Origin of the sequence: Corynebacterium sp. CCM 9203, assembly GCF_041357675.1 — a bacterium.
Taxonomy (GTDB): domain Bacteria; phylum Actinomycetota; class Actinomycetes; order Mycobacteriales; family Mycobacteriaceae; genus Corynebacterium.
This window is the reverse complement of sequence record NZ_JAUERY010000006.1, coordinates 1-57671: the sequence shown is the minus strand read 5'-3', so window position 1 is coordinate 57671 and position 57671 is coordinate 1. Positions and strand designations below refer to the sequence as shown.

50 protein-coding genes and 1 tRNA gene (1 of these 51 running past the window's edge) are annotated in these 57671 nt (G+C 62.2%); 18 read left to right on the top strand and 33 right to left on the bottom strand.

Translation table 11 applies throughout. The features are described from left to right. On the top strand, positions 1 to 16 hold the 3' portion of the coding sequence (locus tag QWU44_RS11310; protein ID WP_370915786.1) for an acyl-CoA thioesterase. The gene continues 953 nt to the left of window position 1, outside the view; only the last 16 of its 969 coding nucleotides appear in the window; its start codon lies off the left edge, out of view; the stop codon is at positions 14 to 16. Positions 17 to 43: 27 nt separating this feature from the next. Here the strand turns inward: QWU44_RS11310 and QWU44_RS11305 are convergent, their stop codons facing one another. Together QWU44_RS11305 and QWU44_RS11300 are read right to left on the bottom strand one after the other, a co-directional pair. Beyond that, positions 44 to 727: a hemolysin III family protein gene (locus QWU44_RS11305; RefSeq protein WP_370915809.1), complete on the bottom strand. Its 684-nt coding sequence runs from the start codon at positions 725 to 727 to the stop codon at positions 44 to 46. 258 nt (positions 728 to 985) lie between these two features. Then, complete coding sequence (locus QWU44_RS11300) at positions 986 to 1696, bottom strand: DUF2334 domain-containing protein (protein WP_370915785.1); 711 nt, start codon at positions 1694 to 1696, stop codon at positions 986 to 988. 135 nt (positions 1697 to 1831) lie between these two features. Between QWU44_RS11300 and QWU44_RS11295 the strand changes: the two genes are divergently transcribed. Beyond that, on the top strand, positions 1832 to 2104 hold the full coding sequence (locus QWU44_RS11295) for a hypothetical protein (RefSeq protein WP_370915784.1): 273 nt from the start codon (positions 1832 to 1834) through the stop codon (positions 2102 to 2104). Here the strand turns inward: QWU44_RS11295 and QWU44_RS11290 are convergent. The 7 genes from QWU44_RS11290 to QWU44_RS11260 form a co-directional block, all read right to left on the bottom strand. Next, the gene (locus tag QWU44_RS11290; protein ID WP_370915783.1) at positions 2101 to 3420 is read right to left on the bottom strand and encodes a DUF2254 domain-containing protein; all 1320 of its coding nucleotides are present in this window, start codon (positions 3418 to 3420) and stop codon (positions 2101 to 2103) included. The two genes, QWU44_RS11295 and QWU44_RS11290, sit on opposite strands and share 4 nt — an antisense overlap. A 520-nt stretch (positions 3421 to 3940) precedes the next feature. Next, complete coding sequence (gene purL, locus QWU44_RS11285) at positions 3941 to 6274, bottom strand: phosphoribosylformylglycinamidine synthase subunit PurL (RefSeq protein ID WP_370915782.1); 2334 nt, start codon at positions 6272 to 6274, stop codon at positions 3941 to 3943. Positions 6275 to 6310: 36 nt separating this feature from the next. After that, entirely contained in the window at positions 6311 to 6982 is a 672-nt protein-coding gene (purQ, locus tag QWU44_RS11280) for a phosphoribosylformylglycinamidine synthase subunit PurQ (protein WP_370915781.1), read from the bottom strand. Between the two features lie 5 nt (positions 6983 to 6987). After that, positions 6988 to 7227 carry a phosphoribosylformylglycinamidine synthase subunit PurS gene (gene purS, locus QWU44_RS11275; RefSeq protein WP_370915780.1) on the bottom strand — a complete coding sequence of 80 codons (240 nt, stop codon included), beginning with the start codon at positions 7225 to 7227 and terminating at the stop codon, positions 6988 to 6990. A 178-nt stretch (positions 7228 to 7405) separates the two neighbouring features. After that, a complete protein-coding gene (locus tag QWU44_RS11270; protein WP_370915779.1) occupies positions 7406 to 9193 on the bottom strand; it encodes an alkaline phosphatase in 1788 nt (595 codons plus the stop codon). A 274-nt stretch (positions 9194 to 9467) separates the two neighbouring features. Continuing rightward, on the bottom strand, positions 9468 to 9959 hold the full coding sequence (locus tag QWU44_RS11265; RefSeq protein ID WP_370915778.1) for a glutathione peroxidase: 492 nt from the start codon (positions 9957 to 9959) through the stop codon (positions 9468 to 9470). 58 nt (positions 9960 to 10017) lie between these two features. Then, positions 10018 to 12168: a S9 family peptidase gene (locus tag QWU44_RS11260; RefSeq protein WP_370915777.1), complete on the bottom strand. Its 2151-nt coding sequence runs from the start codon at positions 12166 to 12168 to the stop codon at positions 10018 to 10020. Positions 12169 to 12567: 399 nt separating this feature from the next. On the opposite strand from QWU44_RS11260, the gene QWU44_RS11255 reads away from it, so the two are divergent. Continuing rightward, complete coding sequence (locus QWU44_RS11255) at positions 12568 to 14262, top strand: DASS family sodium-coupled anion symporter (protein ID WP_370915776.1); 1695 nt, start codon at positions 12568 to 12570, stop codon at positions 14260 to 14262. Positions 14263 to 15675: 1413 nt separating this feature from the next. On the opposite strand, the gene QWU44_RS11250 is transcribed toward QWU44_RS11255, so the two are convergent. The 7 genes from QWU44_RS11250 to purD all read right to left on the bottom strand — a co-directional run bounded on the left by QWU44_RS11250 (position 15676) and on the right by purD (position 25276). Continuing rightward, the gene (locus QWU44_RS11250) at positions 15676 to 16569 is read right to left on the bottom strand and encodes a phosphoribosylaminoimidazolesuccinocarboxamide synthase (RefSeq protein ID WP_370915775.1); all 894 of its coding nucleotides are present in this window, start codon (positions 16567 to 16569) and stop codon (positions 15676 to 15678) included. An 11-nt stretch (positions 16570 to 16580) separates the two neighbouring features. Next, positions 16581 to 19031 carry a bifunctional lysylphosphatidylglycerol flippase/synthetase MprF gene (locus QWU44_RS11245; protein WP_370915774.1) on the bottom strand — a complete coding sequence of 817 codons (2451 nt, stop codon included), beginning with the start codon at positions 19029 to 19031 and terminating at the stop codon, positions 16581 to 16583. Between the two features lie 47 nt (positions 19032 to 19078). Next, positions 19079 to 20341, bottom strand: coding sequence for an alpha/beta hydrolase-fold protein (locus QWU44_RS11240; RefSeq protein ID WP_370915773.1), 1263 nt, complete (start codon positions 20339 to 20341; stop codon positions 19079 to 19081). A 90-nt stretch (positions 20342 to 20431) separates the two neighbouring features. Further along, positions 20432 to 21862 (bottom strand): adenylosuccinate lyase, encoded by a 1431-nt coding sequence (gene purB / locus QWU44_RS11235; protein ID WP_370915772.1) that lies wholly within the window; start codon positions 21860 to 21862, stop codon positions 20432 to 20434. A gap of 58 nt (positions 21863 to 21920) precedes the next feature. After that, positions 21921 to 22583 (bottom strand): TrkA family potassium uptake protein, encoded by a 663-nt coding sequence (locus QWU44_RS11230; protein ID WP_370915771.1) that lies wholly within the window; start codon positions 22581 to 22583, stop codon positions 21921 to 21923. Continuing rightward, complete coding sequence (locus QWU44_RS11225; RefSeq protein ID WP_370915770.1) at positions 22576 to 23958, bottom strand: TrkH family potassium uptake protein; 1383 nt, start codon at positions 23956 to 23958, stop codon at positions 22576 to 22578. The genes QWU44_RS11230 and QWU44_RS11225 overlap by 8 nt, the downstream gene beginning before the upstream one ends. Positions 23959 to 23995: 37 nt before the next feature. Beyond that, positions 23996 to 25276, bottom strand: coding sequence for a phosphoribosylamine--glycine ligase (gene purD / locus QWU44_RS11220; protein WP_370915769.1), 1281 nt, complete (start codon positions 25274 to 25276; stop codon positions 23996 to 23998). Positions 25277 to 25372: 96 nt separating this feature from the next. Between purD and QWU44_RS11215 the strand changes: the two genes are divergently transcribed. Genes QWU44_RS11215 through QWU44_RS11205 form a run of 3 tightly spaced genes read left to right on the top strand, consistent with a single transcriptional unit; the run spans position 25373 to position 27341 of the window. Beyond that, positions 25373 to 25798 (top strand): HIT family protein, encoded by a 426-nt coding sequence (locus QWU44_RS11215; RefSeq protein ID WP_370915768.1) that lies wholly within the window; start codon positions 25373 to 25375, stop codon positions 25796 to 25798. After that, the gene (locus tag QWU44_RS11210) at positions 25795 to 26619 is read left to right on the top strand and encodes an esterase/lipase family protein (protein WP_370915767.1); all 825 of its coding nucleotides are present in this window, start codon (positions 25795 to 25797) and stop codon (positions 26617 to 26619) included. Before QWU44_RS11215 ends, QWU44_RS11210 begins: the two co-directional genes overlap by 4 nt. Beyond that, positions 26616 to 27341 carry an esterase/lipase family protein gene (locus tag QWU44_RS11205; RefSeq protein ID WP_370915766.1) on the top strand — a complete coding sequence of 242 codons (726 nt, stop codon included), beginning with the start codon at positions 26616 to 26618 and terminating at the stop codon, positions 27339 to 27341. The genes QWU44_RS11210 and QWU44_RS11205 overlap by 4 nt, the downstream gene beginning before the upstream one ends. 75 nt (positions 27342 to 27416) lie before the next feature. Here the strand turns inward: QWU44_RS11205 and QWU44_RS11200 are convergent, their stop codons facing one another. The 5 genes from QWU44_RS11200 to QWU44_RS11180 form a co-directional block, all read right to left on the bottom strand. Next, complete coding sequence (locus QWU44_RS11200; protein WP_370915765.1) at positions 27417 to 28802, bottom strand: ATP-binding protein; 1386 nt, start codon at positions 28800 to 28802, stop codon at positions 27417 to 27419. Next, positions 28799 to 29500: a response regulator transcription factor gene (locus QWU44_RS11195; protein ID WP_370915764.1), complete on the bottom strand. Its 702-nt coding sequence runs from the start codon at positions 29498 to 29500 to the stop codon at positions 28799 to 28801. Before QWU44_RS11195 ends, QWU44_RS11200 begins: the two co-directional genes overlap by 4 nt. Before the next feature lie 193 nt (positions 29501 to 29693). After that, entirely contained in the window at positions 29694 to 30452 is a 759-nt protein-coding gene (locus QWU44_RS11190; protein ID WP_370915763.1) for a MerR family transcriptional regulator, read from the bottom strand. A gap of 51 nt (positions 30453 to 30503) precedes the next feature. Continuing rightward, on the bottom strand, positions 30504 to 32243 hold the full coding sequence (locus tag QWU44_RS11185; protein ID WP_370915762.1) for a pyruvate dehydrogenase: 1740 nt from the start codon (positions 32241 to 32243) through the stop codon (positions 30504 to 30506). Between the two features lie 394 nt (positions 32244 to 32637). Next, positions 32638 to 32710: transfer RNA gene (locus tag QWU44_RS11180), tRNA-Thr, on the bottom strand. A gap of 175 nt (positions 32711 to 32885) precedes the next feature. Here QWU44_RS11180 and QWU44_RS11175 point away from each other — a divergent pair. The 5 genes from QWU44_RS11175 to otsB all read left to right on the top strand — a co-directional run bounded on the left by QWU44_RS11175 (position 32886) and on the right by otsB (position 37696). Then, positions 32886 to 34496 carry a threonine/serine exporter ThrE family protein gene (locus tag QWU44_RS11175; protein WP_370915761.1) on the top strand — a complete coding sequence of 537 codons (1611 nt, stop codon included), beginning with the start codon at positions 32886 to 32888 and terminating at the stop codon, positions 34494 to 34496. Positions 34497 to 34570: 74 nt separating this feature from the next. Continuing rightward, positions 34571 to 34939 (top strand): hypothetical protein, encoded by a 369-nt coding sequence (locus tag QWU44_RS11170; RefSeq protein ID WP_370915760.1) that lies wholly within the window; start codon positions 34571 to 34573, stop codon positions 34937 to 34939. 2 nt (positions 34940 to 34941) lie between these two features. Continuing rightward, the gene (locus tag QWU44_RS11165) at positions 34942 to 36414 is read left to right on the top strand and encodes a trehalose-6-phosphate synthase (RefSeq protein WP_370915759.1); all 1473 of its coding nucleotides are present in this window, start codon (positions 34942 to 34944) and stop codon (positions 36412 to 36414) included. Continuing rightward, positions 36414 to 36905 (top strand): hypothetical protein, encoded by a 492-nt coding sequence (locus tag QWU44_RS11160; RefSeq protein WP_370915758.1) that lies wholly within the window; start codon positions 36414 to 36416, stop codon positions 36903 to 36905. Before QWU44_RS11165 ends, QWU44_RS11160 begins: the two co-directional genes overlap by 1 nt. Before the next feature lie 29 nt (positions 36906 to 36934). Beyond that, the gene (otsB, locus tag QWU44_RS11155) at positions 36935 to 37696 is read left to right on the top strand and encodes a trehalose-phosphatase (protein ID WP_370915757.1); all 762 of its coding nucleotides are present in this window, start codon (positions 36935 to 36937) and stop codon (positions 37694 to 37696) included. Positions 37697 to 37700: 4 nt separating this feature from the next. Here otsB and QWU44_RS11150 read toward each other — a convergent pair whose 3' ends face one another. Further along, entirely contained in the window at positions 37701 to 38828 is a 1128-nt protein-coding gene (locus tag QWU44_RS11150; RefSeq protein ID WP_370915756.1) for a LacI family DNA-binding transcriptional regulator, read from the bottom strand. Positions 38829 to 38942: 114 nt separating this feature from the next. Between QWU44_RS11150 and QWU44_RS11145 the strand changes: the two genes are divergently transcribed. The 3 genes from QWU44_RS11145 to QWU44_RS11135 all read left to right on the top strand — a co-directional run bounded on the left by QWU44_RS11145 (position 38943) and on the right by QWU44_RS11135 (position 41768). Then, the gene (locus QWU44_RS11145; protein ID WP_370915755.1) at positions 38943 to 39989 is read left to right on the top strand and encodes a metal ABC transporter solute-binding protein, Zn/Mn family; all 1047 of its coding nucleotides are present in this window, start codon (positions 38943 to 38945) and stop codon (positions 39987 to 39989) included. Between the two features lie 119 nt (positions 39990 to 40108). Next, a complete protein-coding gene (locus tag QWU44_RS11140; protein ID WP_370915754.1) occupies positions 40109 to 40810 on the top strand; it encodes a metal ABC transporter ATP-binding protein in 702 nt (233 codons plus the stop codon). A 28-nt stretch (positions 40811 to 40838) separates the two neighbouring features. Then, positions 40839 to 41768, top strand: a complete 930-nt coding sequence (locus QWU44_RS11135; RefSeq protein WP_370915753.1) for a metal ABC transporter permease — start codon at positions 40839 to 40841, stop codon at positions 41766 to 41768. Between the two features lie 63 nt (positions 41769 to 41831). Here the strand turns inward: QWU44_RS11135 and rlmB are convergent, their stop codons facing one another. From rlmB to QWU44_RS11110, 5 genes are read right to left on the bottom strand one after another with little or no spacing between them, the layout of a single operon-like run. Continuing rightward, positions 41832 to 42779 (bottom strand): 23S rRNA (guanosine(2251)-2'-O)-methyltransferase RlmB, encoded by a 948-nt coding sequence (gene rlmB, locus QWU44_RS11130; protein ID WP_370915752.1) that lies wholly within the window; start codon positions 42777 to 42779, stop codon positions 41832 to 41834. A 15-nt stretch (positions 42780 to 42794) separates the two neighbouring features. Further along, positions 42795 to 44198, bottom strand: a complete 1404-nt coding sequence (gene cysS / locus QWU44_RS11125; protein ID WP_370915751.1) for a cysteine--tRNA ligase — start codon at positions 44196 to 44198, stop codon at positions 42795 to 42797. A gap of 60 nt (positions 44199 to 44258) precedes the next feature. Beyond that, the gene (gene ispF / locus QWU44_RS11120) at positions 44259 to 44750 is read right to left on the bottom strand and encodes a 2-C-methyl-D-erythritol 2,4-cyclodiphosphate synthase (RefSeq protein ID WP_370915750.1); all 492 of its coding nucleotides are present in this window, start codon (positions 44748 to 44750) and stop codon (positions 44259 to 44261) included. Further along, positions 44743 to 45486: a 2-C-methyl-D-erythritol 4-phosphate cytidylyltransferase gene (gene ispD / locus QWU44_RS11115; protein WP_370915808.1), complete on the bottom strand. Its 744-nt coding sequence runs from the start codon at positions 45484 to 45486 to the stop codon at positions 44743 to 44745. The genes ispF and ispD overlap by 8 nt, the downstream gene beginning before the upstream one ends. A 26-nt stretch (positions 45487 to 45512) precedes the next feature. After that, complete coding sequence (locus tag QWU44_RS11110; protein ID WP_370915749.1) at positions 45513 to 46109, bottom strand: CarD family transcriptional regulator; 597 nt, start codon at positions 46107 to 46109, stop codon at positions 45513 to 45515. Between the two features lie 309 nt (positions 46110 to 46418). Between QWU44_RS11110 and QWU44_RS11105 the strand changes: the two genes are divergently transcribed. Then, on the top strand, positions 46419 to 47000 hold the full coding sequence (locus tag QWU44_RS11105; protein ID WP_370915748.1) for a hypothetical protein: 582 nt from the start codon (positions 46419 to 46421) through the stop codon (positions 46998 to 47000). A 120-nt stretch (positions 47001 to 47120) separates the two neighbouring features. Then, positions 47121 to 48542 carry a DNA repair protein RadA gene (gene radA, locus QWU44_RS11100; RefSeq protein ID WP_370915747.1) on the top strand — a complete coding sequence of 474 codons (1422 nt, stop codon included), beginning with the start codon at positions 47121 to 47123 and terminating at the stop codon, positions 48540 to 48542. Positions 48543 to 48565: 23 nt separating this feature from the next. On the opposite strand, the gene QWU44_RS11095 is transcribed toward radA, so the two are convergent. Beyond that, positions 48566 to 49318 (bottom strand): hypothetical protein, encoded by a 753-nt coding sequence (locus QWU44_RS11095; protein WP_370915746.1) that lies wholly within the window; start codon positions 49316 to 49318, stop codon positions 48566 to 48568. Positions 49319 to 49385: 67 nt separating this feature from the next. Further along, positions 49386 to 50033: a carbonic anhydrase gene (locus tag QWU44_RS11090; protein WP_370915745.1), complete on the bottom strand. Its 648-nt coding sequence runs from the start codon at positions 50031 to 50033 to the stop codon at positions 49386 to 49388. A gap of 87 nt (positions 50034 to 50120) precedes the next feature. Between QWU44_RS11090 and QWU44_RS11085 the strand changes: the two genes are divergently transcribed. Further along, positions 50121 to 51008 carry an A/G-specific adenine glycosylase gene (locus QWU44_RS11085; protein WP_370915744.1) on the top strand — a complete coding sequence of 296 codons (888 nt, stop codon included), beginning with the start codon at positions 50121 to 50123 and terminating at the stop codon, positions 51006 to 51008. On the opposite strand, the gene QWU44_RS11080 is transcribed toward QWU44_RS11085, so the two are convergent. The 3 genes from QWU44_RS11080 to QWU44_RS11070 form a co-directional block, all read right to left on the bottom strand. After that, the gene (locus QWU44_RS11080; protein WP_370915743.1) at positions 50941 to 52323 is read right to left on the bottom strand and encodes a threonine/serine exporter ThrE family protein; all 1383 of its coding nucleotides are present in this window, start codon (positions 52321 to 52323) and stop codon (positions 50941 to 50943) included. The two genes, QWU44_RS11085 and QWU44_RS11080, sit on opposite strands and share 68 nt — an antisense overlap. 67 nt (positions 52324 to 52390) lie before the next feature. After that, complete coding sequence (locus QWU44_RS11075) at positions 52391 to 52561, bottom strand: DUF4236 domain-containing protein (protein ID WP_370915742.1); 171 nt, start codon at positions 52559 to 52561, stop codon at positions 52391 to 52393. 505 nt (positions 52562 to 53066) lie between these two features. Continuing rightward, complete coding sequence (locus tag QWU44_RS11070) at positions 53067 to 55847, bottom strand: ATP-dependent Clp protease ATP-binding subunit (protein ID WP_370915741.1); 2781 nt, start codon at positions 55845 to 55847, stop codon at positions 53067 to 53069. Between the two features lie 263 nt (positions 55848 to 56110). On the opposite strand from QWU44_RS11070, the gene QWU44_RS11065 reads away from it, so the two are divergent. Further along, positions 56111 to 56824 carry a Pr6Pr family membrane protein gene (locus QWU44_RS11065; protein WP_370915740.1) on the top strand — a complete coding sequence of 238 codons (714 nt, stop codon included), beginning with the start codon at positions 56111 to 56113 and terminating at the stop codon, positions 56822 to 56824. Between the two features lie 353 nt (positions 56825 to 57177). Here QWU44_RS11065 and QWU44_RS11060 read toward each other — a convergent pair. Then, a partial coding sequence (locus QWU44_RS11060) for an LPXTG cell wall anchor domain-containing protein (protein WP_370915739.1) occupies positions 57178 to 57671 on the bottom strand: 494 nt, incomplete at its 5' end.

Sequence of the window (57671 nt, the reverse complement as noted above, 5' to 3'; positions counted from 1 at the left end):
GTTGATCATGCGCTGAGTCATGCCCGGTTTCCGGGACTTCACTCTAGGGCACGGCCTGGGCGACGACGATCCACACCGCGACGAAGTGCGCGACAGCAGCGATGACGGTCGCCAGGTGAAACCACTCGTGGTAACCCATCCAACGGGCATCCCGCCCCGGCCATTTGAACGCATAGATCAGGGCACCGACGGTGTAGACGATCCCTCCGGCAAACAACAGCCACAGAACGGCTGAGCCCGCATCGGCCCAGAGTTGCGGGATCACCGGGACGATCAACCAGCCGAGGGCAAGGTAGACCAGGACCCCCAGCCAGCGGGGATGATTGATCCAGAGCAGATTCATCAGCACGGAGATCAGTGCCCCGCCCCAGGCGACCGCGAGCACCCAGGTCGCGGTCGACGGGCGGAGGGAGATCAGGCAGAAAGGTGTGTACGTCGCGGCGATAAACACAGCGATCGTGGAATGATCCGCTCGCCGCCACCACACCACCGTGGATGCCTTCTTCCAGGGGCCCAGGTGATACGCGGCGGAAACCCCGAAGAGAATGACTACACCGACGGCGTACACCATCACCCCGCCAGCCTGCCACCACGGCAGTTGGAGCCACGAATAGGTGGCTAGAACCGACCCGGCAAACACGGCGAGGATCGCCGCGAAGAAGTGTATCCAGCCACGACTTCCCGGACGGGGGCCACGGTCCGTGCGCCAGATGGTGCGGGACACCATCCCGTCGACCCGTACGGGTTCGGTGTTTCCCCCCACGATGGCGGCTTCATCATCGGTGGTGTTCTCGTTTCCCGACGGCAGAGTGGAACGGCGTCCGCCCCGGTGCATGTTCGTACTCCTCGTCCTCGCATGATCGATACTGTCAGGGGACGCTTCCCCAGGTTCCGGAAAAGACCCGGAGGTACGGAAGGTATCACCCCTGAATCAAAGCTACGCTGCAGCACCCAGCATGCGCCAGACGTGCTCCTTCCGGCCGCATTAGACCATCGGCGCATCAACAAGCAGGTCCGACATACGATGCACGGGGGTGTACCCGGCGTCGAGAGCGTCGTGAACCATCGCGAGCAGACTCCCCCGGGTCTTCGGGTCCGCGAGTCTACCCGCGGCGGCGGACAGCCGGATACTGTGCCGGGAGTCGATCTGGCGGGTACTGACCCGGCGGACGCTTCTCCGCCACCACCGGGCCGCCCCGAATCCCTCGCCGAAAGCGAGCACAGGCACCGCCGCTACCACACCCGTCCGCAGATCCTGCACCCCGTTAAGATCGGCGAGTACCGTAAAACCTAGTTCTCCGAGAACACTTCGCGTGTCCTCGGAGAGAATCCACTTGGGTGGCGAGAACACCTCCGTGTCCAGATCCATCGCCGCCATCTGGCGACGCGCCGCGGTCAGCCGGAGTCTGGCCTCGTGCGCGGGAAGTTCCGCGAACTCGGATCGCCGCCCCCGAACCGACTGGTCCAGTCCGGCGAGCACGAGCTCCGCCCCTGCACTCCGTTCGGAGTGGATGAAGTCGAGAACATCCGGGTTCCTGCGTAGTGCCCAGTCTCGGGAACAGTGTGGCGCCACTCTGAGCGCCGGTCGGACACCGTACGGGGAGAGTTCAGTCAACAGTGTTCTCACAAAATCGAGATTCTCCGATCGGAGAGCCGAGAGAGACAGGGAAAGCAGCGGGCGGTTCATGTAGGCCATCGTGACATACCTGTGTAAATGTGCGGTGATGTCGGAGTGAACAACCGGCTTTACGGTGTAGGAACACCTCATCCAGAATCCTGGATGGGATATAGTTTCTCTCGGATGAAAACGTGACGAGACAAAGCGGGAATAATGCACCAGACCACCCACGCGATGAGCCTGCTACGCGACGTCGGTGGTCTCGGACTTTCCGGGCTCATCCTGATGTTGCTGTTCATCGCGATGCCAGTGACTGCACTCCGGCTGGAACTTCGCCGCGACTCCGACCCGTTCCGGCTGATTCTCGTCTTCTCCCTGGTCACACTGATACCGGGTATCGGCTTTCTGATCTGGTACATCATCTACCGGCGGGAACAACTGCGGGACAGACTGGACGCGGCACACGCCGCTGAATGCGACAGCTAGATCACGCCGATCATTCCGGTTATGGCTCCGGGTCTCCGGGTGCACACCGACTGCACCCGCAGGTGTCGGCGGCGGATGTCTTCGAGGTCCGCCGAGTTCTGCACCGTCCGTTGTGCGTCGGCCCACACGAGATCAGCATGCCGCATCAGGTGGTGCAGACGTTCCTGTGTCCCGATAATGTCACCCACGTCCCCCAGACGTTCCAGAATCCGGGCATAGAGGGCGGTACATCCGGAGGCATTCTGCCGGAGCTGATGGAACATGGTGTCCACGAGACCCTCAAACGTTGTTACGGCGTACTCAACACGGAGCCTTCCGTCCCGGGAGATCACCCCGCGTGGAAGCGCTCTGTTGTGCAGCTCCGCCAACGCCTCCGCAAACCTGTCCACAACACCCATCGCGGTAAATGGATCATTCATCCCCGGACTCAACGCCCGTACCCCAACCTCAAGCATCTGATTCACCGCGAACTCGAGATCCTGCGAGTCGTCCCGGTTGGAGCCGAGCAGAAGACAGTCCGCGATCCCCTCCGGAACATCACCCCCGTGCACGACCCGTGCGACCTCGGAACCTGTGAGCAGGTAATCCCCCGGACGCACCCGTAACTGGACCACGCTGTCGGTCGCTTCGGCGAGCTCAGTCAATCGGCGATAATCAACCTGCTGGACGTAACCGCCGCGAGAAGTCCGGACGGAGGTGCCGGCGTCGAAGAAACCGTCAGCGGCCAGCGGACAATCCCCCTGTTCCTCAGCCACTTCGGTACCGCGCTTCAACGCCTGAGTCAGATCATCTGTGAGCAGATTGACCACGCGGGTCATGTTGATGGACTGGGCCATGTGGTTGATGTAGTACACCAGGAATCCGATGCAGAGCCCGGCATAGACCATCACCACCGTCACGTTGTAATGCGGGATGAATACCGTGTCTCCGGCCCCGGCGGATACCGCACGCAAACTGAACAGGGAGAACGCGAACGTAGCCAGAAATGTTCCCAATGTCGCCTGGATACCCCGGTCAGCGAGGAAACTGTGCAGTAGGCGGGGCCCCATCGTCGAAATCACCGAGGACAGCGCGGCGATGGTGATGGAGAACAGGGTTCCGGCCACCCCGATGGACATTCCCGTCATCGACGACAGCAAGCCCCGTGCTCCGGATTCACCTCCGGTGTACACGAATTCCAGGGAACTCGGGACACCGATGTGACGCTCCAGCACGATCAGGAACTGCGCCAGCGCCACCGAGAACAGCACCATGACGGCGGGCAGGAACCAGAACAGACCGAACGTACGGACGAGGCGGTGCCGGAGAAAATTCATGGCGTGAGTGTATCGGCTAACGCCAATCCCGAACGGAGATCCGGTATACATATTCCCGGGAAAGTACAGAGTTTCCATGTTCTCTCCACCTCAGCCGGGCCGGGGCCTCAGGTTTCCGGGAGGTCAGGCACATGACTAGTTCCGCCGATGGGAGTGCAACGAAAACGTAAGATAGACACCCAATCACGGAACAGGGCCAGCGAGGTGAGGCCCGACTATGCAGATCTTGCCGAGCACCCGGGAGTACAGAATGAGGAAGTAAAACTGGATGGGTGGGCCCCAGAAACACCCCATGAGTTTTTCCACATGACCACAGAACCTCCGGACTCTGTAAGCGCCCCCGTGAGGAAGCGCCCCGCCCGCCTCATACCGACACTGGGAATGTAATCGCCGAGAGCGACACCACTACAGCATCGGCAGAAGACACGGTCCATTCTGAACCGTCTAATCACACGACAGAGCGGGCCGGAACCCACCACGGTTCCAACCCGCTCTGTCGTGCCAGAAAACAACGCCGGAGCTACTCCACCACGGAGTTCGCTCCGACGGCGTGGCCGAAGATACCGGGCAGGGTGGCCTGCCATGCCTCGCGGAGCGCGGTAACCGAGACCTCGAGGTCAACGCCCCCGCTGACGCGGATGAGTGCGGCGTCGCCGAGTTCGGTGGTGGTGCCCAACTTCGTGAACGGAACACCCTTGACTCCGGCACGACGTTCGAGTTCCTCGGCGTCCTCCGGGGCGCAGGCTACGAGGACGCGGGACGCGGACTCGGAGAACAGTGCGACGAAGGGATTGTCGTGAACCCCGGAGAGATCGATGTCCAGGCCGATACCGGTGTCCCGGCGGGCCGTCATCGCCAGTTCCGCCAGCCCCTGGGCGAGGCCGCCCTCGGAGAGGTCGTGCGCGGCGGTGATGACGGGGGTTTGCCCACCGTCGACGGTCTGCGTGGAGAGGAGCTCGGCCAGTGCCGCTTCGTTCGCGAGGTCAACACTCGGGGGCATGCCTGCGAGCTGGTCGTGGTTGATCTGCTGCCAGATGGAACCGCCGAACTCGTCGCGGGTCTCGCCGAGGAGATAGAGCACCTCGCCGCCGTCGACGGTGCCGAGCTCGTGCCCGATGCGGCGTTCCACGTCGTCGATGACGCCGAGGACGCCGACGACGGGGGTCGGGAGGATCGGCTCGGTGCCGGTCTGGTTGTAGAAGCTGACGTTGCCGCCGGAGACCGGGATACCGAGTTCGACGCAGCCGTCGGCCAGTCCGTGCACGGCCTCGCGGAACTGCCACATGACGTCCGGGTTCTCGGGGGAACCGAAATTGAGGCAGTTGGTGACTGCAACTGGGCGGGCGCCGGTGACGGCGACGTTGCGGTACGCCTCCGCGAGGGCGAGGCGGGCACCGGTCCCCGGGTCGAGCTTGGTGTAACGCCCAGAGGCATCCGCAGAAACGGCGACACCGCGACCGGTGCTTTCGTCGATGCGCAGCACACCGGAGTCGGCGTTGCGGGCGAGCACCGTGTTACCACGGACGTAGCGGTCATACTGCTCGGTGATGAACGCCCGCGAGCACAGCGCAGGGGATGAGATCATCCGCATCCAGGCATCATGGATCGAGGCGGCATCGGTGGGCTTGTCCACCTCGACGGGCCGCTGGAGATCGTCCTGCCAGTCGGGGCGGGCGAAGGGGCGCTCGTAGACGGGACCCTGGTGGGCGATGGTGTGCGCGGGGGCATCGACGACCGTCTCCCCCCGGTGGGTGATCACGAGGTGGTCGTTGTCGGTGACTTCACCAATCTCGGCGCAGGTGACGTCCCAGTGGGCGCAGATTTCGAGGAAACGCTCGACGTTTTCGGGTGCGACAACGGCGCACATGCGTTCCTGGGATTCGGAGGCGAGGATCTCCGCTGCGGTCATATTCTCGGCGCGCAGGGGCACGGCGTCGAGGTTGACCAGCATGCCGCCGTCGCCGGCGGCCGCGAGCTCACTGGTGGCGCAGGACAGGCCCGCACCACCGAGGTCCTGGATACCGACGACGACACCGGCGCGGTAGAGGTCGAGGCAGCATTCGATGAGGACCTTTTCGGCGAAGGGGTCACCGACCTGCACGGCGGGCAACTTGCGTTCCGCCCCTTCCTCGAAGGTGTCGGAGGCCAGCACGCTGACACCGCCGATGCCGTCGAGTCCGGTGCGGGAGCCGAAGAGCATGACCTTGTTGCCCAGCCCGGAGGCGAAGGCGAGTTTCAGGTCTTCCGTTTTTAACGTGCCCACGCACAGAGCGTTGACGAGCGGGTTACCGGCGTAGGAGGCGTCGAAGACGGTCTCACCGCCGATGTTCGGCAATCCGAGACAGTTGCCGTAGAAACTGATGCCGTCGACGACACCGGGCAGGACGCGGGCGGTGTCTGGAGCGTCGGCCGGGCCGAAACGCAACTGGTCCATGACGGCGATGGGGCGGGCACCCATGGCCATGATGTCGCGGACGATGCCGCCGACACCCGTGGCCGCGCCCTGGTGGGGTTCGACGTAGGAGGGATGGTTGTGGGATTCGACGCGGAAGGTGACGGCGTGGCCGTCGCCGATGTCGACGACGCCGGCGTTCTCACCGATGCCTGCGAGAATCTTCGAGTTCATCTCGTCGGTGGTGGTCTCCCCGAAGTAGCGGAGGTGCACCTTCGAGGATTTGTAGGAGCAATGTTCCGACCACATGACGGAGTACATGGCGAGCTCGGCGTCGGTGGGACGGCGACCGAGGATCTCCTTGATCCGGGCGTACTCGTCGTCTTTGAGCCCGAGGCTGGCGTAGGGCTGTTCGGCGTTCGGGTCGGCGATGGCGGCATCGACGGTGTCGTTGAAAGTCATGGCGTTTTCTCCGGTGTCCTTCTCGTGGTGGCGCGGTCAGGCACCGATGTGGCTGATGGCGGACAGGAACAGTTCCAGGCCGTCGGTGGATGGTCCGGTGAGCTTCTCGACGGCGTGCTCCGGGTGCGGCATCAGGCCGACGACACGGCCGTTGGCGCTGCTGACACCGGCGATGGCGTTGACCGAACCGTTGAAGTTGTCGGTGTAGCGGAACACCACGCGGCCCTCATTCTCCAACATCTTCACGGTCTCGACGTCGGCCTGGAAGCGGCCCTCACCGTGCTTCGCGGGGATGAGGATCTTCTGCCCCTGGGCCAGGGTATTGGTCCAGGCGGTGTCCGCGTTGACGACCTCCAGGTAGGTGTCCACGCAGTGGAAGTGCAGACCCTCGTTGCGGGTCAGCGCTCCGGGGAGGAGATGTGCCTCGGTGAGGATCTGGAAACCATTGCAGATCCCGAGCACCGGCATGCCCTGGCGCGCGGCATCGACCACAGCACGCATGACGGGGGCGAGCGCCGAGATCGCACCGCTGCGCAGATAGTCACCGTAGGAGAACCCGCCGGGGACGACAACCGCATCGACACCCTTCAGGTCCTCGTCGGCGTGCCAGAGTTCGTGGACCTCGGCACCGGCGATGCGGGCCGCACGCGCGGCGTCCACGTCATCGAGAGTGCCGGGGAAGGTGATGACACCGATTTTTGCGGTCACTGGGCTCACGCCTCCCCGCGGACGATGCTGAACGTCTCGATGACGGTGTTCGCCAGCAGGGTTTCCGCGAGATGATTGAGCTGTTCGTCGGTGACGGTGTCATCCACGTCAAGCTCAAAGCGCTTACCCTGACGGACGTCCGCGACGCCGTCGATTCCGATTCGTCCCAGGGCACGGTGTACGGCCTGTCCCTGGGGATCGAGGATCTCTGCCTTCGGCATCACATTCACAACTACACGGGCCACGGTGTGTCAGCTCCCAATTTCACTGGTGTCAGGGGGATTCCGGCCCACGCGCCGTGGACCGGGGATAACGGCACCAAGACTACCGGCTGCCGGGGCGTTCACACATCTGTGAGGGGGTGTTTCATCGGCATCAGATACACCGTGCGCCCCTCCGCCGCCGGGCAATCCCCGCCACCCGTCACCCGAAAGCCGAATGGCCCGCATCGACGGGCGCATCCACCCGGTACACGCCGGGGTGTCCGGCTGCGGTGGCATAGCTCTGGGCCCAGTAGGAGGGGGCGCTCGAGTCGAGGACCGTGGCAGTGTGGTGCCAGTCCGCTTGAACGCGGTCGGGGGTGACGTCGATGCAGAGGTAGCCGTGGTAGCGCAGATCGATCCACTTGTACCAGGGATCAAGATCCCGGAGAGCCTGCTGCGCCGCTTCCATCGCCGGGCCGGTGACCACTTCCAGTTCCCGGTTCTTCGTGATTGTGTCGAACACCGATGCTCCGGTGATCGACGGGGCGACGAACTCCGTGGCGGCGACGTCTCCGCCCCGGAGACGTCGGTAGGTGAAGGCGTCGCGGGGAATGTCGGCCGCCCAGGAGGTGTGGATATCGCCGGTGAGGAACACCACATCGGTACGCCCTGCAGCGACGATCGCGTCGATGAGGCGTTGACGTTCGGCCATGTAGCCATCCCACTGGTCGGTGTTCACCGCAAGCCCGTCTGGCGGGATTCCGAGTTGCTTGACCAGCCAGTCATGGATGAAGGGGTCGAGGGTGTCCGGGATGGTCAGGGGTGCGAACATCACTTCATTGCCGATCAACTGCCACTGGGCGGTCGATGTGGTGACGGCACCTGTCAGCCAGTCGAACTGGGTCTGGCCGAGCATGGAAAGTCCGTCGCGGCCCACAGCACGAAGGAAATCCGGGTCGGTCACGTTCGCGAGAGACTGCTCGACCTGCACATCACGGTAGCTGCGCAGGTCGGGGATGATCAGCTCCATGAGGGTGCCCCACCGCAGGGTTCGGTAGAGGTGCCGGTCGTCCCTGGCCCCCTGGGTACGCACAGGCATCCACTCGAAGTATGCCCGGGTGGCTGCGGATTTGAGTTCGGAGAAGTCAGGCCCCGACCATTCGTTGTCGCCCGTTGCCCCTTCCCGCCAGGTATTGTCCGCGAATTCGTGGTCATCCCAGATGCAGACCATCGGCTTCGCAGCGTGCAGATCAGCGAGGTGCGGATCGCTGTGGTAGCAACCCTGCCGGATACGGTAGTCGGTGAGGGTGGTCGTCCGGTGTGGTGGCTGCACTCGACGGGCGACGGTCCCGTATGCTCCGGCGTAGCCGCCGGTCTCGTATTCGTAGGTGTAATCGCCCAGGTGCAGGACGAATTCGATGTCTTCCCTGGCCGCCATGTCACGGTAGCCGAGGAAATGACCGGCCTCGTAGTTCGCACAACTCGTCACCCCGAAGCGGACGGAGCCGGGGCGGGTGTAGGCTCCCGGAGCGGTGCGGGTGCGCCCGGTCCGGGAAACTGCGCCTGCGGAGGGACCGTCGACGACGCTGAAGCGGTAGAAGTAGGTCGTGGCCGGTGTCAGTCCTCTGACGTCGACCTTGACGGTGTGATCGAAGACCGCGCTCGTGTGCTCTCGTCCGCTGCGCACGATTCGACCGAACCCGGGGTCGAGGGACACCTCCCACTGCACGATGGTGGGGTCACCGAGACCTGAACCCGGGGCTGCCTCAGGTATCGGAGTGACGCGGGTCCAGATGATGACGGCATCCGGGAGCGGATCGCCAGAGGCAACGGAGTGCAGGAAAGCTGTTACACCGGCGGCTCCGGGTTCACCCGCGGCAGCGATCTCTTCCCACGGGAGCAGGTTTGCACCCGCGAGCGTGACCCCGGTAAAAGCGGTGCTGCGGAGAAACGCACGGCGGGTTAACCCACCGTCCGATCCGAATTGGCGGTTGTCCTGCTGCGGCATGAACCCATCCCCTTGTCATCAGCGACCGGCGCAGACCTGGGCATGACACACCGGTAGGGGGAGAACTGATCCCGGTTTGCGGCGGCACCCCTGCGCAACAGCAAAAGCGTAGCAACGTTTGACATGGGCCAAAGCGAGTCACGCCAGCCCACGGGGCGGATGAGGTGCAGACTTTCCCCGACCGGAACCCCGCGTTAAAGAACCGTTCATCGACCCCTCACCCGGGTGTCGGGCAAAGCGGGTGATCACCGGGGGTGAACAACCGCGGTATCGCCTACAGCGGCAGATGCCGCTCGATCAGATCGATCACCGCATCATCCTCCGGATCAGTGCCGGGCCGGAATCGGCCAACCACCCCGCCCGCGTCGTCGACAAGGAACTTTTCGAAATTCCACTGCACGTCACCGGCGACACCGTCAGCATCCGGGGTCTGCTTGAGCAGTGTGTACAGCGGATGTTCCGCGTCACCGTTGACGTCCGATTTCGCGAGCATCGGGAAACTGACACCGAAGGAGGTGCTGCAGAATTCCGCAATCTCCTCCGCCGAACCGGGTTCCTGACCCTTGAACTGGTTGCAGGGAACCCCGATGACGAAGAATCCCCGTGCCTGGTACTCATCGAACAGATGTTGCAGTCCCCCGTACTGATTCGTGAAACCACAGCCGCTCGCGGTGTTGACGATGAGCAGGACATGTCCCGCCCAATCCGCCATGGTGGTTTCTCGACCATCGAGAGTGGTCACGGGAATGTCATAGATGGCGCTCATACTGCAAGTGTAGCGCTCTCTCACACGGAGCCCGGCGATCCGCGTTCGCCCCAGACCACTACTCCGTACGGCCTGTCGCCTGGTTGATCAGCCAGGCATACTCGAACGCAGTTTGCTTCCAGCGCTCGTAACGGCCGGACACTCCACCGTGCCCGGCGGACATCTCGGTGCGGAGCAGGAACTGCCCGGACGTCGCCGTGGCACGGAGCTTCGCGATCCACTTCGCCGGTTCCACGTAGAGCACCCGGGTGTCATTCAGCGACGTGACCGCGAGGATGTTCGGATATGCCTTGGCCTCAATGTTCTCGTATGGGGCATAGGAGGCCATGTACTCGTAGGCTGCCTTGTCGTGCAGCGGATCGCCCCATTCGTCCCATTCCGTGACGGTGAGTGGCAGCTCGGGCATCAGCATGCTGGTAAGTGGGTCGACAAAAGGAACGATCGCCTCGATGGCACGGAACCTGTCCCCACCCATATTCGCGATAGCACCCATCAGTAGGCCACCCGCCGAACCGCCGAGGGCAACGAGTTGTTCCCGGGTGGTCACCCGCCGAGCGAGAAGATCATCCGCGACATCGAGGAAATCGGTGAACGTGTTCTTCTTCGACATCGTCTTCCCGTTGTCGTACCAGAGCCTTCCCATCTCCCCACCGCCCCGGATGTGGGCGAAGGCGGTGATCATCCCCCGGTCCAGCATCGACAGCCAGGACACCGAGAAGCCTGGGTCCATGGACGATTCATAGGATCCGTACCCGTAGATCAGCGTCGGGTTCGGCTCGGTCAGATCCAGGTCGGCTCGGTGCAGGAGAGAGACGGGGATACGGGCACCGTCACGGGCGGTGACCCACAGTCGGGTCGCCATGTAGTCCTCCGGGTTGTAACCGCCGCACACCTCCTGTTCCTTCAGCAGCACCCGCTCACCGGTAGACACGGTGTAGTTGTACAACTGCGCCGGAGTGACGAAGGAGGTGTAACTGAGCCGGATGACCGGTGCATCCCACTCCGGTTGCCCGCCCGCACCGACACTGCTCAATTCCTCATCGAAACGAATCTCATCGAAAGCACCGTAGCCCTCCTTCCCGTCAAGACGCATCACGGCGACCCTGCCTATAGCCCCGGCTCGATAAGCCAGAACAATGAAATCACGGTAGGTGTCCACCCCCTCGATCCGGACATCATCGCGATGCGGGATCAGTTGCCGGAGGGAGCGCAGATCGGTGAACTCACCGACGGCGCACTCCCCGACGGCGAAGTTAGGTCCATCGGCGTTGTGCGTGATCAACCACCTGTCCTCTCCACCGACCACGGCGTGATCGACGTCGTATTCAATGCCCTCCTTGCGCGGGAGCAGACAACGGAACTCACCGGTCGGGTCGTCCATGTCCAGCACCCAGGTCTCGCTCGTGGTCTTGGAGCCGGTGCCGATGAAAACGTATTTCTCACTCCGGGAAGTTCCGACGCCGGTCCAGAACCGCTCGTCCGGCTCGTGGAACACGCGGACGTCGTCCTCCGCCGGGGTCCCCACCTTGTGCCGCCAGACCGAGTCCGGCCGCCAGGCGTCGTCGACCCGCTGGTAGAAGATATAATCCTCCCCCACCCAGGTCGCGCCGTAGGAGATGCCGTCCAGTCTGTCGTCGAGAAGTTCCCCCGTCTCCAGATCCTTGATCCGGAGGGTGAAGCGCTCATCACCCGCGGTGTCCACCGAGTAGGCGAGGTAGCGACCCGATCGCGTCACACTCGACGCCCCGAGGGCGAAGAACTCGTGCCCCTCGGCAAGTTCGTTGCAATCGAGAATGACTGTCTCTCCCTCGAGCGTCCCGTCCTCGGGGATGACCGGCGGCACCCAAGCGTCGGCCCCAGGGTCCGCGGGCACCCGGCAGGAGATACCGTAGCTCGACCCCTCGACGGTCCGCCCGAAGTACCACCACTCACCGGCACGGGTGGGAACGGACATGTCCGTCTCCTTCACCCGGGACTTGATCTCAGTGAAGACGTTCTTCCGCAGGACATCCAGGTCACCCGTCATCGCATCGGTGTAGGCGTTCTCCGCGTGCAGGTGATCGAGGGTCTCCCGGGATTCCTTGTCCCTCAGCCACTCATAGTCGTCGACGAGCCGGTGTCCGTGATATTCACGGACGACAGGATGACGGGCTGCGAGCGGTGGTCGCACGGTGTTCGGTCGTGTTGCTCCGGAATCTGCATTGTCCATTTCGTTGATGCTACCCGCGCACCGCCGACCCCGCGTTCCTGAAACAGGCACCGCGGAACAGTTCGGCAGGGGAAGACATCCCTCACTGCATCCGTCAGTTCGAGCCATTGACCGTACACATGAAGCCACCCCTTAATCACCCCCCATTTTCCGGGTCGAGTCCGAGCTGACCACTGTTTTTGCCGCTCGCGGGAGAGCTGAACCATACTGCCACATCAATTGTTAACTAATGAACACGTCCGCCCGCTACATTTAGATCGAGCACCGTCTCGTACCGAACGCAGACGGAGTGCCTGCGGGTCAGCGGTAAAAAGCACGATCCGGGTAGACGCCCCCGGAGTCCCGCCAACCACCCCCTCGCAGGCACCCCCTGTGACACACACAGTTGAAAGAGGCCTCATGCCCAAACCGATCGACAACATCGGCGAGCACGAATCAATCGTGTCGCATCCTTACCTCTCAGCGAAATCCCACGGTGACGTCGACCCGTTCGAACACCACGACATCGGCCCCGGTGCACCGAACGAATCTCCGGGGCAGCAGGCGGAAGCCGTCGAACGCAACGAACTCATCCGGCAGCGGGCCGGACTCATCGGTGGTGTGCTCATTGCGGCCCTGATCTACTGGATCATGCCGAATGACACCACCACGCACGAGATGCGGGCGACCGCAGCGATCGCGACGCTCATGGGCATCTGGTGGATGACCGAAGCCATCCCGATCCCCATCACCGCACTCCTGCCGCTCGTTCTTTTTCCTGCCTTCAACGTCGCCAAGATCAAGGATTTCTCCGGCGCCTACACCCAGGACGTCATCTTCCTGTTCATGGGGGGCTTCATGCTCGCACTCGCCATGCAACGGTGGAACCTGCACCGGAGAATCTCACTCCACATCGTTCGAGCGATGGGTACCTCTTCATCAACGATCATCCTCGGCTTCATGCTCGCCACGGGATTCCTGTCGATGTGGGTCTCCAACACGGCGACAGCAGTGATGATGCTCCCGATCGGTGTCTCCGTCCTGACCCTGATCAACGACAGCCTGGATGCCGACAAGAAGCGTGAACTCGGCGAAGACCCCGACGCACTCGACGATTCCGAAGGCGGCCCCGCAGAGCCGCCAAAGACGAACTTCGGTATCGCACTCATGCTCGGCATCGCCTACGCAGCATCCATCGGTTCCCTCGGCACGATCATCGGCACCCCGCCGAACACGCTGCTCGCCGGCTACATGTCCGAACAAGGGCGTCCCATCAGCTTCGGTGAATGGATGCTCGTCGGTGTACCGCTCGCGGTGGTTCTGCTCCTCGCCTGTTGGCTCCTGCTCGTCAAGGTCGTGTTCAAACCGGAGATCGACCACATTCCGGGTGGACGCGAGGTTATGCACAAGGAACTCAAGGCAATGGGCCCGATGTCCTCCGGTGAACGTCTCGTCGGCATCGTCTTCGTCTTCGCGGCCGTCGCCTGGATCGCCGTTCCCCTCGTCTTCAAGGGCACGACCTTCGCGTCAAACTTCAGCTCCGCCGTCATCGCGATGATCGTCGGCATCATTCTGTTCATCATTCCGGCGGACCTGAAGAAGGGCACTCCGCTGCTCGACTGGCACACCGCCCTCGAACTTCCCTGGGGTGTGCTCCTGCTGTTCGGTGGCGGACTCGCCCTGTCCACCCAGTTCTCCGCCACGGAACTGTCCCTGTGGATCGGTGAACGCGTCGGCGCCCTGGAGAACCTGCCCATCGTTCTCCTCGTCATCGTCCTCGGTGCAGTCGTTCTCGTCCTCACCGAGTTCACCTCCAACACCGCGACGGCCGCGACCTTCCTCCCCGTCGTCGGCGGAGTCGCCATCGGCCTCGGCATGAACCAGATGTACCTGGCCATTCCGGTTGCCCTGGCTGCCACCTCCGCATTCATGCTCCCGGTAGCGACACCACCGAACGCCATCGCCTACGGTTCCGGATACGTCACCATGAACAACATGCTGAAAGCCGGAATCTGGCTCAACGTCATCGCACTGTTCCTCATCACCATCATCGTGATGACGCTGGGGGTCGCCGTATTCGATCTCAACAGCCCACTGCCCACCCCCGCCGGCTGAGGTAGACTCCCCGGCTCCGACACCAGAGGACGACGCCCGCCCCGATCACACGGGCGGGCGTCGTTCTTTACGCTCCAGCACAGCACTCGGCCATTGATGGAGGGACATGAAAAACCCCGCCAGGACTCACCCCAGGCCACCTACTCAATTTTATAGTTCCCTCCTGCTCACCGGTGTCCATGCGGTCCTGGAGCAGCCACCTGGTCACAGTGCCCGGGCGGACCCCGACATCATGGGCAGCCTGCTCCACCGTGACACCCGGGGTCACGGTTGCTGACCGCGCACCAGGCCACGCGCATCACATCGTCACGGACCTGGCCGGGATGGGACCCCGGCATGCTCACGCCCTTCCGGCCAGCCCCTCGGTCCAGTCATCTCGAATGCCACCTATCCCCGCGTCAGCCCCTCGGTAAACAGGCCATGGATACTTTGACATGCACCATGGAAGATGGCCCTGTGCCAAAGGGGTACTCCACGCGCGAACGTGCCCAACCCGCCGAGAACCAAGGCCAAGACGCTAGCTACGGATGTATCTGATCGGTCAAAGACTGCACAAGATAGCCAGACTCGCACAAGGGTACCGATAGTGGTGACACGCTTGGTATTTCCCGGGTACGCATGAAGGCGTGGAAAACGCCATTTCAACCACTACGACAAGCACACGACCTCGTTGGAAGAGCTTGAGTTCATTTCCGATGTGCGACAGCTCTTCGTATTCCGTGAGAAAGAGTTCACCCTGAACCGCTTCGCCACTTACCGTTCGTCAGCGCACAACGATTACGAATTCCTTTCAAGTACCCGGTATCCCGTATCCACCAATGTCCACAAAAAGCACCCTGCGCGTATTCCTCGTCAAGGGTTTTGTCGATCATCAGGCAGAAGAAATTGCGTATCCGGGTCTCGGCAAGCCCTAAGTTTGCTCAGCAAAGCCCTTCCCGCGATACACAATCCTTCCTAGGTAAATACTTATTGCCATGGCAACACGATTGAGCCACTTAACACGGTGTTCAAGAATGGTGCCGCAGGTCTGGAGGATGAGACTCGACGGCTCATTCGTGGCTTCGCCAAAACCACCCTTATTATCGCCTATTATCGCCACTATCGCCTTGGATACCATAGGCGTCAACACTCGTTGATGATATTCACTGGCGGATCCTTGTTGCCGGAAGTTGCGTGCCGTGCCGCCGGTGTGCGGGCGTTTTACATCCACGGAGACGCTTGACGAAATGATCGATACCAGCCCAGCTAACGAGAAGGCGGGATAGCCTTTGTCTGATCCGCGAATGCGGCTCAGGTTACGCGTCGTTCCTGCCCCATCTTCGACCTTCCGGCTCCACCCAGAACCCCAGAATTGCAAAATCCCCACTCACGAGCAGTGCCCACGGAAGGGTTATCTGTGAAAACGGACGTCAGTCAGACGCAGCAGCCGATCCAATTGCCGAACTTCTGACCGGACACCCGCTCATACGCCTCGATGTAGCGCTCACGGGTGGCCTCGACGACACCACCGGGAAGCGGCGGAGGCTGCGTATTCGAGGACTTGTCCCACCCCGATTTCGGCCCGGTGAGCCAGTTGCGCACAAACTGTTTGTCGAAACTCGGCTGAACCTTTCCCTCCTCGTAGACATCCGCCGGCCAGTACCGGGAGGAATCCGGAGTGAGTACCTCGTCGGCGAGAACGAGATGCCCGTTCTCGTCAACGCCGAACTCGAACTTCGTGTCAGCCAGAATCAGATCATGTTCGAGCGCAAGCTCCGCCGCGCGAGTGTAGATGGCCAGTGTCGCGTCACGAAGCTCCGTCGCGCGGGCTTCGCCGAGACGCTCGGCGACATCCTCGAAGGTGACGTTCTCGTCGTGGTCCCCGAACTCCGCTTTGGTGGCGGGAGTGAAGATCGGCTGTGGGAGACGGGAGGATTCCCGGAGCCCCTCCGGGAGCTCGATTCCGCACACCGCACCGGTCTCCTGGTACTCGGCCAGCGCGGAACCCGTAAGGTAACCACGTGCCACGCACTCGAAGGGGATCATCTCCAGCTTCTTGCACACCAGGGCACGCCCGAGAACCTCCTCGGGGATACGCTCATCGTCGATGGGGCCCGCGAGATGATTCGGGAAATCAATGGCGTCGAAAAACCAGACGCTCATGGCCGTAAGAATGCGGCCCTTGTCGGGGATCTCGGTATCCAGAATGTGGTCGTACGCGGAGATGCGATCAGATACGACCATCAAAAGCGTGTCCTCGTCGATCTCGTAGATCTCGCGGACCTTTCCGGCTGAGAGATGGTTGTACTGGGAGAGTTCAGGGCGCATGATGACATAGTCTAGCCCTGCGCCCACACCCGCGCCACGTGAACCGCCTGGCTGACCTCCATCTGTGGCACGTAGCACCGACCGATGGCCACCCCGATCGAAGGCAAAGCGAGCTCATCTCGGTAACAGAGATACCAGGACTCATGCCGTGGGTGGAACTTCGATTTGAACGCCGCCAACGACTTGAACCCGTAGAGCGGTTCCAGAAATGCACCAACTCGGTCGAGGACAGCCGCGACACCGCCGGCCTCCGCTCCTCCCGTGTGCGCAAGCGGTGCGCCCGACAGAGAAACCCACTCCAACCCGTCGGACTGCGCGCGCAACATCGTTTCGGCGATGAGAAACTCCACGACCGGCCGAAACCCCTCCGTGTCCCGGCGCATAAAATCCAGCATCCGTCCGATGACCACACCATCACGACGTACCGGCAACCAACTGGTAACCCCATGAACCCTGTCATCCGCGTCGAGTGCGAGCATCAACGCCACGTCCGGTGCAGCGATCTCATTGACCCCACCGAGAGTGAAACCCATCTCGGGCAACGCCTTGTCCGCCACCCACTCCTCGCTCAGCTCGATGATCTGCTCCCGGATCACCGGACCGAGCTCCTTCCACGAAGTCCATTCCGCCCGGATACCCTCCTTCACCGCACGATTCCTCGCGGTCCGGACATCCTGGAACTTCTTTCCGCGGAACTCGACGGTCGTCGTATCGCAGATGGCTTCCATCGCGACCTGCACCGCGTGGAAATCGGCGCTACTCCGACCGACGGCAAAGTCTGAGCGAACCGAATACCATGCGACCCTACGTCCACGGGCAGCGACGAATTCCTCGAACCGTCGCGCCAGTTCCTGCGGATCAGTGCCCCCGGTCGTAACCGGTTCGCCGACGGTCACCGCCACATCCGCGTACACCCGGTACGCGACATATCCACCGTCCGTCAGGAAGTACCGGTTACCTGGCCAGAGCGTCATCGCTGAGAGGTGGTCCCCGGTACCCGAATCGAGCATCTCCGCCGCGCGGAGGCGATTCCGGGTGTCTCCCGGATCCCCGGTGGACGTCACCGCGACAAACAGAGCAAGTACGACCCCCGCCCAGAAAATCACGCCGATCCATACCGAGAGCGCCCAGCTCAGCTCACCGACCGGGACTAGATCATGATCGATGTTGTCCCCGAGTACCGGAGGTATGTAGTGCAGTAACCACGATCTCAGCACGGACACCGGCTCCGCCCGGGGAAGGAAATCGTCGCGGAAGGCCAATGCCCCGAGTATCCAGACCACTCCCGTGCCCACAAGGAGCAGCAGAATCCGCCGGAACAGGGCCACCACCGCTCCCCGGTGCACCCGCACACCGACGAAACGCCGGTATTTGATGAGCAGGAGGAGAACCACCACCCACGGCACCACGACACCCGCAAGACTGGACCAGGCATAGATGCCACCACCGAGATCACCGATGCGCGCCAGCATTTCTAGCGCAAGTACTCCGATGGTTACCACCTGCGTTACCACGGCCGCCATGAACGCGAGTCGACGCCCGCGGGCGATCCCGAGCGCGATGACAGCCATGAGAATGATCGGAAGCTGGTTCAGAAGGAACGGGCCGATTCCGGTCTGCCGCAGCTCATTGCTGGCATCGGCACAGGCCAGTGAACTGGGGTCCATATCGCAGATCTCCAAGGCGTCCCGGAGCCCGAATCCGGAATCAAACGTCAGGACTGCAATCCCGGATAGCGGGCCTGCAGAATCCGGGTTTAACCCCGCCACGAGAGGACCGACCGCGACGGAGATCATCGCGATGGCGAGCAGTGTGCGGGCCTCCCGGAACGAGACCGCCCCGAAACGGAGGGAACGTTCCACGAGCCACTGACCGATGAATAGGCCGATCAGAACCGCGGCAAGCCGCACGAAATCAGTGACGATCCCCGAGTAGAGGAACAGCGTCAGAGCGAAGGCGAGGACCACCGCCCGTACCCGACGCCGCCACAACGCGGTCATGGACGCCGAGGCGAAGGCCGCAGTGCCGAACACCCAGGACACAGGCGACAACGAATACTGTCCGGACAGGAGCTCACCCCAGTGGCTACCCGTACCGACGACAGCCTGGGCCGCAGTAAGCCCCGCTATCACGGAGAATGCCTGGATCACCACGGCTGCGATGGCGTAACGGTGACTACCGAGCTGCCGCTCCGCGAGGAGCCCGAGGGAAAGTAGGACGAGGGATGCGAGGATCACCGCAGACAGTGTCGGCCCGGTCAGGCCTGCGGTAAGCACAGCCCAGGGGTGGAGCTGCGGGGCAGCCGCCCCGAGTGCGGATTCCAGGGCATCACCATCGCCCCGCCAGACCGCGAACAACAGCCAGTTCAGGATGAGCGCCGACACGGTCACTGGAGCGCCCCGCAGCAGGCCCGCCAACCACCGGGCGATCATCGACACGGTATGCACCATCCCCTTCCCCATGGCACGCACGGTACTCCCCCGATCCGTCCCTCTCTCTACACCGGACATCAGTGCAGGCCGCCCCGCTCAGCCGCAAAGTCGAGGGTCTCGCGGAAAGCATTCCGCCATGTCTTGTAGTCGTGGCTACCCTGAACGGTGAAGAACTCCGTGTCCATCCCGGCATCACTGGTTACCCGCTGCATGAACTTCAGATCCTCGATCGCCTCATCATCATCGTCACCGGCCACAAACCTTCCGGCGATCCCGGAGTAACGCGTAGATCCCTCCTCGATGGCTTTAGCGAGCTGATCAGCCGGATTCGCCTGGATAAAGGACTGCTCACTGCCGCCGAAATACTCGTCGACGGTCTCCTTGTGATCACCGGTGCCGAGCTCGGCCTGACCGGAATAATTGAGGAACGTTCCGTAAGAGTCTGGGTGGTTCACGAGAACTTGAAGCGAGCATGTGCCACCGTAACTGAGTCCCCCGATGGACCAGTGGGACTGGTCCGGATCAACCCGCAGGCGATCCTTGACACCAGCCGGTACATCTACGGCGAGCCAAGTCTGGACTTGGCCACGGTCACTGTTGATGCACAATGGATTGGCTCCGAAACTCCCAGTACCATCGACGCTGATCACGATAGGAGTGACACCGTTATGCCGCGCCTGATAATCCACGAGGGTCTCCGCTGCGCCCCCCGCATTGAACCACTGGTCAGGCGAGCCTGGGTTACCGGCCAGAAGAATGATGACAGGTAGCTCCAGGTCGGGGTCCGAGAAGTACGCAGGTGGTACCCAGGCGATGGCGTCACGGTGCGTGAACTTCGATTCCGTCGCATCGAGGGGAAGTGTGACAAGGGCTGCGGCGTTGTGACCGTTGATCGTCGGTACCTCAGTCTGCCTCTGGAACTCCGCATAACTCATATCCACAGCAATCGGGGATGGATCCAGGGAGCGGAGGGTCGGGTAGCTCTTGTATACCTGATTAACCACTGCGAGAGTGGCCACCACACCGAGCACCGCCGGAATCACCAAGATCCGACGACGCCCCTTCTGCAGTATGAGGGCCGCGATGACGAAGAAAGCAACCACTCCAGCCAGATAGATCCGGACGGGTAGCGAGTCAGGGAACGGCCGCCAGAGGTATTCGAGAACCAACCACACCAGAAGGGTAATAGCCAGCGCCGCACCCACCGCGATGAGAGTCCGGCGCCGAAGCTCAGGTTTTCGGGCTCCAACAGCGGCAAACAGCCCAACCACGGCGAGGACGGATACGGTCACAGCCACGGCCAGGGACCCTGTGAGGGAAATGGCGGGAAGTTCATTCATGCCGACGAATCTATCCGGTTCCATCACGAAAGCGCTCGCAGGTACCTGTCAACCAGATGTGAGTTCCCCGTATCCGCTGTGGTTACCGGATCAGAGAATCTCGCCTGGCCGGTAGGTCGCAGCCACCGGGTGCCGGTTAACCAGGTCCTGGATGCGGGTCAACACCCGAGAAACCTGGCTCTCCGCTGCACCAATGAAGACATGCCGATCCGCCAAGGCGTCGACAAGCTGCTGTCGGTCGAGCGGCAACCGGGTATCCGCGGCAAGCCGGTCCACCAGATCCTGTTCCCCACCGTTCTCCCGCATGTTCAGAGCGCAAGCGACCGCGTTGTGTTTAATCACCTCGTGCGCCGTCTCCCGCCCTACCCCGGCACGAACCGCCGCCATGAGGATCCGGGTGGTCGCCAGGAACGGGAGGTAGCGCTCCAACTCACGGTCGATCATCGCGGGGAATGCCCCGAACTCATCGAGCACCGTGAGGAATGTTTCGAACTGCCCGTCAAGGGCAAAAAAGGCATCAGGCAGTGCGACGCGCCGGACTACGGAGCAGAACACGTCTCCCTCGTTCCACTGCTGCCCGGAGAGATCAGCAATCATGGTCAGGTAACCACGGAGGACGATCTGCAGACCACCGACGCGCTCACAGGAACGGGCGTTCATCTTGTGCGGCATCGCCGATGAACCGACCTGTCCTTCCTTGAATCCCTCCGTGACGGTCTCATTCCCAGCCATCAGCCGGATCGTGTGGGCCAGTGATGACGGACCCGCGCCCAACTGCACCAGTGCAGAGACGACATCAAAATCGAGGGAACGCGGATAGATCTGTCCGACTGAGTCGAATATCCGGGAGAATCCGAGGTGATCGGCGATTCGGGTCTCCAGCGACGCGAGCTTGGTCTCATTGCCGCCCACGAGGTCCAACATGTCCTGGGCAGTTCCCATCGGCCCCTTGATCCCCCGGAGCGGATAACGCGCCAGCAGTCCCTCAGTCCGTTCCACGGCCACCAACATCTCGTCCGCGGCGGAAGCGAAGCGTTTGCCCAACGTAGTGGCCTGGGCGGCGACATTGTGCGACCGGCCTGCCATGACAACCGACTGGTATTCGGAAGCGCGCTCACCCATACGCGCGATGACGGCTACCGCCTTGTCCCGGACAATTTCAAGCGAACGGTGAATTTGCAGTTGCTCCACGTTCTCGGTGAGATCCCGACTGGTCATCCCCTTGTGGATCTGTTCGTGCCCAGCGAGAGCGTTGAATTCCTCGATACGGGCCTTCACGTCATGCCGGGTGACACGCTCCCGAGCTGCGATCGATTCCAGGTCGACCTGGTTGATCACCCGTTCGTACGCGGCAATGGCGTCACCTGGGATGTCCACCCCGAGATCCTTCTGGGCCTTCATGACCGCGATCCAGAGCTGGCGCTCCATGATGATCTTGGCTTCCGGACTCCACAGATTGGTCAGTTCCGTGGACGCGTAGCGAGTGGACAGGACGTTGGCGATCTTCTTCTTGGCAGGCACCCGGTCATTATCGCACGAGAGAACGAGTGCCAGTCGGAAACAACCACTTCGGGTGGGGTCAGCCCGCGGTGACGAATGCCTCAAGGACATCCGGATCCCCGGCCGCGATGACGAGATCACCGGAGCGGATCATGACATCGGGGCGTGCCACCGCAAAACGTGTCCCGGGATGCCGAACCGCAACGATGTGAACACCCGGTGGTACGTCCCCGACCTTCTTCCCCAACATCGACATCGGCGGCGCCAGTTTGACGACCGCGAAATCCCGGTCGAATTCGGCGTACTCCTCAACGTTCCCGGTCATCAGGTGGGCAATCCGCCGCCCGGTGTCCCGCTCGGGGCGAATGACGTGATGAACACCTATCTGGGTGAGGATCTTCGCATGGGCATCACCGTCAGCCTTGGCCCACACGTTGGGTACACCGAGTTCAATAACAGCGGATGCCGTGAGCAGGGATGCCGCCATGTCCGAACCGATTCCGACAACGACACGTTGACACTCGTGCACCGACAATTGCCGCAGAGCCTCGATGTTGGTGGTGTTCGCGATCGTCGCGTGGGTGAGTACACCTGCCGCTCCGGACACAACATCCTCCCTATCGTCGACACCGAGGACCTCCACCCCGGACGCGACGAGTTCCTCCCCTAGTGCCATACCGAAACGCCCCAGACCGAGAATGACAACGGGCGGCAGGGAGCGGCGGCGCAGGAAACTAACCAATGTAGGGCCTTTCAACGGGATGCGAATAGAGGATACCGGTTCGGTTCCGGGTCGCCAGCGCAGCGACGAGGGTGATCGGTCCGATGCGGCCGGCGTACATGAGTGGAACAAGAAGCAGTTGCCCGGCTGGCGGCAGGTCCGGGGTGATACCCGTCGACAGGCCGACTGTAGCGAAGGCACTGACCACCTCAAACACGATTCTGTTCGTGGTTATCTCAGGTGCAAGGAGCATCATCGCACCGATCACCCCCGCAACTGAGACCCCGGCCAGAACGATGACGGTCAGCGCCTGTCGGATCGTCCGCTGCGGGATCCGCCTGCTGTAGGCGGAGACATGCTCCGAACCACGGATTTCGGCGACGACCACAGCCACCAGCACCGCAGCCGTCGTCACCTTCACTCCACCGGCAGTACCACCAGAACCTCCGCCGATGAACATCAGGACATCGGTCAGCAGAAGACTCGACGGATGCAGCGCTCCGATATCAACCGTGTTGAATCCCGCGGTCCGGGTGGTGACTGACTGGAAGAACGAATTGAGCAGCTTGTCACTGACGTTGAACTCGGCCAAGACCCCACGCCACTCAAGAGCCGCGTATCCAACCCATCCTGACAGGATGAGCAGAGCCGTACCCGTCAGCGTGAATCGGGCGGTCAGGGACATCTGCGGCAGGGTACGAACCCCCTGGGTCCGACGACGGATCCGGAGCGCCGTCTCAAGCAACACTGGATACCCCAGTCCACCAACGATGATCGCACCCGCTACGGGAAGCACGATCCCGGTGTCCCGGGCATAGGGCACGAGATTGTCGCTCCGCAGACCGAAACCAGCGTTGTTGAAGGCGGAGACCGCATGGAAACCACCCTCCCAGACACTCGCGGCCCAGTTAAAACCGTAGGAGTGAAAACGAAAGGTAAGCAGAATACCGACGATCAGCTCCGCCATGACGGTGAAACTGATCGTGGCGACGAGGAGGGTACGGACGTCACCCAGGTGTATCCCGCGCCCCTCCGCGGCGGCGTTGAGCCGGGACTGTAGACCGATCCTCCCGGCCACCGCCCACGAGGTGAATGTAGCCAGGGTCATGATCCCGAGTCCACCGAGTTGGATGAGCAGGACTATCACCGCCTGCCCGAAGTGAGACCAGTAGGTCGCGGTGTCGACGACGATCAACCCTGTGAGACACACCGCAGAGGTGGCGGTGAACAGGGCTGTGACAACATCAGCCCCTCCGTCGCCCGCTCGCGAGAACGGGAGCAGGAGAAGAAGGGTTCCGGAGGTTATCAGGATGGCGAATGCCCCGGCCACGAGCCGGGCCGGACTGAGGGGACTGTGCGGGGACCCCGGACCGCGCCCAGGGAGAGTTCTGCTCACGCCGTAGAACTCTAGCCCCCACCGGTGCCGGTTGGCGTCAGACCCGGATCCGTCCCTCAACAGCCGGGGCTGCAATGTCCGAACGGTAGTGCCCACCGGCCATGCTGATTCCTCGGAGAACTCGGTAGGCATCCGTCCTCGCGGAAGCGAGGTCCGGCCCGGTGCCCACAATGGAGAGCACTCGGCCACCTGCGGAGACGAGCTCACCATCCGCGTTACGCGCGGTTCCGGCGTGGAGAACGGCGTCATCATCGGCTCCGGTGATGACGTCCCCGGAACGGGGGGAGGCTGGATAGCCCTGTGCCGCGAGAACCACGGTGAGCGCGTAACCATCCCGCCACTGCAGCGGTGGTTGTTCTGCGAGCGTCCCGGTGGCAACAGCGTTGAGGAGCCCCGCGAGTGGGGTTTCCAGAAGCGCGAGGACGGCCTGGGTCTCTGGATCCCCGAACCGGCAGTTGAACTCGACGACGGCGGGTCCCTCATGACCCCAGGCGAGTCCCGCATACAACAGTCCCGAGTAGGGACAGCCACGGCGGTCCATTTCCTCGGCCACAGGCTTCACGACGTCCCGGACGATCTGTTCCACGGCACCGTCAGGTAACCACGGCAACGGCGCATACGCACCCATACCACCGGTATTCGGCCCCTCATCATTGTCTCCGACCCGCTTATGGTCCTGTGCCGGCAGGAGTGGAACGACAGTGGTTCCGTCGACGAGGCAGAACAGGGAAACTTCCGGGCCGTCGAGGAAACTCTCGAGGAGAACCGGGTTTCCGACTTCGTGCACGGCACGGACATGTGCAAGAGCCTCGTCGCGGTCAGGGGTCACGACGACACCCTTGCCGCCCGCGAGTCCATCGTCCTTGACCACCCAGACGGGGCCGAAGCGATCGATGGCGGCGTTGATCTCTTCGTCGGAGACACCGGGTTCCAACGCCTCGGCGTGTGCGGTGGCGACACCTGCGGCCGCCATCACGTCTTTGGCGAAGGCCTTGGACCCTTCTATCCGCGCGGCCTCCCGCCCGGGACCGAACACGTCGATACCCGCCTCTCGGAGGGCATCGGCGACACCCGCAACGAGCGGAATCTCCGGGCCGATGACCACGAGACCGGCGTCGATACTGCGCGCCAGAGCAGTGATCTGTGCTGGGTCATCGATCTTCAACGGCACACCGTCGAGCTCCGTGTGCCGGGTCGCCAGGTGTTCCATTCCGGTGTTACCCGGGGCGACGTGAAGTTCTGGTTCAGTAGGGTCTTGTGCCAGGCCACGCAGCAGTGCATGCTCGCGGGCGCCGGATCCGATGACGAGGATTCGCATGTCTCCCACCCTACTGCCGCTCTGTCCGGGCACCATACAGAAATACGGGTGCGAGGGGGCAGCGGAGATGCCCCCGGACCGCTACCCTGTACAGGTATGAGCAGCGTATTCACGAAGATCATCAACGGTGAACTGCCGGGACGATTCGTCTGGCGGGATGACAAAGCAGCGGCATTCCTCACCATTGAGCCGCTGGTATATGGCCATGTACTGGTGGTTCCAGTCGATGAGGTTGACCTCTGGACGAATTTGGACCAGCGGAGCTGGGCGCATCTGAACGAGGTCGCTCAGATGGTGGGCGCCGCGATCGTCGAGAGCTTCAACGTCCCCCGGGCTGGCTACATCATCGCCGGTTTCGAGGTCCCACACACCCACATCCACGTCTTTCCCACATCGGACATGTCCGACTACGACTTCAGGCGGGTGATCCCGGCGGATCAGACAGATCCGGAGAAGATGGACGAGGCTGCCGCCAAGCTGCGCGCCGCACTGGGCACCGATGAGACCGGCCGTCCCGCTTGAGGGATATCTCCGCCCGTCTGCCGCGAATGATCCCGGAGCTGGATGTCTCGGTTCCGGTCGGAGCCCGATTACGGGTCCGAGGCTGGGTCGAGGACGACTGGCGGGCACGCACCACCCAGGAACGGCCCTGGCCTGTCATTCTCATCCACGGCACCACGGTCACCAGCGGTGATTTCGAGGATCTGGCAGCACAGCTCCGCGAACTGGGATGGGCGGTGTTCATCCCGGACTACGGAAACCGGGCAACCAATCGCATCGAGGACTCGGCAGACCAGGTCGGTGCCTACATCCATCAGGTTCTCCACGCGACCGGTGCGGATCAGGTGATCATCGTCGGTCATTCCCAGGGCGGGGTTCTCGCCCGGTGGTGGATGCGGATGCTGGGCGGCGCACACCACGTGCGGCACCTCGTGTGCCTCGCCAGCCCGAACCACGGCATCCAGGAAGCGGGTCTGCTCAAACCTTTCGTATACACCGAATTGCAGGCTGAACTGACCAACCGTGCGACGACGACAGTGTTCGGCCCGGCAGGTCGACAGCAGTTCGTGGGATCCGACTTTCTCACCGCTCTCAACGCCGACGGGGACACGGAACCCGGTGTCAGTTACACCTGCATCGCCACCAGAACCGACTCCACTGTGGTTCCCGCCGATTCCTGTTTCCTCGATGGACCCGACGTACAGAACATCTGGCTACAGGAGCTCCACCCGCGGGCGGTCGTGTTGCACACGGAAATGCCTCGGAGCAGAATTGTGCGCACTCTCGTCGCAGAGACCATCGAGTCACTGCGCCCGTCTACTCCACACGAGGAGAATCCGTGAACCTTGCCCTGCTTATCCCCCGCCGGGGCATCCTGCCCGAACCGCTGCCACCGGTGGCCGGGGACACCCCGGTGGTGTTGCTCCACGGTACGGTGAGTTCACCGGGTAATTTCGCACTCATAGCCGCACGCCTGAAGGATGACGGGCGCCGGGTCATCGGTGTGGAATTCGGCCACCGGGGTACAGACCGACTTGAGCTGTGCCTCCTCGACATCGTAACCGCCCTGGAGCGAGAGCTGGAACCGGGTCAGCGGTTCGACATAGTCGGCCATTCACTCGGGGGACTCATGGGGCTACGGCTCGCTCATCTGCCAGGGTTTGCGGGCAGGGTGCGGACGTTGGTGGGTCTCGGAGCCTGTTTCCGGGGGCAACCAGTGGCATGGAATCCACTGGTCCGCGCGCTTGTCACCGCAGTCACGGGGCCGTCCCTCGTCCAGCTCATGTGCGATGCGGAGATAGAGGCCCCGATCCCGGAAGGGGTTCGGGTCATCTCAATCATCTCGGACAATGACCGTGTCGTCGATGCGAGTTCCTCACAGATAGGTGAGGTCCGGTGGGTTACGGGTACCCCTCACGCCCTGCTGACAAAGCACGCGGAGGAAGTCTCGCAGGCACTGGCTGATGGTGCAGACGAACCGCACGAGATCCCCGCACCGGGGGAAGCCGAGCAGGATCTCTCCGCGACCGGACATGAGACGTCCCCCAGAGTCGAGAACCTGTAACCGGCCACCGCAACCCCCACTGACAGATCGTGCACACTTCCCCTATTGTATTATTGCAGATGATACAGAATGCTCTCATTCGGTATGATGCAGCGGGAGCCTGACGGTGAACACGGCGCCTTCACCCGGCGCGCTCTTCACTCCAACTGTGCCGTCATGCGATTCCACCAGGGATTTCACGATGGCCAGCCCCAGTCCAGATCCCCCGGAGGCCCGGGATCTGGAGGTATCCGCCCGGTAAAAACGGTCGAAAATGTGCCGGGTGTCCTCCTCCGTCATTCCACAGCCGTCATCCTCGATCGATATCACCAGCTTCTTTCCGTCTATTCCGAGACCGAGAGTGACCGTGGCATCGACACCCGCGTGAAGCAGTGCATTACCCACCAGATTTCCGATGACACGGTGCAGGCGTTGCGGATCCCCGGCGACAACAGCCGCCTCCGGTGCGGTGTCCACCACACGGATTTCCCGGTTCGGATGTGCCGCACGCATAGTGGTCACAACATCGAGGCACACCGAACGCATGTCGACGGGCTGAGGATCCATCGGGGCTTCCTCCGCACGGGTGAGAGCCAGGAGGTCTTCAACCAGGACGCCCATCCTGCCCGCCTCCTGTTCGATTCTCCCCAGCACCATGTCAATGTCGTGGGTGGCACCTGAACGATAGAGTTCCGCGAATCCTCGGACACCGGTGAGTGGCGTTCTGAGCTCATGTGACGCGTCACCGACGAACCGTCGCATCTGTTCCTCTTTCGTCCGAGCGGAATCGACCGACCGTTGCAGCCGCGCGAGCATGATGTTGAGGGATTCCGCGAGCTGCCCCACTTCAGTCGTCCCGGGCCATTCAGGAACCCTGCGGTTCAGATCACCACCGGCGATGGCCACCGCCGTCTTCTCAACCTCGCGGAGCGGGTGCAGCGCCCTCCGGACGATCCACCGGGCAATGCCTCCGACTGTGGCCAGCACGAGAAGTCCGACGATGAACTGGAAGAACAGCAACGAACGAAGCATCGCCTTCTCGACCACCAGTGAGTAACCGACAACAGTTGTTACTCCGCCGCTCGCCGCCGCCATCACCCGCCAACTGATGCCCTCTCCGGAACCGGGAACGGTCTCCACCGTGACGGGGTACTCACCGGGCACCACTCCGGTGAGATCCGGGACCGATGAGCTTGCATTGAAAGTCAGCGTTGTCCCGTCCGGGTAGATTTTCTCCAGATAGAAGGCGCTCGGCAAACGAGGACCATCTGCTTCTAAGCGTGGGATGTCACTGTCGGCCCAAGTGCGGAGCGCTTCCTCCAACTGGTCGTCGATCTGCGCGTAAGTGTAGTCACGCATCACCCCGCTCACGACGATAGCGGACAGCCCCAAGCCAGTCGCCGTCATGAGGAGCACGATCAGGATGAGGCTGGTACGCAGTGGTAACCGCACGTTCCAGCCGTTGACAGCTTCCCGGATCATGAGCGTGGGGTACGCAGAACGTATCCGACACCGCGGATGGTGTGGATGAGGCGCGGTGCTTCAGTATCGATTTTCCGCCGCAGATAGGAGATGTAGGATTCAACGACATTTCCGTCACCACCGAAGTCGTAGTGCCACACGTTGTCGAGAATCTTGGCCTTGCTGAGGACTACCTCCGCGTTGAGCATCAGGTAGCGCAGAAGGTTGAATTCGGTCGGTGACAGATCAATGATCCTCCCCGCCTTCGTCACCTCATGGGTGTCATCGTTGAGGGTGAGGTCAGCGTACCGGAGAGTTGCATCCGAGTCCCCGTCGTCGAGGAGTCGTCCCCGTCGCAGGATCACGCACAGCCTCGTGATCACTTCCTCCAGGGAAAAGGGCTTGGTGACATAGTCGTCTGCCCCGATGGTCAGTCCGTGGATCCGGTGTTCAACGGCATCCTTCGCGGTCAGGTACAGAACCGGGCCGTCGAAGCCCTCTGCACGTAGTTTTCCCAGGAGCTCGAAGCCGTCCATTCCAGGCATCATGACGTCGAGGATGAAGGCGTCCGGCGTGTTCGCTCGGGCTATCCGCAGCGCCTCCTGACCGGAGCCTGCGGTAAGTACCGTGAATCCCTGGAACTTCAGGCTCACCGCCAGTAGCTCCACAATGCTGGGCTCGTCGTCGACGACGAGGACCGTGACCGGGATATCCCGCATGGATTCCAAGCTTCTCACCGATTCTTCCCCTCCACCTATTTCTCCGCGCGTGGCATGCCTTCCCACCCACTACACACGCAGGCGGTGTGGAATCACCGTGCACAGGCTGTGAGGTACCTGTGAATACTGGCCCGGTCACCGCGGCTCCACGATGTCACACCGCTCCCGGGATCTGCACGCCTGCGCACGCTTCTCACTCCCAGGTGACGGTGCTCGGATCAATTCCCTCGGCGCGGGCCTTCGTCTCGACGAGCTCAACCAAGTAGTCGGCGGCATCCCCGGTGTACGCGGCATAACGATCATCCGCCACGTACATCCGGGCGAGAATGATCTGCTTCGCCCTGGTACACGGATAGAATGCGGCAACCATCGCGGCATGGCGCTCAACGAGCGCATCCGCTTCGGCGCTACCCGGTGCGACCCCGCTGTCGCGGGCGGCGACGAGTGCCGTCGCGAAGGCGTCGGTCTCCGCCTTCACCCTGCGGAAATCGTCGGCAGCCATCGTCGTCATCACGTCCCGGGCGTGCGCCCAGTCCTCGGTCTCACCCCAGCGCCCCTCAGCTTCCGCCTGCCAGTCGTGGTATTCGTCGCCGAATATCGTCTTCTTGTCCTGCATTGTCACGGTATCCCCTTTCAGGATGGAATCCACTGCCCGGACCATCCGGTGCAGGTGACCTATCCGTTGGACGAGGAGCTCCCGCTGGGCGAGTAGCCGTTCCCGCTTGTCCCCGGGCTCTGCGAGCAGCGTCGCGATGCCCCGGAGTGGGACACCCGCCCGTCGATAGATGAGGATGTCGAAGCCGCGGTCCAGGTCGGCGTCGGTGTACAGGCGATAGTCGCCGGTCTCCGTGCGCCAGCCCGGACTGAGCAGCCCGATCTCGTCCCAATGTCGCAGTGTCCGAGTGGTCACACCCAGTTCCGCTGCGACCTGTCCAATCGTGTAGTCGGTCACGGACACCACTCTCGGGGTTCCCGTAGCGTGAAGGTCAAGATCGGCCGAGGGTCAGGGGCGGGGGATATTCCGCAGGTTACTCATCGCAAGGTTGTACATCCTGCCCACGCCACCGTCAAGGACGGTGCGGGCCGCCGCCTTCGAGAAGCCCATGATCTGTTCCAGGGTGATGTCCGGCGGGATGGACAGTGCGTTCGGGTCTGTGACGATGTCGATGAGCACGGGTTCGTCGAGGGCAAAAGCCGCACCGAGTTCCGCACGCAATTTCCTCGGGTCGGTGATCCGCACCGAGCGGACACCGCAGGCTTCCGCGATCGCCGCGAAATTGACTTCCTCGTGGTCGGTCGCGAATTCGGGGATTCCCTCGACGAGCATCTCCAACTTCACCATCCCGAGCGACGAATTGTTGAACACAATCGTCTTGATGGGGAGCTGGTGCATCTTCACGGTGAGCAGCTCCCCCATGAGCATCGCCAGGCCACCGTCACCGGACAGCGAAATCACCTGGCGGTGGGGGGCCGCGGCCTGGGCGCCGATAGCGTGCGGGAGGGCATTGGCCATCGTGCCGTGCCGGAAGGAACCGAGCATCATGCGTCCGCCGGTGGGGTTGTTGATGTAGCGGGCGGCCCACACGTTGCACATACCGGTATCAACAGTGAAGATCGCGTCCTCGGCGGCGAGTTCGTCGATGATGTCTGCGGCATACTCGGGGTGGATCGGAGTGTGGTGCTCAATGTTGCTGGTGTATGCCTCGACGACGTGCTTGATTTTCTTCGCGTGTTCCTTGAGCATCTTGTCCAGGAAGGAACGGTCGGTCTTCTCCTCGATGGAGGGGAGGATGTTCTCGATGGTGGCCTTCACATCACCGACGACCGGGATCTTCACCTCGGTGCGGCGGCCGATGTGAGCGCCGTTGATATCGACCTGTGCCACGTTTCCGCTGGGCAGAAAGTCGTTGTACGGGAAGTCTGTGCCCAGCAGGATGAGCAGATCGGCCTGATCACAAGCATCGAAGCAGGCGCCGTAACCGAGCAACCCCGACATCCCGACATCGTAAGGATTGTCCTGTTGGATGATCATCTTGCCGCCCAGAGCATGTCCGACCGGGGCCTTGATTTTCTCCGCGAGGGCAAACACCTGGTCCCGGGCACCAAAACAACCGGCACCGCAGAACAGGGTAACGCTCTTCGCCTCATTGATCGCCTGAACCAGCTTCGCAGCCTGTTCGGGATGCGGGAAGATGATCGGGCGGTGGGTGGAAATGACGCTGTTCAGCTCCGGAGTGGACACCGCAGCCTCTGTGGTGACGTCACCGGGCACAACGATGACACTGACCCCGTTGCCAGCCATCGTCGACTGGATGGCGTTATGCAGAACTCGCGCCCCCTGAGCTGGAGAATTGATCAGTTCGCAGTATCCAGAACACTCTCCGAAGATCTGCGTGGGGTGGGTCTCCTGGAAGAACTCGGATCCGATCTGCAGTGACGGGATATGGCTGGCGATCGCCAGCACCTTCGCCCCGTTACGGTGTGAATCGTAGAGGCCCTGGATGAGGTGGGTGTTTCCCGGCCCGCAGGAACCGGCGCAGACAGCAAGTTCACCGGTGACGAGGGAGTGCGCACCGGCGGCGAACGCACCCACCTCCTCATTGCGGACATGAACCCACTCGATGTTGCTGCGGCGGACCGCATCGACGATCGGGTTGAGACTGTCCCCGACGAGGCCGAAGATCCGGGTAACCCCCTGCCGTTCGAGGCTGGCGACAATCTGTTCGGCGAAACTCTGTGCCATATTTTCCGGCGCTCCTTAAATACGTAAGACGTGCGACTATGTTCGAGTGATTGCTTCACTGACGTCCCCCATCGTGAACCTCAAAAACTACTCACGCCAGATATGAGATTCGCGTCACTCTAAAATAATCCCGCCACGCTTCACACACGACATGAATAAATAGCCCCTGAACTTTCACTCCCCTCAGCATGAGGGGAAACAGGCGGCCCCTCCCCCAAACGCCCCGCCTTGGACGATGCGGGTATATGAGGATCATCCGTAGCTCGGAGCACCAGGCGCGGTCCGACTGTAGAGACCGACGACAGGCAATAAAAAGTGAGGCCCCTTAACATCCGAAAAATCGAATAATAACGGGGCCTCACCCATGTTTTCCTCCGGCCTCGACCGGCTTCGGAGCTGGAGATGGGACTCGAACCCACAACCACCGGTTTACAAGACCGGTGCGCTACCAATTGCGCCACTCCAGCAAAGCCACGGAACCTGTATCCGGGGCACGCGAGGATAATACCGGACAACCACCGTTCAAGTCCAAGACCTGCGTCCTCCAGCGCGTGTTCCGTGTCTGCGCGTGCAGGAGTATGCTGCTCCCACGCGTGCCACCGCACGTGCCAACCAGCCGTTCTCTAAGGATCAGTAGCCGACGTGTCCGATATTTTGACCAGGCTGCGGCTGTTCCGGTCCCGTCAAGGTCGTTTCGCAACGATTGACGAGGCCAAGGCCGCTCCACCGCCATCACCACTGGCACCAATCGATCTCACCAATCCAGCCCAGGTCACCGGAGTCATGGATCTCGCCGCCCGTATCGGTGGCTACCTCCTGTACTCGGGGACCGGTAACCACGACACGCGTGCCCACGTCCACACCGTATGTTCCGCATACGGTCTGCACTACGTGCACGTTGACATCACGTTCAACACGATCCAACTGTTCACCCAGATCGGAACGACTCAAAAAGTACCGATCACCGTGTTCCGGGTTGTTCCCAAACTGGATCTCGATTTCTCCAAGCTCGCCGAGATAGACCGGTTGATCCGGTCGATACAGGCTGGTGCGACACCCCCGAACGTGGCGGAACAGATCATGAACGATCTGACGTCAATGCCTCCGCCGTACGGAATCCGTACCGCTCTCGTCGGCTGGGCGGGACTTGCTGCAGCCGTCGCGGTACTCCTCGGAGGTGGCTGGCTCGTCTCCGCCATCTCCTTCCTCACCGCACTGGTGATCATGGCTGGCCATATCTGGCTGGAACGAAAGGGCCTACCGGAGTTCTACCGGAATATGTACGGCGGATTCGTCGCCACCCTTCCAGCGGCAATGACCTACAACTGGGCCCTTGAGAACGGAATAGATCTCGCCCCAGGCCAGATCATCGCCTCCGGCATCATCGTACTGCTCGCCGGGTTGACCCTGGTGCAGGCGATCCAGGACGGGATCACCGGCGCCCCGGTCACAGCCTCAGCCCGGTTCTTCCAGACGATCATGCTCACCGGTGGGATCATCGCGGGCGTCGCCATCGGCATTCAGGCGTCAACCGCACTCGGGGTGACGCTGCCTCCGCTGGAGGCGACGACACCCGTCAACTTCGCCTCCACCTCCGCGAAAGTTCTCGCGGGTGCGGCCGCATCCGCCGCCTTCGCTGTGGCCGCATACGCCGAATGGCCGTCGGTGTGGATCTCGGGTTTAACCTCACTCGCCGGTTCCGCCTGCTACTATTTCGTGCTCATCCCCCTCGGCATGAGCCCCGTCGTCGGGTTGGGTATCACCGCCACAATCATCGGCCTGGGCGGTGGCCTACTGGCCCGCCGATTCCTCATTCCCCCACTCATCACCGCCGTGGCGGGCATCACACCCCTGCTCCCGGGTTTGACCATCTACCGAGGCATGTACACCCTGCTCAATGAACAATTGGTGCAGGGGTTCGGGAACATGGCGCTTGCTCTGGCCATCGGATCCTCACTGGCCGCAGGTGTGGTTCTCGGGGAGTGGGTGGCCCGCAAGCTGCGGCGTCCACCACCGCTCAACCGGTACACTGGCTTCGCGCTACGCAGAGCATCGGCGTTCCGTCATTCCAGGCCTGTGGTGAAAACTGCGCGGGCCGCCCGACGCACCGGATCAGCCGTGAACCGTGTACGTTCGGCCGCCCACGAGGGGGCGTCCGAGCATCCGGGGACACCCGGAGCGCAGTCAATCACCCCCGATTCACCATTCCCCCGGGCCGACGGCGCTGACGGAAGCGGTGGCTATCGGGGGTGACATTATCCCCGTAGCGCCGTGGCGTAGGATGAGCGTTGCGCCGCCCACCCCAGCCGACGATTCCAGGAGGATCCGTGCCGCCGAAGGTCACAGACACCCGAACCACCAACGCCGACTCTCTGCACGCCGTTGAGGAGAACACCGCGAAGGCGGCCCGCCGAATCGTCGCGACCTATTCCACCGATTTCTTTGACTGCGTGACTCTCGCGTGCATGCTCGGCGTCGCGCCCGAGGGCCTGAACTACCGAAAGATCGCCGCCGAACACGCGGAGGCCACCGAGTCAGAGTCCGGCAAGGGACGCCGGGGAGCAAAGAAGACCACCAAGAAAACCACCGCGAAGAAAACCACCGCCAAGAAGACCACCAAGAAGACCACGGCGAAGAAAACCACCAAGAAAACCACCGCGAAAAAGACCACCAAGAAAACCACGAAGAAGTCCTGATGGTGAGTTCGGCGCCACGCAGCGCGTCGGATGGCGGACATGATTTCGTCGTGGTGGCGAACAGACTGCCGGTCGATGTGAACGTCACCCCTGACGGGAGTCGGAGTTTCCTGCCGAGTCCGGGTGGTCTCGTCACCGCACTGAGTCCGGTTCTGGAACACCATTCCGGATGTTGGGTCGGATGGCCGGGCACCGTCGACGGCGGCATGGATTCCTTTCGGACGGAAGCCGGAATCCTCCTGCATCCGGTGAATCTCACGGCAACCGACTTCGAGGAGTTCTACGAGGGTTTCTCCAATGCGACGCTCTGGCCGCTGTATCACGATCTCATCGTGCCGCCCATCTATGACCGTTCCTGGTGGGAGACCTACCGGGAGGTTAACTACACCTTCGCCCGGGAGGCCGCTTCCGTTGCTGCAGAAGGTGCCACGGTCTGGGTCCAGGACTATCAGCTCCAGCTTGTTCCGGGCATTCTTCGACAGCTTCGCCCGGATCTGACCATCGGTTTCTTCCTGCATATTCCGTTCCCTCCCGCTGAGTTATTCCGGCAGCTTCCCTGGCGGGAGGAAATCGTCCGGGGTTTGTTGGGTGCCGATATCATCGGATTCCATCTGCCGCAGAACGCTGACAACTTTCTTGAACTCACAAAGTCGGTGGCAGGCATCCCAGGGGCGCACACCGGCCAACCGGACAGTCTTGAGGTGGAAGGCCGGGCATCGGTGCGCAGCATCTCGGCGCACATCACCTCTCCTGACGGACGACGGGTGGGAGTGGGTGCCTTTCCGATCTCGATCGACACGGCTTCCGTGGTCGATGCAGTCGCGCACGTCAACGCCCCGGACATCCGGCGTCGTCTCGGTGATCCGGAGACCCTGATTCTCGGGGTCGACCGACTCGATTACACGAAGGGCATCCTGCAACGCCTCACCGCTTTCGAGGAACTTCTCGAAAGCGGTGCCCTCGATCCACGTACCTCCGTACTGTTGCAGATCGCGACGCCGTCCCGGGAGCGGTTGGAACACTACCGGCGTACTCGGGCCCGGGTGGAGGGCGCGGTCGGTCGGATCAACGGCCGTTTCGCCGAGGTCGGGCGGCCCGTTGTTCATTATCTCCACCGATCCCTGGCCAAGGATCAACTCTTCGGCTGCTATGTTGCGGCCGACGTCATGCTCGTGACCCCGTTCAAGGACGGAATGAACCTGGTGGCGAAGGAGTACGTCGCCTGCCACGGGGATGGCTCCGGTGCACTTGTACTCAGTGAGTTCGCGGGTGCCGCCACCGAGCTCAACCGGGCTTTCCTCTGCAATCCGCACGACGGGGATTCGGTGAAACGTCAGCTTATGACGGCGGTGACCACCCTGCACGACAATCCCTCCGAGGCCCGGGAACGCATGCTGACGATGCACCGTCAGGTGATCGAGCATGACGTGGAACTCTGGGCCCGGTCCTTCCTCGAATCCCTCCGGAGCCACTGATGCGAACCAGAATCCGTTCACTCGTGACGACCACTGTTCTCGGTGTTCTCCTACTTTCGGGGTGCATGTCGGGAAACACCCCTGCGATTTCATCTAACTGGCAAGTCACCAATGTGTACACGGATCGTGACCATCCCAGTGTGCTCCCGGATTCACTCGCAGGTCGCGCGCATCTGGCGTTCGGTGACCATACTGTCGTCGGGGACACCGGCTGCGCCCAGTTCACGGGGTCAGTGGAGTTTCTCGATTCCGACGGTCGCCGGGTATCCGCCACAGACCCGGCCGCGGTCTCCTTCGTGTTTCGGGATCTCCGGGTTCGAGAAGTGGAAGACTGCGAGGGTGCAGAGCGGTACTTCCATGATGCATTCCTCACTCTGCTCGATTCCGGCGAACTCGCAGCATCCCGGCCGCAGGACGGTGAACTGCTGCTCACAGACGCAAAGGACACGGGCATCGACAAACGGGCGATGCGTCTCACCACATCGGGTTGACCGACATCGGCACGACGTACGATCAGGTCATGGACAACACCACTCTCGATGCCGCGATAGTCTCCGTCGCCCGGGTGCCCAGGCTCCTCGTGGTCTCGGACTTCGACGGCACCATCGCTGAGCTTCAGAATGATCCGGACAACGTGCCTGTGAATCGGGCATCTCTCAATGCTCTCGCTGCACTGGGCAGGATCTCGGATACCGCCGCAGTTCTCCTCTCGGGTCGAGATCTGACCACACTCCGGCGCCTCGCCAACGTTGAAGGCTCCGTCGAACTCGTGGGCAGTCACGGAGCAGAAAGTTCCGGGGGGCAGGTGAGACCGACCGCGGAACAGCAGCGGAGGCTGGACGCCGTCGGAGCACGTCTGCGGGAACTGATTGCCGGCCACACAGGTGCGACCGTCGAAGACAAGCCCTTCCACCGGGTCCTGCACACCCGGAGAGTCCCCGACCGTGCACTCGCAGAGCGTCTCCTTCGGGAGGCGCGCGAGCTTCCCGTAGACGGCGTCCACGTATCCACCGGCAAGTGCATCGTCGAGTTCGCTGCCGTATCCGTGAATAAAGGGACCTGGATCACTGATGCCCGTGAACGGGGGCACTGGGATGCCGTCGTTTTCCTGGGAGACGACGTCACCGACGAGAACGGTTTCCGGGTTCTCGGCCCCGGGGATCTCGGGATCAAGGTCGGGGACGGTGCCACAGCGGCTGTGGCACGGGTCTCGGACACCAACGGTGTTCAGTCGGTACTCGAACGGCTCGTGGTGGCCCGCTCCGCACATCCCGGCATCTGAGCCGTCACAGGTGGGTGGTGTCCCGTGGAGGCGCGACCGTCCCACCAGGACGGAGCTCCGTATCCAGGAGTTCCCGCAAAGGCTCCACGGGAGACGTCTCATCGGCCGACAGACGTTCCTCAATAAGCCGGAAGAGCATCCTGCCCGCTGCAGCGCCTTTCGCCCGGTTCGGCTGGATGACCGTGGTCAGATCTCTAGCTACGGCGGTGACGATTCCATCGAAACCGGTAACCGACAGATACTCGGGGACCGGGATACCACGGGCGGAACAGTAATCGAGAACCCCGAGTGCCATGGAGTCCGTCGTACAGAGCACCGCAGTGAGATCAGGATGTCTCTCCAGAAGTTCCCGGGCCGCATCGACATTGTTTATCCGGTCATTGATGTGGCGTTCGATGATCGGGACGGTCCCCGGGTCTATTCCTGCGGAGGTGAGTACGTCGAGTGCCCCCAGTACCCGCGACCGCTGCACGTGGAGTCCCGCGTGCAACAGCCGTTCCATGGACACGGGGCCGTCATTCTTCCGGCGGTCCAGCCGGATCGAGAGGATGCCGATCCGGCGGTGACCCGCATCGATCAGCGTCTGTGCCGCAGGAGCGATCGCCGCACGGTCGTCGATGCCGACGAACGGGAGACCAGTCTCGTCTGCGGGTTGGTCACAGATGACGAGCGGCAGCCGCCGGTTGCGCGCCGCGTGGAGATAAGGGTCATCGGCAGCCACCGAATACACGACGAAACCATCGATCATCGGCTGATTGACCAGTTGAGCGGCTGCCGCGACATCCACGGAACTGTCCGGCCCGACGGGAATCAGCGTCAAACAGGTATTCCCACCGTAGGATGCCTCCGCCATTCCGGCGAGGAAATCCACAGACGCAAGATCCTCGAATGCATAGGTGAGATGCTCGGTAAGCAGTACACCGATCGCCCCTGCCCGACGGGTTCGCAGCGAGCGGGCCGTGGGATGCGGACCCGGGTAACCGCGCTGCTCCGCAGTGGCGAGAATCTTCTCCCGGAGGGCTGTGGACAACTGCTCCGGCCGATTATAGGCATTGGAGACGGTCGTCCTCGACACTCCAAGTTCGGCGGCCAGAGACGCGAGCGTACCGCGCTGCCGATTACGTTTTGCCATGGTAAAAACCTAGCATTCCCACTCCTTCTGAGTCTGGGCGGAACTCACCGAACCTCCTTCATTTATACATTCATAAACTTGACAAAGGTTATCAATTGTCGGAAACTGGTTTTCATGATCAAAAGCAGCCTCCACCCCTTACTCCGCACTGTCCGACTCCATCCGATTCGGACCGCGGGCGCCACCATCATTGCCACCGGGATGGCCCTGACCACGGCGGGATGCACCACCGGAAATCAGGATCCAGCTCCAGCAATTTCCCAGCGGGAGGCTGAACAGGCAGACACAGCCGCACCCGACTCCGGAGATAAGCTCAACATCGTCACATCGACACAAATCTGGGCGGATGTCGCGGAGATGGTCGTCTCAGATCAGGACGCCGACATCCATGCCATCATCGTCGGGGACTCCGTCGATCCACACTCCTTCGAGCCAACCGCATCCGACATCGCAATGGCTAAGAATGCCGACATCATCATCGTCGGTGGGGGAGGTTACGATTCCTGGCTCTACCGGAGCCTGAACGAATCGGTCATCATCAACGCCCTTCCCCTCACGGTGCACGATCACGACCACGGACACGAAACCGGAGACGATCACGACCACGGACACAGTCATGACCACGACCACGGACATGACCACGACGATCTCGTGAACGAACACATCTGGTACAACCCAGAGGCCGTGTCCAAAGTCGGTGCCGACCTCGCCGAGAGGGTCTCCACGCTCCGCTCGGATGCCAAGGTCGACACCACGAAGCTCAACTCGAACCTCAAGACCATCACCGATGAGCTGAAGAGTCTGCCCGCCGTTCGCGTCGCCCAGACCGAACCCATCGCGGACTACATCCTGCAGAACTCCCCTGCCACGGACGCCACACCGGAGGGGTACCGGACGGCGACACTCAAGGAATCCGAGCCATCTGCCGCTGACTACGCCGCCTTCACTGAAGCCCTGGAGAACGGTGAGATCGACGTTCTGGTGTTCAATCCGCAGACCGCAACAGACGCCACCGAACGCCTGCGGGACGAGGCTGAGGACCGAGGAATCCCGGTGGTCGAAATTTTCGAGACCCCTTCACGGAACGAGAACTTCTTCGACTTCTTCAGGGGCGCGGTTGAACGTCTCAACAGCGGAGCACAGCAGGCCAAAAAGAACTAACCCCCTGACCTGCACCGATTCACGACCGCAGCCTTCCCGGCGGAGCCTCATCCCGCGGGGAAGGCTCCGCTGCTGTCCGGGATCTTTTCCGGACAGCCCATCCGAAATGAGCCGCCACCATGGTCCTGACCTTCACTGATGCAGCCGTTGACCCACTCTTCTCGGAACTGAACCTGACCGTGGAACGGGGCGAGTTCCTGGCCGTTCTCGGACCCAATGGGGCGGGGAAATCAACCCTCCTGCACACGGTGACCGGAACCCGGAAACTCACCCACGGCACGGTGACGGTCACCGGGCGCACCGGTTTCATCCCCCAGCAGCGCATGTTCTCACCGGACCTCCCTCTCCGTGCCCGTGACCTGGTTGACCTGTCCGCCGCACACGGCGTAATCAGGCGTCGACGCGCACGCCGCGGAATGGTATGCGAACTGTTGAAGGAGGTGGGCGCCACCGGGATAGCCGACCGTCGGGTGGGGAATCTGTCGGGCGGGCAGCAGCAGCTCGTGAGACAGGCACAGGCACTGGCGAATGACCCGGAGTTACTGCTCTGCGACGAGCCCCTGTTATCCCTGGACATGGGTGTGCAACGACGGACGGTGGACCTCATCGACCGGAGACGTCGCGGGGCAGGTACGGCGGTCGTGTTCGTCACCCATTCCATCAACCCGGTACTCCGGGTAGTCGACCGGGTCCTCTACCTCGGGCCGCACGGACATGTGCTCGGTGGCGTCGACGAGGTGATGCGCTCCGAGACACTGTCTGAGCTGTACGGCACACGTGTCGACGTCATCGACGTTGACGGCCGACTCATCGTCATCTGATCCGTACCACCGATAACGAGGACACACCATGGACATCACCCAGTTCATAGACGACACGAGATATCTGCTCGGCGTGGGTTTCGTGCGAGATTCCCTGATCGCCGCCGGGCTCCTGGGCGTGCTCTCCGGGCTGATGGCACCACTGGTGGTGCTGCGACGGATGTCCTTCGCCGTACACGGCACCAGCGAACTCGCACTCATGGGCGCATCAGCCGCACTACTGCTCAGCATGAACGTCGGATTCGGTGCCGTGCTGGGATCCATCGTCGCGGCGATCGTTCTCGCGTTACTCGGTATGCGGCAACAGGACACGGCGGTCGGTGTCGTACTGAGTTTCGGCATGGGCCTGTCAGTTCTATTCATCCATCTGTACCCGGGGCGCTCATCAAACGCTTTTTCCCTGCTCACGGGGCAGATTGTGGGGGTCCAGTCGAGTTCAGTGTGGCTGCTCGCCGGAGTGACGGCCCTCGTCACGGTCGCAGTACTCGTGTTCTGGCGACCGATCCTCTTCGCGTCCGCAGATCCGCAGATGGCCGCGGCCGCAGGAGTCAACGTGCACCTCGTCGCCGTAGGGTTCGCGGTTCTCGTGGGGCTGTCTGCCGCGGAGGGCGTACAGATCGTCGGCGCTCTTTTGGTGATGGCGTTACTGATAACGCCAGGGGCAGCCGCCGTTCAGGTGACATCCAGCCCGGTGCGGGCCGTTCTGTTGTCCACCTTGTTCGCGGAAATCGCCGCGGTCGGAGGGTTCGTGCTGTCACTGGCTCCGGGACTACCGGTGAGTGTCTTCGTCACAGCTATCTCATTCTTCATCTACCTGGTGTGTCGCCTGATCGGATACCTTCGGGGCCGCACCGCGCAACGGGATGAGGACGCGTTTCGACGCCGCGCCCAGAACGGTCTGCAGGTGATCGAGGAGCATATGACTGGTGTTTCGCCCCGCACCGGCCCCTCGGTATAGGAAATCATCGGTGGAGGTCCGGTTGCGGCGGGGACGAAAGGGCGGCGCCCCACCCCCGGGGATCTACTTGAGCTGAGCCCGCCGCTGGCGAGCGAACTCACTCAGTACGACCCCTGCCGCGACGGAGGCATTGAGTGATTCCACCCAGTCCGACATGGGAACCGACAGAGTGACATCGCAGGTTTCACCGACAAGGCGGGAGATTCCCTTGCCCTCACTACCGACGACGACGACCGTGGGACCTGTTCCGTCATAGGTGTCCAGGGTATGATCCCCCCCGGCGTCGAGCCCGACAATCTCGTATCCAGCTTTCTGGAACTGCTTGAGGGTACGGGTCAGGTTGGTGGCCTTCGCCACCGGGAGACGCGCCGCGGTACCCGCGGATGTGCGCCAAGCAACGGCAGTGACAGATGCCGAACGACGCTCCGGGATGACCACACCATGACCACCGAAAGCCGCGACAGAACGGATGACGGCACCGAGGTTACGGGGATCGGTGACGTTGTCCAGACAAACGATAAGCCCGGGCTCACCGCGCTCGTTGACCTGTTCAATGAGATCTTCGACCGCCGAATAACGGAACGGGGGCATCTGCAGACCGATCCCCTGATGCATGCCGTTACCGGTCATGTTGTCTAGATCCGCGCGCGGAACCTCGATGATGGAGATACCTCGGTGCCCCGCGAGCTGTACGGCCTCCGTCAGGCGCTCGTCACTCTCTGTGCCGAGCGCGACGTAGAGCGCGTTAGCCGGAGCTTTCGCTCGCAGACACTCGACGACTGGGTTACGCCCCACGACGAGCTCGGTGGTCTCTTCCTTGATGTGGCGACCACGTGCACGCCGCTCCGCTTCCTTTTTCCGCTTGTGCGCGGGGTGGTAGGTACGGTCCTCCGCCTTCGGCGTGGGACCTTTGCCTCGCAGACCACGGCGGCGCTGGCCACCTGATCCGGCCTGTGCGGTCTTCTTGTCGGTTTTGCGCACCGCTCCGGTGCGTTTGGAATTTCCAGCCATGATACTTCAGGGGCCTTACTTGTCGTCGGTGTTGGCGCGTAACGACCACTGTGGGCCGTCGGCGGTGTCAGTGATCTCAATGCCCGCCGCCGTCAGGCGATCACGCACCTCATCAGCAGTGGTCCAGTCCTTCGCCGCACGAGCGGCGGTGCGGCGATTCAGTTCAGCCCGGATCAGGATGTCCAGGGCCACACGCGCCGCATCATCAGTGCCATCGGACGCGGTCCGGGAGGCGGTCCAGGTATCGGACTGGGGATCGACACCAAGGATGGCCATCATCGCACGGATCTGACCTGCGAGGCGAACCGCTTCATCCCGGTCCCCCGCTGCAAGCGCGGTGTTTCCGGCGCGAACCGCGTTGTGCACCTCCGCCAGCGCCGCCGGAACACCGAGATCGTCGTCCATGGCTGCGGCAAAACGGTCCGTCCATGTGGTGCGTTCCACAGGGCCAACCCGGTCCAGGAATGCCTCAATACGACGGTATCCGGTGGCCGCATCCGAGAGAGTCGACTCGGAATATTCGAGCATGGAACGGTAGTGCGCGCTACCGAGGTAGTAGCGGAGCTCAACGGGGCGCACGAGAGTGAGGACGTGCGGGACGGAGAGCACGTTGCCGAGGGACTTGCTCATCTTCTCTCCGGCCATGGTGACCCAGCCGTTGTGCATCCAGTAGCGGGCGAATCCGTCACCTGCGGCGGTCGCTTGCGCGGCTTCGTTCTCGTGGTGCGGGAACTTCAGGTCCAAGCCACCACCGTGAATGTCGAATTCCCCGCCGAGGTATTTGGTGGCCATCGCCGAGCATTCCAGATGCCAGCCGGGACGTCCGTCACCCCACGGGGTCGGCCACGACGGTTCCCCGGGTTTTGCGGCCTTCCACATGGTGAAATCACGTGGATCGCGTTTCCCGGTACCCGCTGATTCGCCCTGGTCGAGTTCGTCGAGGCGTTGTCCGGAGATCTTCCCGTAGCCGTCTACGGTTGCCGGTGAGCAGTAGACGTTACCGTCCGCCGCATAACCGTGCCCGGCGTCGATAATCCGCTGCATGTAGCCGATCATCTCCGTGATATGACCCGTCGCACGAGGCTCCAGGGACGGCGGACGCACACCGAGCTGCTCATACGCCCAGGTGAAGGCACGCTCATGGGTCGCCGCCCACTCCCACCACGGCCGGGCGGCCTCCGCGGCCTTCGTGATGATCTTGTCGTCAATGTCGGTGACGTTGCGGACGAACGCTACATCCAGGCCCTTCGCCTCAAGCCAGTTACGAAGGATATCGAACGCGACCCCGCTACGGACGTGCCCGATGTGCGGAGTCGACTGGACCGTCGCACCACACAGATACACCGAGGCATGCCCTGGGCGCAGGGGCACGAAGTCTCGGAGGGTACGGGTCGCTGAGTCGTAGATTCGCAGAGTCACGCACCCATCCTATCCGCAGCACCCCTGATTCCGGGTGCCGGGACGGTCACTGCGGCGAGATCAGACGGACACGGGATAAACCAAAGCGGTGGCGACAGCGGCACGCCCTTCACCCCGTCCCGTGAAACCCATGTGATCAGTCGTGGTGGCCGAGATGTTGACGGGAGCTCCGAGAATCTCCGCGATCACGCTCTGCGCCTCTTCGCGGCGAGGCCCCATTTTCGGTGTATTGCCGATCAACTGCACTGCAACGTTACCGATCGCCCAGCCGTTCTCATCAAGGAACTCGCGCGCCTCCCGCAGAAGGCGGGCACCGGACACCCCGTCATATTCAGCTCTGCCGACGCCAATGAAAGAACCGAGATCGCCGAGAGACGCCGCGGAGAGCAACGCATCGACGAGTGCATGGGCAACCACGTCACCGTCGGAGTGCCCCTCACAGCCGTCGGTTTTCCCGAAGTTCAGGCATGCGATCCAGCAGGCTTTACCCGCCTCGATCTGATGGGCGTCTGTTCCGATACCGACACGGGGAATGATGGGACTGTCAGTCACCGGGCACCTCGAAAATCGTGGGTTCAACCTCATCCGTAATGTGGCGGGCGAGGATCATGTCCAGGGGAGTGGTCACCTTCAAGGCCATCGGATCACCTTTCACGCAGGTGACGGTGTGCCCCGCCCATTCCATGAGCGAGGCATCATCGGTTGGGGTGAAAACCGGGTTCTCCGAACTGAAGTAGGCAAGATTAGCCGCGCGTAGCGCTGCGAGGTCGAAACCCTGCGGGGTCTGTACCGCCCGGAGATTCACGCGGGGCGGAGTATCGACGACACGTCCCCGGTCGACAACCTTGATGGTGTCGGTCACTGGAAGCACCGGGATCACCGCGATCTCCCCCTGCCGTACCCGCTGCACGACCCGTGCGATCAGACCGGGTGGGGTGAGGGCGCGTGCCGCATCATGGATGACCACCACCCCGTCTGGAGCATCAATCGCCTGCAATCCCGCCCACACGGAATCCGCGCGCTCCCCACCACCATGGACGAGCCGAACGGGAAACGAAGAATCGTCGAGAAGCCCGGCGCGGTCAAGGATCGTACGGGCATACTCCGACATGTCGGGACTGACCAAAACGATCACCTCGTCAATGACCCCCGACGTAGCCATCGCACGGACACTACGTTCCACGAGGGTCCGGCCGCGTAGGGACACGAACGCCTTGGGCACCGGCGCACCCAGCCGGGAACCTCTCCCGGCTGCAGCGAGCAAAGCAGTGACCCGGCGCTCGTCCACGGAAACTGACACGGTACGGAAACGGACTAGTCGTCCGAGTCGTCGTCGAGGTCGATGTCATCAAGGTTGATGTCCGGCACCTCACCGGCATCATTCTTCGACTCGGCTTCCTCGGTGACTCCGCTGGCATTATGCCGCTCGATCGTCGCATCCATCTGGGCCTGCATATCATCGGCCTTGACGTCGTCGACACTCTCCGCGAGGGCTAGCTCCCCGACCAGAACCTGGCGGGCCTTGGCAAGCATCCGCTTCTCCCCCGCGGAAAGACCACGATCCTGGTCCCGCCGCCAGAGGTCACGCACGACCTCGGCGACCTTGTTCACATCACCCGAAGCGAGACGCTCCTGGTTCGCCTTATACCGGCGGGACCAGTTACCCGCTTCCTCGACATCCGTCTCCCGCAGCACCCCGAAGACCTTCCGCAACCCCTCTTCACCGACCACGTCGCGCACACCCACGAGTTCCGCGTTCTTCGTCGGAACTTTGACGGTGAGATCCGACTGGTGGATCTGCAGGACCAGGTAGTCAAGCACCTCGCCGCCGATCTCCCGGCTCTCGATCGCCTCGATCACAGCTGCGCCATGATGCGGATAGACGACGGTGTCGCCGACCTTGAAATCCATGCCCACTTGGTGCACCTTCCTGCGCCCACCGGCGCCACGGTGAAACTTCACTGTTGCGGGCTGATTCTATCACGGTCACCACCAGCTCTTTTCGCCCGAAGGCCCGGACCTGCACCGACGCCGAATGCGCACGACACAGCACCCCAGCTTCCCCGGAGCGAACATGGAAATGACATTTCACGCAATCTTAGGATTGCCCCCGCACTCCCCCTACGGCAGTCCCCGGAACTTCGTGGAGAGCCTGAACAGCCGCTAGAGTGATGGTAACAACTGTCTCACCCTAAAGCCTTCCGATGGAGGACACTGAAAGTGATCACCACCAAGACCGTGAAAGGCGGGGCAGCGCTCCTCGTCGCCGTTGCGGCGTCCCTGACCTTGAGCGCCTGCAGCTCCGGCCAGATCTCCCAGACTGCGAGTCAGGTCGCCGCGGTCGACGGGGCCCGTGCGGACACCACCGACGGTAAATTGGCGGTTCGCGGTGTTACCGTCGAGGTCAGCGGCACACCGACAGCCGCCCTCCGCTTCACCTTGGTCAATCAGGACACCGACATGACGGTGCATACCCTGAAGGGCGCTTCCGTCAACGGAGAGAAAGTGACGCTGAAGGGAGACACCGAACTCAGCCGGGACTGTTCCCTCGTCGCGGGATCCCGGGAGTACCTGTCGAGGCTCCCAGAGGCCGGCGACGGCATCTGCATCTCCCACCTGGTCACCGAACTCGACGACCAGGGGTTCCCCCCGGGCGGCAACGCTGACGTGGTGTTCACCTTCGACAACGGTCAGCGGATCGACGTGTCCGCGACAGTCTCCGCCCCGCACCTCGCCCCCTCGGACGTCGACCGCACAACCTACGGTGATGACACGCACGATAGTCACTCCGGCGGACACTGAATCACGACCTGACGGAACCGGCACCTCGGGAGGTGCCGGTTCTTTTCTCTTTCCACCCCCATCCCAAGACTCGAACATGTTTTCGCTAAGTGTCCGGCCGACGGGTTAGGGTAATTCACCATGGCCAAGAAACCCCGTAGCGTGCACACCTGTTCCGAGTGCGGTTACAGCACACCCAAGTGGCTGGGACGCTGCCCTGATTGCGGCGGCTGGGGTACCCTCGCCGAGGCCCGCGTCACCGACGGAGGGAACACCGCGGCGACGGCTGCGGTCGGGGGCGGTATCTCCGCAGGCATAACCCCCACCTCACCGGCTGTCCCCATCAGTCGCATCGATCCGGCATCCGCGCGGACAGTCCCTACCGGCATCGGTGAACTCGACCGGGTCCTCGGCAACGGGATCGTCCCGGGGTCCGTGGTGTTGCTCGCAGGCGAGCCGGGCGTCGGAAAATCTACCCTCCTCCTGGAAGTAGCCGCGCGCTGGGCGGCACAACCAGTACCCGGGAACGCTGCACACCGGGTCGTCACCGGAGACACCCGGACAGCTCTCTACATCACCGCCGAGGAGTCCGCTGGTCAAGTACGAATGAGGGCACAGCGCACAGGAGCCCTGCAACCGACGCTGTATCTCGCTGCGGAGTCCGACCTTGACGTCGTTTTCGGACATGTGGAACAGCTCAAACCCAGTCTCCTCATCGTTGATTCTGTGCAGACGATGCACATCAGTGGGGTCGAGGGAGTCTCAGGCGGGGTGGCCCAGTCCCGTGCCACGACCGCAGCGCTGACTACTCTCGCCAAGACAACGGGGATCCCGGTGATCCTCGTCGGACACGTAACCAAGGATGGTTCCGTGGCGGGGCCCCGGGTGCTCGAACACCTCGTTGATGCCGTGCTGCTCTTCGAGGGGGATCGGCACTCCTCATTACGGATGCTGAGGGGCATCAAGAACCGGTTCGGTGCCACTGACGAGGTCGGTTGTTTCGAGCAGACGGGGGACGGGATCCGGGAAGTCACTGATCCGTCAGGACTGTTTCTCTCGCACCGTGATTCAACACCCGACGGGACAGCGGTGACGGTGGCAATGGACGGGGTGCGTCCGATTCTCGCCGAAGTGCAGTCACTGCTCGTTCCCACCCAGTCCAAGAATCCACGCCGTGCGGTCACCGGCCTCGACGCGACCCGGGTACCCATGGTGCTGGCGGTTCTCGCGGCTCGGGCGGGAAGGCAGTCCTTCGACCGGGAGGTGTATATAGCAACTGTAGGGGGAATGAAGGTTGGGGAACCCGCAGCCGACCTCGCGATCGCACTGGCCACGGTTTCCGCCATGGACGGTCAACCACTACCGCCGAAGACGGTGGTGCTCGGTGAAGTGGGACTCGCCGGTGAGATCAGGCGTGTACCTGACCTGCGGCGCAGACTCCAGGAAGCTGCACGCCTCGGCTACATCGCGGCGATCGTCCCAGCCGGGGAGAAGCTCACCGTACCGGGTATACGGATCATCGGGGTGTCCACCATCGGGGAAGCGATTTCGGCTATCTGCTGAAAAGGAACGCTACAGGGGTGGTGTCACCTCAGATTGAACGGATGCGCATCAGAGTGATTACCACCGACGAGAGTGTGCAGGTAGTAGCTGCCAACGGGCACCTGCACCCGGTCACCACAGCTACCCGGTGCGGAATTGGTCCGCGACCAGATCGCCTCATAATAGCGTTCCTCCCCCGCTGGGAACCTACGTTCGGTGACATCAACGGCCGGATTACAGTCAACATCCGACCACACTCGCCGGTTCGTCGCCAGATCATAGACCTCGAAGCGGAGAACGTCCTTGCCCAGGTCGATCATGCAGTCCGCAGCGGTCGGGTTCTTCACCGTCATGTAAAACCTGGGTTGGACGTCCGGTGCGTACGCGGCCTGATCCGACGTCGCGGTAACGATGAGATCACTCAGGTCACAGGTGGCCTTCGGCTCATCGGTGCCCTGCCCGGGGGCGGGCTGCCCCGGTTCCGCGTAGGGTTTACGGCTCTCTGCCTCGGTGGTCGGGCGAACACCTGCGTCCCCGGAATCGCGTTTCCCGGAATCGCGTTCCTCATCTGGGGCAGTGGTGGAGGTCGTTGAGGTCTGCGCGGATGTCGTGCCTGGTGCCACTGAGCTGGACCCGGCGGTTCCCTCCGTTGCCGTCGGTTGTGGCTCATCTCCACCGCCGGTGAGCGCGGAGATGAGCCACACGACCAGAAGAACTATGAGGAGCAGCACGACGATCGCCGCCACGCGGCGCCTAATGTAGATCTCTCGGGGCAGTCGACCATTTCTGTTGTCCACGGAACCGAGTCTATGCTGTGCAGCCGCCGGTGCTGTGTCAGTTCCGCGGCGTGTCCGTCATGTTTTGTCACTCATCGTGGACACCAATCGTCACCACGGGTTCCGCCATGCCGTCTGAGAGCCGGTAACGGACCCCGACGATGCCACATGTCCCCTTGGACACCCGGGCCTTGATCTCGGGCGAACGAGACAACACCTGATCGACGGTCTCTGCGACATGGTGTGCCTCGAACTCCTCGATCGTACGACGCCCGGCCGCCCGGGCGTCGAGGATGGAAGGACTGACTTTCTCGATGAGAACACGTTGAAATCCGCCTGGTATCTCATGCCCGTCAAGCGCCGCCATCGTCGCAGCAACAGCTCCGCAAGACTCGTGCCCGAGGACGACGACGAGTGGAACATGGAGAGACTCCACCGCATATTCCAGGGACCCCAGCACCGCCAAATCAATGATCTCGCCTGCAGTCCGGATGACGAAGACATCACCCAGCCCCTGGTCGAAGATGAGTTCCACAGGTACCCGCGAATCCGAACAGGCGAGAACAACCGCGAGAGGTTCCTGTCCATGGGTCAACTGACTGCGACGTAGAGCATCCTGGTTGGGTCGCTCCACCGAGAAGTTCATGAAACGGCGGTTCCCCTCGATCAGGGCGGCCCAAACGGCCGACGGATAGCGGGGGGTCCGGTTTTCATCCGGTGGCAGGGTGTTCATCATCTCTCAATTGTGCACGGTCGGACCGCCAAGTGGGGGCATTTCCTCGATATACGGCTCACTGCCGAAACCCGATAGACTCGTCCCACTGTGATCACCTTGCCTCTCCTGCGCTGGTATGAAGCCAATCGGCGTGACATCGTGTGGCGGACTCCCGCCACGGATGCCTGGGGAATACTGCTGTCCGAGGTGATGAGTCAGCAGACCCCCGTCCGCAGGGTCGAGCCGGTCTGGTGCGAGTGGATGGAACGCTGGCCCACGCCCGCAGCTCTTGCCGCCGCCGGTACCGATGAAGTACTTCGCGCGTGGGGACGCCTCGGTTATCCGCGGCGTGCCCTCCGCCTACAGGAATGCGCCGCCGCAATCACCGAACGTCACGACGGTCAGGTGCCGAACAATGTCGATCAGCTTCTCGCCCTTCCCGGCATCGGCGATTACACAGCCCGCGCAGTCGCGGCATTCGCCTACGGGTGCCGCGTTCCGGTCGTGGACACCAACGTACGGCGAGTGTACCGGCGACTCGTGGAGGGCCGTTTCCTCCCCGGTCCACCGCGCCGCCGGGATCTCAGCGACATCGAGAAGCTGTTGCCCTCCGACCCGGAGCAGGCTCCCAGATTCTCCGTCGCACTGATGGAACTCGGAGCACTGGTCTGCACCGCAACCCGTCCGAAGTGTGCGGACTGCCCCGTACGGACCGACTGCGCCTGGCAACGGGCAGGTCGTCCGGACCCCACCCCGGAAGAACTGGGAGCGGCGAAAAAGCGGGTGCAGAAGTTCGCTGGTACCGACCGCCAGGTCCGAGGCAAGATCATGGCCGTTCTCCGGGGTGCACACGGCCCGGTTGCCCGCGCAGAGATCGACGCCGTATGGCCGGATGCCGCTCAACGGTCCCGGGCGCTACTCAGCCTCCTCACCGATGGTCTCGTTGAGGACCGGGGTGACGGTCGGATCGGGCTTCCGCTCCGGGGTGCTCGGTAGGGTCCGTGAGCTGTTTCTTGAGATCGATACTCCGCCCGTAGGCCCAATCCCGGTCAGTGAGCATCCGAGCGAGCGCCAAGCCCGCCGCGATACTGACCACGACGAGCGCTGCGGACGCCGCCGATGAGATCGCCAGATCCATGTCCCCGGTGTTCAACGCATACATCGAGGTGTACATGGCCACGCCGGGAATCATGATGACCGACGCCGGGACCGTCACGGTGATTCGTGGGATCCTGGCAGCCCGATGGATCAGAACCGCAGTGAGACCAATGAGCACTCCGGCGATGAACGCGGCAAGATGCTGCGGTGCACCATGCGCGGCGAGAACCAGACGGAGCATGTTCGCCACCGTCGCAACCGCAGCACCCAACAGCGCCATCCGTCGCGAACAGTTGAACAACATCGCGAAACCCGCGACGCCAGTGAAACTGGCGACTGCGGCAGCACCCCACCAGCCCACGGACGGCGGGCCGGGAAAAGCAGGTAGCGGGTTGAGTCCGGTGACCATGCTGATCATGCTCACTGAGATTGTGGCGGTGACAATGACACTCAATGCGTACGTCAACCGGGAGATCCCCGCGGTGATGTCGAAACGAGTGAGATCCAGCAGCGCGGAGAACAGTGGAAATCCGGGAATGAGAAACAGCACGGCGGCCACGTATCCCGCAGTGAAGGACGTCGGGTCAGCACGCCCCGTCATCTCCAGGATCACTGCGACCAACCAGTACACGAGACAGGCGACGGACCCCGCTGCGGCGACCGTCCCCAGTTGATTGAAGTGCCTCTTGCCGAGCGTCACCCGGATAAATTGTCCGCAGGCTGCGGACACCGCAACGACAGCGGCCTCGCTGAACGGATACCGGTTCAGGATCGCGAAGGACGCACACGCCAGCCCGGCAGCGACAGCCAGAAGCAACCGAGACCAACGTTTGACCACATTCCGCTCGATGACGGTCAAGTGATCGTTGAGCTCCTCGACGGTGAAACGGCGGTGCATGTGATGGGTGAGGTCCTCCAGCGCCTCAATCCGCGAAGCATCGACTGCAGGTTCATGATGATTCGCCACGACGGTGCGAAACATTTCACCCCGATGAAACGTGCAGGTGATGGTGTTCACCGAGATGATCGCATCCAGTCTGTCGAACCCGAGGGAACGAGCCGCCCGCTTCATCGCACGCTGCACCCGGTAACCTGCGGTACCTGCGGCGGTCATCATCAGGCCGAGCCGGAGAACGGCATCGGCTTCCCGCCCCATCTGCTGCTGCATCCGGATCAGTTGTTGCAGTTCTCCGTCTGACTGGCCATCAGCCATCAGTACCATTCACCTTCCTCGCACCTCGCCGAGGTGTTCCCCGACTCTTTCTTCCGTAGCCGGAACCTCAGCGCCAACGTCCCCGCCAGTTGAGTCCGCCCGGAAGACGAAGTGAGATCCGACCGCGCGAGTTCACCGTCAACGGACCGAAACGCCTCGACACGGACGCGCCCGATTTTGACAGATTGAGCCATGTTTTCTTTCCGAGTGACGTACGTCGACGATAATTCAGCCCCACTGATGCTCCCGCTTTCTCTCTGTTTCACAGATCGCACGATGCCCCACGATGGAGGATCCGACGCAATGATGATGGAATGGTGCCCGGAAACTTCCGACTACTTCCGTACGCTACCGGAATCTGCGGCATTTCGGGCACCCTGCACCTCATTCTACGACCCTGCCACGCCCCCGTTCCTGTAATCTCACCCTCATAGTGGCTGATCTCCGCTCCATAAGAAAGATACGCCGGACACGGCCGAACCTCTGTCCACACCACTTCCTGCTTCTACGATCTGGCAGACCTGGTTACGGATCGGAACTGCTGTCGTACGAGAGCGCTCCCCTTACCCTATTCCTTAGAAGAGGATCTAAAGCACAGTGGGAACGGGTGAAGTGTCTTCCCCGTACTGTCATCCCGATGCAGTTCATCGTGCAGACCTACCGCCCGGTGCGCTCCGACCACGGAACAACACCGAAACCCCGACCGTGGGACTCTGGTCGGGGTTTCGATGTTGTTCCAATGTTTAAAGGGTACCTGCAGGGGCCTGTCCGCCACCCTGCGCGCCACCGTCATCGTCGGAGGCCGAGTGCCGCCCCTTACTCTGATCAGGATGGTCGGGATTCTCGACGTGCTCGGCGGATTCGATGACGTTCTCCGTCTCAATCTCCCGGGCAGTGTCGCTCTCGGGTACGTCACCGTCAGCGGCATCCGCGACTTCCTTGATCGCCTCGGCGGCTTCGACACTGATCTCACTGAAGTCGGTGTCTTCCGGAAGCGGCTTGGGTCGCGGGACGAAAGTGAAGATGGCGTCCGTCCCCTTGGATTCCCCGTCCCAGTTCTCAACGTCGACGGTCACGATCTCACCAGCGCCGAGCTCTCCGAAGAGGATCTTCTCGGACAGGGTGTCCTCGATCTCCCGTTGGATGGTGCGACGCAGCGGACGGGCACCGAGTACCGGGTCGAATCCGCGCTTGGCCAGTAGGCGCTTCGCTTTATCGGTGAGTTCGAGATCCATGTCCTTGGCGTGCAATGCCTTGGTGACGCGGGCGGCGATGAGATCGACCATCTCGACGATCTGCTCCTCAGTGAGCTGGTGGAACACCACCACATCATCAATGCGGTTGAGGAACTCGGGGCGGAAGTGCTTCTTCAGCTCGTCGTTGACCTTCTGCTTCATCCGCTCATACTGGCCTTCGACCCCCAACGCACCACTACCGGAGAATCCCATCCCCACAGCCTTGGAGATGTCTTGGGTACCCAGGTTCGAGGTGAAGATGAGCACCGTGTTCTTGAAGTCGACGACACGTCCCTGACCGTCGGTGAGACGACCTTCCTCCAGCACCTGGAGCAGAGTGTTGTAGATCTCCTTGTGCGCCTTCTCAATTTCGTCGAAGAGCACCACGGAGAACGGCTTGCGGCGTACCTTCTCGGTGAGCTGCCCGCCCTCCTCGTATCCGACATATCCGGGAGGTGCACCGAACAGGCGGGAAGCGGTGAAACGATCATGAAACTCACCCATGTCGATCTGGATGAGCGCGTCATCCTCACCGAAGAGGAAGTTTGCCAGAGCCTTCGACAGCTCGGTCTTACCAACACCGGACGGACCCGCGAAGATGAACGAACCGCTCGGACGCTTCGGATCCTTCAGACCAGCACGGGTACGCCGGATCGCACGGGAAACCGACTTGACGGCGTCATCCTGGCCGATGATCCGCTTGTGCAGTTCATCCTCCATGCGCAGCAGCCGGGAGGATTCCTCCTCGGTGAGCTTGAACACGGGGATACCCGTCCAGTTGCCCAGTACCTCGGCGATCTGCTCCTCGCCGACCTCGGCGATCTCCTCCAGATCCCCGGACCGCCACTGCTTCTCTTTCTCCGCACGCTCTTCGCCGAGCTTGCGCTCCTTGTCGCGAAGTCCCGCAGCCTTCTCGAAGTCCTGCTCGTCGATGGCCGCTTCCTTCTCCCGGCGGACATCATTGATGCGTTCGTCGATCTCCCGCAGCCCCTCAGGTGCAGTCATCCGCTTGATACGCATGCGGGCACCTGCCTCATCGATGAGATCAACGGCCTTGTCCGGCAGGAAACGGTCGTTGATGTAGCGGTCGGAAAGATTCGCCGCAGCGGAGAGCGCCCCATCCGTGATGGAAACTCTGTGGTGTGCTTCGTAGCGGTCACGCAAGCCCTTGAGAATCTCAATCGTCATCTCGACACTCGGCTCAGGCACCTGAACTGGCTGGAAACGGCGCTCAAGGGCGGCATCCTTCTCGATGTGCTTCCGGTACTCATCAAGCGTGGTCGCACCGATCGTCTGAAGTTCACCTCGAGCCAGCTTCGGCTTGAGCAGGCTGGCCGCGTCGATGGCGCCTTCCGCCGCACCTGCACCAACGAGGGTGTGGATCTCATCAATGAACAGGATGATGTCGCCGCGCTGGTTAATCTCCTTGAGTACCTTCTTCAGGCGCTCCTCAAAGTCACCGCGGTAACGGGAACCCGCGACGAGGGAACCGAGATCGAGTGAGTAAACCTGCTTGTCCTTCAAGGTCTCCGGAACCTTGCCGTTGACGATATCCAGGGCAAGACCCTCAACGACGGCTGTTTTACCCACACCGGGTTCACCGATGAGCACAGGGTTGTTCTTCGTCCTACGGGAGAGGACCTGCATGATCCTCTCGATCTCCTTCTCCCTGCCGACGACCGGATCGAGCTTGCCCTCCTTTGCCGCGATGGTCAGGTTACGACCGAACTGGTCGAGCACCAGCGAATTGGAGCGCTCACCGGCAGGCCCCGATGCACGACCGGACGGATTCGACCCCGCCCCGACTGCTTCCGGCCCGGAGGCGGACTCCGGGGAATCACCCTGTCCACCCTCATACCCCGAGAGCAACTGGATGACCTGCTGCCTGACTCGGGGCAGGTCGGCGCCGAGTTTGACGAGCACCTGGGCGGCGACCCCCTCTCCCTCACGAATGAGGCCGAGGAGCAGAAACTCGGTGCCGATGTACTTGTGACCCATCTGCAATCCCTCGCGGAGCGAGAGCTCGAGAACCTTCTTGGCGCGCGGGGTGAAGGGAATGTGACCGGTGTGCGGCTGGGTGCCGTGACCGATGATCTCCTCGACCTCCTGACGGACGGCGTCCAACGAGATCCCCATGGACTCGAGTGCCTTCGCCGCGACGCCCTCACCCTCGTGGATGAGACCCAGAAGAATGTGCTCGGTGCCGATGTAATTATGGTTCAACATCCGCGCCTCCTCCTGAGCCAGGACGATGACGCGGCGGGCGCGGTCGGTAAACCTCTCGAACATATCTCTCCCCTGGAATCGCTGGGTGTTAGTGCCACCACTGTAACCCGCCCACCAAGGCCGATAATCCGCACCACCGCGCATATCAGGCACCAGGCGACACAACTTCCCACCCTTCGGATACATCCCTGCAGGTAAAATGCTTTTCGAAGGCCGATTCACAGGCTGTACGCCGGTAGCGAACACGGCCATGAAGAAACTTCTCCAACCCATCATGGTTCGACTTCCAACGCCGCGGAGCCGATACATGTTGTAAGGTCATCCCAGTGACATCATCTGTGATCCGATTCCTGGGGTTCGTCGCCGCCCTCCTCGGCGTGAGCGCGGCCGTCGTCGGCGGCTACGGTGCCGCGACAACCCCCTTCACCGATTTCCCGGCATTCGAGTCGACGGGAGACAAACTCCTGGCCTACTACTCGTACTTCACCTTGTGGTCGAATCTGTTGGGCGCTGCCGCCGGTGTTTCCTACGCCTTGTGGTTCACCCGCGGCCGAGACGGTGGATGGTTCGGAGCGGTACTCCGCATCGATGCCACGATCATGCTAATGGCGACAGGTCTGGTGTACCACCTCCTGATTGCCGACGGCTCCCCGCACACCGGAACCCAGGCCTTCACGGCACCCATCATCCACGGCATCATGCCGGTGCTTCTCCCGGTGATCTGGCTACTCCACCTCTCCCAACGCCACCGGCCCGATGTCCGAGTGAACACGGTTCTCGGCGCACTGTTCATCCCGGCAGTCTGGACCGCCTGGACGTTCTGGCGTGGCCAGGTCACCGCCGGGTATTACCCCTACGATTTCATGAACGCCGCCGAGATCGGACTGCCCCGGGCGATTCTCACCACCGCCGCGATCTACGCAGTCTTCATCGTCTTCATGCTCATCCTCGGAGTGGTGGAGCGAATCACCCTGAGAAGGTCGAAAATGCGGCAATCCTACATCACCGTCGATACAGCTAAATCCCGCCCGGCTAAGTAGACACTGGGCCTCTCGCACCAGTCGACCGGAATGTCCACCCACTGAATACGGTAAAAGCATTCCGTCCCTCTGTCCGTTGGTGAGGACATCCCCTACCGATCCCGATACCGGCACCTTACAGACCTACCGCAGGCGACGATAAGATGTCCCTGTTTACGGTCGCACAGCCGCCCTGAGAAGAGTTCGCCACTAGAACTGGCGACAGAGTTGTACTGCGGAAGAACCCTCATATTTTCCTTGACCCGAGGCAACGGGTCCGGTCAATTAACTATCCTGGCTCAGCCCAGACAGAACTGTACCCCGCCCCTTCATACCGAAGAGGCGGGGTACAGCGTGATCAGGTCAAAAGGAAACTAGTTCCTCCGCCGCCGGATAGTGACCAGGAAAACACCCAGTGCACTCAGCATCAGACCAATGACCAAAGTCCACAGAACATTCGCGCCAGTCACCGCCAGTGTCCTACCTTCATTGTCCACAACAGCGGCATCATGCTGATCCGGCTGGCTGGACGACGGCGCAGCCGTGACCGTTCCTGCGCTGTTCGAAATTGTCCCGGAAGGATGAGTTTCCGGAACCGGAGACTCCTTGCTGATCCCTTTACCCGGCTTACCGGGTTCCGGAGTTCCGGTCTCTGACGGCCGAGGAGTTTCCGTTGTCGTCACCTCCGTCCGAGGTCCGTCTTCCGGCTTCGGGGTTTCAGCTTCACTGGACGGAGATTTCGCCAGCAGGCTCACAGCCAGAACGAACGGAATCAAAGCCAGGAACAGCCCAACACCGGAAACCGAGGATCCCAGTTCCACTTCGCCTGAAGACCCAACCTCGCCACCTGAGCCAGGCATCAGCTCCT

Coding starts and splice junctions, on each gene's coding strand:
- QWU44_RS11255 (WP_370915776.1), top strand. CDS start 12,568: ATGCCCAAACCGATCGACAACATCGGCGAGCACGAATCAATCGTGTCG.
- QWU44_RS11300 (WP_370915785.1), bottom strand. CDS start 1,696: ATGGCCTACATGAACCGCCCGCTGCTTTCCCTGTCTCTCTCGGCTCTC.
- QWU44_RS11215 (WP_370915768.1), top strand. CDS start 25,373: ATGAGCAGCGTATTCACGAAGATCATCAACGGTGAACTGCCGGGACGA.
- purL (WP_370915782.1), bottom strand. CDS start 6,274: ATGACTTTCAACGACACCGTCGATGCCGCCATCGCCGACCCGAACGCC.
- QWU44_RS11090 (WP_370915745.1), bottom strand. CDS start 50,033: ATGATGAACACCCTGCCACCGGATGAAAACCGGACCCCCCGCTATCCG.
- QWU44_RS11305 (WP_370915809.1), bottom strand. CDS start 727: ATGGTGTCCCGCACCATCTGGCGCACGGACCGTGGCCCCCGTCCGGGA.
- QWU44_RS11185 (WP_370915762.1), bottom strand. CDS start 32,243: ATGGCACAGAGTTTCGCCGAACAGATTGTCGCCAGCCTCGAACGGCAG.
- QWU44_RS11200 (WP_370915765.1), bottom strand. CDS start 28,802: ATGATCCGGGAAGCTGTCAACGGCTGGAACGTGCGGTTACCACTGCGT.
- QWU44_RS11265 (WP_370915778.1), bottom strand. CDS start 9,959: ATGAGCGCCATCTATGACATTCCCGTGACCACTCTCGATGGTCGAGAA.
- QWU44_RS11135 (WP_370915753.1), top strand. CDS start 40,839: ATGGACATCACCCAGTTCATAGACGACACGAGATATCTGCTCGGCGTG.
- radA (WP_370915747.1), top strand. CDS start 47,121: ATGGCCAAGAAACCCCGTAGCGTGCACACCTGTTCCGAGTGCGGTTAC.
- QWU44_RS11150 (WP_370915756.1), bottom strand. CDS start 38,828: ATGGCAAAACGTAATCGGCAGCGCGGTACGCTCGCGTCTCTGGCCGCC.
- QWU44_RS11295 (WP_370915784.1), top strand. CDS start 1,832: ATGCACCAGACCACCCACGCGATGAGCCTGCTACGCGACGTCGGTGGT.
- otsB (WP_370915757.1), top strand. CDS start 36,935: ATGGACAACACCACTCTCGATGCCGCGATAGTCTCCGTCGCCCGGGTG.
- QWU44_RS11160 (WP_370915758.1), top strand. CDS start 36,414: ATGCGAACCAGAATCCGTTCACTCGTGACGACCACTGTTCTCGGTGTT.
- QWU44_RS11260 (WP_370915777.1), bottom strand. CDS start 12,168: ATGGACAATGCAGATTCCGGAGCAACACGACCGAACACCGTGCGACCA.
- QWU44_RS11140 (WP_370915754.1), top strand. CDS start 40,109: ATGGTCCTGACCTTCACTGATGCAGCCGTTGACCCACTCTTCTCGGAA.
- QWU44_RS11245 (WP_370915774.1), bottom strand. CDS start 19,031: ATGGGGAAGGGGATGGTGCATACCGTGTCGATGATCGCCCGGTGGTTG.
- QWU44_RS11240 (WP_370915773.1), bottom strand. CDS start 20,341: ATGAATGAACTTCCCGCCATTTCCCTCACAGGGTCCCTGGCCGTGGCT.
- QWU44_RS11290 (WP_370915783.1), bottom strand. CDS start 3,420: ATGAATTTTCTCCGGCACCGCCTCGTCCGTACGTTCGGTCTGTTCTGG.
- QWU44_RS11145 (WP_370915755.1), top strand. CDS start 38,943: ATGATCAAAAGCAGCCTCCACCCCTTACTCCGCACTGTCCGACTCCAT.
- QWU44_RS11070 (WP_370915741.1), bottom strand. CDS start 55,847: ATGTTCGAGAGGTTTACCGACCGCGCCCGCCGCGTCATCGTCCTGGCT.
- QWU44_RS11110 (WP_370915749.1), bottom strand. CDS start 46,109: ATGGATTTCAAGGTCGGCGACACCGTCGTCTATCCGCATCATGGCGCA.
- QWU44_RS11195 (WP_370915764.1), bottom strand. CDS start 29,500: ATGCGGGATATCCCGGTCACGGTCCTCGTCGTCGACGACGAGCCCAGC.
- rlmB (WP_370915752.1), bottom strand. CDS start 42,779: ATGGCTGGAAATTCCAAACGCACCGGAGCGGTGCGCAAAACCGACAAG.
- QWU44_RS11080 (WP_370915743.1), bottom strand. CDS start 52,323: ATGGCTGATGGCCAGTCAGACGGAGAACTGCAACAACTGATCCGGATG.
- QWU44_RS11250 (WP_370915775.1), bottom strand. CDS start 16,569: ATGCGCCCTGAACTCTCCCAGTACAACCATCTCTCAGCCGGAAAGGTC.
- purD (WP_370915769.1), bottom strand. CDS start 25,276: ATGCGAATCCTCGTCATCGGATCCGGCGCCCGCGAGCATGCACTGCTG.
- QWU44_RS11270 (WP_370915779.1), bottom strand. CDS start 9,193: ATGCCGCAGCAGGACAACCGCCAATTCGGATCGGACGGTGGGTTAACC.